This window comes from Sphingobium sp. Ant17 (assembly GCF_000588875.1).
Classification (GTDB): Bacteria; Pseudomonadota; Alphaproteobacteria; order Sphingomonadales; family Sphingomonadaceae; genus Sphingobium.
Genome location: NZ_JEMV01000004.1, coordinates 1 through 57,671, shown reverse-complemented (window position 1 = coordinate 57,671; position 57,671 = coordinate 1). Strand labels below are relative to the sequence as shown.

Annotated in this window: 48 protein-coding genes and 6 pseudogenes (1 of these 54 running past the window's edge); 34 read left to right on the top strand and 20 right to left on the bottom strand. The window is 64.2% G+C overall.

Annotation, left to right across the window (positions count from 1 at the left end; genetic code table 11):
• From purU to BF95_RS03305, 3 genes and pseudogenes are all read left to right on the top strand, one after another.
• Nucleotides 1-400 (top strand): annotated as a pseudogene (purU, locus tag BF95_RS03315) (formyltetrahydrofolate deformylase) (it extends 511 nt beyond the left edge of the window).
• Between the two features lie 6 nt (nt 401-406).
• Complete coding sequence (gene folD / locus BF95_RS03310) at nt 407-1,267, top strand: bifunctional methylenetetrahydrofolate dehydrogenase/methenyltetrahydrofolate cyclohydrolase FolD (RefSeq protein WP_043149336.1); 861 nt, start codon at nt 407-409, stop codon at nt 1,265-1,267.
• Nucleotides 1,264-1,620: a dihydroneopterin aldolase gene (locus BF95_RS03305; protein WP_043149334.1), complete on the top strand. Its 357-nt coding sequence runs from the start codon at nt 1,264-1,266 to the stop codon at nt 1,618-1,620. Before folD ends, BF95_RS03305 begins: the two co-directional genes overlap by 4 nt.
• A gap of 15 nt (nt 1,621-1,635) precedes the next feature.
• Here the strand turns inward: BF95_RS03305 and BF95_RS03300 are convergent, their stop codons facing one another.
• From BF95_RS03300 to BF95_RS03290, 3 genes and pseudogenes are all read right to left on the bottom strand, one after another.
• Nucleotides 1,636-2,958, bottom strand: a complete 1,323-nt coding sequence (locus tag BF95_RS03300) for an MFS transporter (protein ID WP_043149332.1) — start codon at nt 2,956-2,958, stop codon at nt 1,636-1,638.
• A gap of 86 nt (nt 2,959-3,044) precedes the next feature.
• A pseudogene (locus BF95_RS03295) lies at nt 3,045-5,137 on the bottom strand (acetate--CoA ligase family protein).
• Between the two features lie 100 nt (nt 5,138-5,237).
• Nucleotides 5,238-5,699, bottom strand: a complete 462-nt coding sequence (locus tag BF95_RS03290) for a MarR family winged helix-turn-helix transcriptional regulator (RefSeq protein WP_043149331.1) — start codon at nt 5,697-5,699, stop codon at nt 5,238-5,240.
• 125 nt (nt 5,700-5,824) lie between these two features.
• On the opposite strand from BF95_RS03290, the gene BF95_RS03285 reads away from it, so the two are divergent.
• The 16 genes and pseudogenes from BF95_RS03285 (at nt 5,825) to BF95_RS03210 (ending at nt 23,839) form a co-directional block, all read left to right on the top strand.
• Nucleotides 5,825-7,243, top strand: coding sequence for an aldehyde dehydrogenase family protein (locus BF95_RS03285; protein ID WP_043149330.1), 1,419 nt, complete (start codon nt 5,825-5,827; stop codon nt 7,241-7,243).
• A gap of 312 nt (nt 7,244-7,555) precedes the next feature.
• Nucleotides 7,556-8,769, top strand: a pseudogene (locus BF95_RS03280) (DUF1624 domain-containing protein).
• Nucleotides 8,770-9,100: 331 nt separating this feature from the next.
• Nucleotides 9,101-11,227: a TonB-dependent siderophore receptor gene (locus BF95_RS03275; protein WP_043149328.1), complete on the top strand. Its 2,127-nt coding sequence runs from the start codon at nt 9,101-9,103 to the stop codon at nt 11,225-11,227.
• Between the two features lie 100 nt (nt 11,228-11,327).
• Nucleotides 11,328-12,206: a 2-hydroxyacid dehydrogenase gene (locus BF95_RS03270; RefSeq protein WP_235209540.1), complete on the top strand. Its 879-nt coding sequence runs from the start codon at nt 11,328-11,330 to the stop codon at nt 12,204-12,206.
• Between the two features lie 288 nt (nt 12,207-12,494).
• Nucleotides 12,495-13,163, top strand: coding sequence for a haloacid dehalogenase type II (locus BF95_RS03265; protein WP_043149407.1), 669 nt, complete (start codon nt 12,495-12,497; stop codon nt 13,161-13,163).
• A gap of 7 nt (nt 13,164-13,170) precedes the next feature.
• Nucleotides 13,171-14,460, top strand: a complete 1,290-nt coding sequence (locus tag BF95_RS03260) for an NAD(P)/FAD-dependent oxidoreductase (protein ID WP_043149326.1) — start codon at nt 13,171-13,173, stop codon at nt 14,458-14,460.
• Between the two features lie 133 nt (nt 14,461-14,593).
• Nucleotides 14,594-16,000, top strand: coding sequence for an ABC transporter substrate-binding protein (locus BF95_RS03255; RefSeq protein ID WP_235209539.1), 1,407 nt, complete (start codon nt 14,594-14,596; stop codon nt 15,998-16,000).
• Complete coding sequence (locus tag BF95_RS03250; RefSeq protein WP_152542536.1) at nt 16,000-16,980, top strand: ABC transporter permease; 981 nt, start codon at nt 16,000-16,002, stop codon at nt 16,978-16,980. The genes BF95_RS03255 and BF95_RS03250 overlap by 1 nt, the downstream gene beginning before the upstream one ends.
• Nucleotides 16,977-17,804: an ABC transporter permease gene (locus BF95_RS03245; RefSeq protein WP_043149323.1), complete on the top strand. Its 828-nt coding sequence runs from the start codon at nt 16,977-16,979 to the stop codon at nt 17,802-17,804. Before BF95_RS03250 ends, BF95_RS03245 begins: the two co-directional genes overlap by 4 nt.
• Nucleotides 17,801-19,612 carry an ABC transporter ATP-binding protein gene (locus BF95_RS03240; RefSeq protein ID WP_043149321.1) on the top strand — a complete coding sequence of 604 codons (1,812 nt, stop codon included), beginning with the start codon at nt 17,801-17,803 and terminating at the stop codon, nt 19,610-19,612. Before BF95_RS03245 ends, BF95_RS03240 begins: the two co-directional genes overlap by 4 nt.
• Nucleotides 19,609-19,914 (top strand): (2Fe-2S)-binding protein, encoded by a 306-nt coding sequence (locus BF95_RS03235; RefSeq protein ID WP_043149319.1) that lies wholly within the window; start codon nt 19,609-19,611, stop codon nt 19,912-19,914. The genes BF95_RS03240 and BF95_RS03235 overlap by 4 nt, the downstream gene beginning before the upstream one ends.
• Complete coding sequence (locus BF95_RS03230) at nt 19,896-21,272, top strand: FAD/NAD(P)-dependent oxidoreductase (protein ID WP_043149317.1); 1,377 nt, start codon at nt 19,896-19,898, stop codon at nt 21,270-21,272. Before BF95_RS03235 ends, BF95_RS03230 begins: the two co-directional genes overlap by 19 nt.
• Nucleotides 21,269-22,402 carry an NAD(P)/FAD-dependent oxidoreductase gene (locus BF95_RS03225; protein WP_043149316.1) on the top strand — a complete coding sequence of 378 codons (1,134 nt, stop codon included), beginning with the start codon at nt 21,269-21,271 and terminating at the stop codon, nt 22,400-22,402. Before BF95_RS03230 ends, BF95_RS03225 begins: the two co-directional genes overlap by 4 nt.
• 19 nt (nt 22,403-22,421) lie before the next feature.
• Nucleotides 22,422-22,580 (top strand): DUF2256 domain-containing protein, encoded by a 159-nt coding sequence (locus tag BF95_RS26060; RefSeq protein WP_037476832.1) that lies wholly within the window; start codon nt 22,422-22,424, stop codon nt 22,578-22,580.
• Between the two features lie 52 nt (nt 22,581-22,632).
• On the top strand, nt 22,633-23,364 hold the full coding sequence (locus BF95_RS03215; RefSeq protein ID WP_200866868.1) for an SDR family NAD(P)-dependent oxidoreductase: 732 nt from the start codon (nt 22,633-22,635) through the stop codon (nt 23,362-23,364).
• A gap of 22 nt (nt 23,365-23,386) precedes the next feature.
• Nucleotides 23,387-23,839, top strand: a complete 453-nt coding sequence (locus BF95_RS03210) for a DUF3429 domain-containing protein (RefSeq protein WP_235209538.1) — start codon at nt 23,387-23,389, stop codon at nt 23,837-23,839.
• Here BF95_RS03210 and BF95_RS03205 read toward each other — a convergent pair.
• The gene (locus BF95_RS03205) at nt 23,836-24,810 is read right to left on the bottom strand and encodes an NAD(P)/FAD-dependent oxidoreductase (RefSeq protein WP_043149315.1); all 975 of its coding nucleotides are present in this window, start codon (nt 24,808-24,810) and stop codon (nt 23,836-23,838) included. The two genes, BF95_RS03210 and BF95_RS03205, sit on opposite strands and share 4 nt — an antisense overlap.
• Nucleotides 24,811-24,814: 4 nt before the next feature.
• Complete coding sequence (folE, locus tag BF95_RS03200; RefSeq protein WP_043149314.1) at nt 24,815-25,426, bottom strand: GTP cyclohydrolase I FolE; 612 nt, start codon at nt 25,424-25,426, stop codon at nt 24,815-24,817.
• Between the two features lie 135 nt (nt 25,427-25,561).
• Between folE and BF95_RS03195 the strand changes: the two genes are divergently transcribed.
• Nucleotides 25,562-26,149 carry a PAS domain-containing protein gene (locus BF95_RS03195; protein ID WP_200866867.1) on the top strand — a complete coding sequence of 196 codons (588 nt, stop codon included), beginning with the start codon at nt 25,562-25,564 and terminating at the stop codon, nt 26,147-26,149.
• 4 nt (nt 26,150-26,153) lie between these two features.
• Here BF95_RS03195 and BF95_RS03190 read toward each other — a convergent pair whose 3' ends face one another.
• The 4 genes from BF95_RS03190 to BF95_RS03175 all read right to left on the bottom strand — a co-directional run bounded on the left by BF95_RS03190 (nt 26,154) and on the right by BF95_RS03175 (nt 32,234).
• The gene (locus BF95_RS03190; RefSeq protein WP_051519828.1) at nt 26,154-28,910 is read right to left on the bottom strand and encodes a hybrid sensor histidine kinase/response regulator; all 2,757 of its coding nucleotides are present in this window, start codon (nt 28,908-28,910) and stop codon (nt 26,154-26,156) included.
• Between the two features lie 90 nt (nt 28,911-29,000).
• The gene (locus BF95_RS03185) at nt 29,001-30,317 is read right to left on the bottom strand and encodes an ABC1 kinase family protein (RefSeq protein WP_043149312.1); all 1,317 of its coding nucleotides are present in this window, start codon (nt 30,315-30,317) and stop codon (nt 29,001-29,003) included.
• A complete protein-coding gene (locus tag BF95_RS03180) occupies nt 30,314-30,700 on the bottom strand; it encodes a thiol-disulfide oxidoreductase DCC family protein (RefSeq protein ID WP_051519827.1) in 387 nt (128 codons plus the stop codon). Before BF95_RS03180 ends, BF95_RS03185 begins: the two co-directional genes overlap by 4 nt.
• 61 nt (nt 30,701-30,761) lie before the next feature.
• Nucleotides 30,762-32,234: an aldehyde dehydrogenase family protein gene (locus BF95_RS03175; protein WP_043149311.1), complete on the bottom strand. Its 1,473-nt coding sequence runs from the start codon at nt 32,232-32,234 to the stop codon at nt 30,762-30,764.
• A 219-nt stretch (nt 32,235-32,453) separates the two neighbouring features.
• Here BF95_RS03175 and BF95_RS03170 point away from each other — a divergent pair, with 219 nt between their 5' ends.
• From BF95_RS03170 to BF95_RS03145, 6 genes and pseudogenes are all read left to right on the top strand, one after another.
• Nucleotides 32,454-33,311, top strand: coding sequence for a GNAT family N-acetyltransferase (locus tag BF95_RS03170; RefSeq protein ID WP_043149400.1), 858 nt, complete (start codon nt 32,454-32,456; stop codon nt 33,309-33,311).
• Nucleotides 33,308-34,771 (top strand): NAD-dependent succinate-semialdehyde dehydrogenase, encoded by a 1,464-nt coding sequence (locus BF95_RS03165; protein WP_043149310.1) that lies wholly within the window; start codon nt 33,308-33,310, stop codon nt 34,769-34,771. The genes BF95_RS03170 and BF95_RS03165 overlap by 4 nt, the downstream gene beginning before the upstream one ends.
• 100 nt (nt 34,772-34,871) lie before the next feature.
• Nucleotides 34,872-35,950, top strand: a pseudogene (locus BF95_RS03160) (tartrate dehydrogenase).
• Nucleotides 35,951-36,292: 342 nt separating this feature from the next.
• Nucleotides 36,293-37,678, top strand: coding sequence for an aspartate aminotransferase family protein (locus tag BF95_RS03155; RefSeq protein ID WP_152542535.1), 1,386 nt, complete (start codon nt 36,293-36,295; stop codon nt 37,676-37,678).
• 19 nt (nt 37,679-37,697) lie between these two features.
• The gene (locus tag BF95_RS03150; RefSeq protein WP_043149307.1) at nt 37,698-38,192 is read left to right on the top strand and encodes an Lrp/AsnC family transcriptional regulator; all 495 of its coding nucleotides are present in this window, start codon (nt 37,698-37,700) and stop codon (nt 38,190-38,192) included.
• Nucleotides 38,193-38,442: 250 nt separating this feature from the next.
• Nucleotides 38,443-39,591 carry a M20 aminoacylase family protein gene (locus tag BF95_RS03145; protein WP_043149306.1) on the top strand — a complete coding sequence of 383 codons (1,149 nt, stop codon included), beginning with the start codon at nt 38,443-38,445 and terminating at the stop codon, nt 39,589-39,591.
• A 3-nt stretch (nt 39,592-39,594) separates the two neighbouring features.
• Here BF95_RS03145 and BF95_RS03140 read toward each other — a convergent pair whose 3' ends face one another.
• The 6 genes from BF95_RS03140 to BF95_RS03115 all read right to left on the bottom strand — a co-directional run bounded on the left by BF95_RS03140 (nt 39,595) and on the right by BF95_RS03115 (nt 44,531).
• Nucleotides 39,595-40,305, bottom strand: a complete 711-nt coding sequence (locus tag BF95_RS03140; RefSeq protein WP_043149305.1) for a copper resistance protein B — start codon at nt 40,303-40,305, stop codon at nt 39,595-39,597.
• A 132-nt stretch (nt 40,306-40,437) separates the two neighbouring features.
• Nucleotides 40,438-41,340 carry a copper resistance protein B gene (locus tag BF95_RS03135; RefSeq protein ID WP_043149304.1) on the bottom strand — a complete coding sequence of 301 codons (903 nt, stop codon included), beginning with the start codon at nt 41,338-41,340 and terminating at the stop codon, nt 40,438-40,440.
• A complete protein-coding gene (locus BF95_RS03130; RefSeq protein ID WP_043149303.1) occupies nt 41,337-43,076 on the bottom strand; it encodes a copper resistance system multicopper oxidase in 1,740 nt (579 codons plus the stop codon). Before BF95_RS03130 ends, BF95_RS03135 begins: the two co-directional genes overlap by 4 nt.
• Before the next feature lie 200 nt (nt 43,077-43,276).
• A complete protein-coding gene (locus BF95_RS03125; protein ID WP_043149302.1) occupies nt 43,277-43,840 on the bottom strand; it encodes an RNA polymerase sigma factor in 564 nt (187 codons plus the stop codon).
• On the bottom strand, nt 43,837-44,274 hold the full coding sequence (locus BF95_RS03120) for a periplasmic heavy metal sensor (protein WP_043149301.1): 438 nt from the start codon (nt 44,272-44,274) through the stop codon (nt 43,837-43,839). The genes BF95_RS03125 and BF95_RS03120 overlap by 4 nt, the downstream gene beginning before the upstream one ends.
• A complete protein-coding gene (locus BF95_RS03115; RefSeq protein WP_043149300.1) occupies nt 44,271-44,531 on the bottom strand; it encodes a hypothetical protein in 261 nt (86 codons plus the stop codon). The genes BF95_RS03120 and BF95_RS03115 overlap by 4 nt, the downstream gene beginning before the upstream one ends.
• Before the next feature lie 288 nt (nt 44,532-44,819).
• Between BF95_RS03115 and copC the strand changes: the two genes are divergently transcribed.
• Nucleotides 44,820-45,200 (top strand): copper homeostasis periplasmic binding protein CopC, encoded by a 381-nt coding sequence (copC, locus tag BF95_RS03110; protein ID WP_043149299.1) that lies wholly within the window; start codon nt 44,820-44,822, stop codon nt 45,198-45,200.
• Between the two features lie 18 nt (nt 45,201-45,218).
• A complete protein-coding gene (gene copD, locus BF95_RS03105; protein ID WP_051519830.1) occupies nt 45,219-46,055 on the top strand; it encodes a copper homeostasis membrane protein CopD in 837 nt (278 codons plus the stop codon).
• Between the two features lie 80 nt (nt 46,056-46,135).
• Here copD and BF95_RS03100 read toward each other — a convergent pair whose 3' ends face one another.
• From BF95_RS03100 to BF95_RS03085, 4 genes and pseudogenes are all read right to left on the bottom strand, one after another.
• The gene (locus BF95_RS03100; RefSeq protein WP_043149296.1) at nt 46,136-46,843 is read right to left on the bottom strand and encodes a cupin domain-containing protein; all 708 of its coding nucleotides are present in this window, start codon (nt 46,841-46,843) and stop codon (nt 46,136-46,138) included.
• 85 nt (nt 46,844-46,928) lie between these two features.
• Complete coding sequence (locus BF95_RS03095; protein WP_043149294.1) at nt 46,929-48,005, bottom strand: ISAs1 family transposase; 1,077 nt, start codon at nt 48,003-48,005, stop codon at nt 46,929-46,931.
• 304 nt (nt 48,006-48,309) lie between these two features.
• A pseudogene (locus BF95_RS03090) lies at nt 48,310-50,822 on the bottom strand (ABC transporter permease).
• Complete coding sequence (locus BF95_RS03085; protein ID WP_043149293.1) at nt 50,819-51,520, bottom strand: ABC transporter ATP-binding protein; 702 nt, start codon at nt 51,518-51,520, stop codon at nt 50,819-50,821. Before BF95_RS03085 ends, BF95_RS03090 begins: the two are co-directional and overlap by 4 nt.
• Between BF95_RS03085 and BF95_RS03080 the strand changes: the two are divergent.
• Together BF95_RS03080 and BF95_RS03075 are read left to right on the top strand one after the other, a co-directional pair.
• Nucleotides 51,519-52,231 (top strand): annotated as a pseudogene (locus BF95_RS03080) (arylesterase). The gene BF95_RS03085 and the pseudogene BF95_RS03080 overlap by 2 nt on opposite strands.
• Complete coding sequence (locus tag BF95_RS03075) at nt 52,224-53,276, top strand: oxidoreductase (RefSeq protein WP_043149292.1); 1,053 nt, start codon at nt 52,224-52,226, stop codon at nt 53,274-53,276. The pseudogene BF95_RS03080 and the gene BF95_RS03075 overlap by 8 nt, the downstream one beginning before the upstream one ends.
• A 30-nt stretch (nt 53,277-53,306) precedes the next feature.
• On the opposite strand, the gene BF95_RS03070 is transcribed toward BF95_RS03075, so the two are convergent.
• Nucleotides 53,307-54,479, bottom strand: coding sequence for an FAS1-like dehydratase domain-containing protein (locus BF95_RS03070; RefSeq protein WP_043149291.1), 1,173 nt, complete (start codon nt 54,477-54,479; stop codon nt 53,307-53,309).
• Between the two features lie 51 nt (nt 54,480-54,530).
• Here BF95_RS03070 and BF95_RS03065 point away from each other — a divergent pair, with 51 nt between their 5' ends.
• The 4 genes from BF95_RS03065 to BF95_RS03050 form a co-directional block, all read left to right on the top strand.
• Nucleotides 54,531-55,217: a nuclear transport factor 2 family protein gene (locus BF95_RS03065; protein ID WP_235209537.1), complete on the top strand. Its 687-nt coding sequence runs from the start codon at nt 54,531-54,533 to the stop codon at nt 55,215-55,217.
• 13 nt (nt 55,218-55,230) lie between these two features.
• Entirely contained in the window at nt 55,231-56,112 is an 882-nt protein-coding gene (locus BF95_RS03060) for an SDR family NAD(P)-dependent oxidoreductase (RefSeq protein WP_043149290.1), read from the top strand.
• Nucleotides 56,102-56,650: a nuclear transport factor 2 family protein gene (locus tag BF95_RS03055; RefSeq protein WP_043149289.1), complete on the top strand. Its 549-nt coding sequence runs from the start codon at nt 56,102-56,104 to the stop codon at nt 56,648-56,650. The genes BF95_RS03060 and BF95_RS03055 overlap by 11 nt, the downstream gene beginning before the upstream one ends.
• A 435-nt stretch (nt 56,651-57,085) precedes the next feature.
• Nucleotides 57,086-57,671, top strand: a 586-nt coding sequence (locus BF95_RS03050) for a nucleotide-binding protein (protein ID WP_235209536.1), incomplete at its 3' end; no start/stop codon positions are given.

Below are 57,671 nucleotides of genomic sequence, written 5' to 3'. Positions count from 1 at the left end.
CGCAGATCAAGGCGATCGTCGAGGAAACCGGCGCGGACCTCATCGTGCTGGCGCGCTACATGCAGATATTGAGCGACGATCTGGCGGGCTTCCTGTCGGGCCGCTGCATCAACATCCATCACAGCTTCCTGCCCGGTTTCAAGGGCGCCAAGCCTATCACCAGGCGCATGCGCGCGGCGTCAAGATGATCGGCGCGACCGCTCATTATGTCACCGCCGACCTCGACGAAGGGCCGATCATCCATCAGGATGTCGAAGCCATCAACCATGCCGACACGCCCGACGATCTGGTGCGCAAGGGTCGCGATATCGAGCGGCGCGTGCTGGCGACCGCCGTGCAGCATCATCTGCAGGGCCGGGTGTTCCGCAACGGCGCACGCACCGTCGTCTTCAAGGCCTAAAGGCCCATGGCGCAGATCATCGACGGGCGCGCCATGGCGCGCGCCCTGTCGGACGAAACGGCGGCGCGCGTCGCGGCGATCGTCGCGCAAACGGGCCAGCCGCCCGCGCTGGCAGTGGTGCTGGTCGGCGACGATCCGGCAAGCCAGGTCTATGTCCGCCGCAAGATCAGCGAATGCGCGCGGGTCGGCATCCGGTCGGTCGAACATCGGTTGCCGGTCGATCATCCGCAGGACGCCCTGCTCGCCTTGATCGACCAGTTGAACGGCGATCCGGCCATCCATGGCATTTTGATCCAACTGCCGCTGCCCGCTCCTATCGACGCAGCGCTGGTATTGGACCGCATCGATCCCGCCAAGGATGTTGACGGGTTCCACCCGGTCAATGTCGGGCGATTGTCCACCGGCACGGGCGGGCTGGTGCCCTGCACGCCGCTGGGCATCATGCGGCTGCTCGACAGCGTGATCGATGATTATCGCGGGCTCAATGCCGTGGTCATCGGCAAGTCCAATATCGTCGGCAAGCCAGTCGCCATGCTGCTGCTGGAGCGGGAGGCGACGGTCACCGTCACCCATATTGAAACGCTGCACCTGCCCGACATCGCGCGCAAGGCGGACATCATCGTCGCCGCGGCGGGCGCGCCGCATCTGGTGCGCGGCTATTGGGTGAAGCCCGGCGCGATCGTGATCGACGTCGGCATCAATCGCATCGCGCAGGCCGACGGATCATCGCAGATCGTCGGCGATTGCGCGACGCAGGAATTGGACCATGCCAAAGCGGTGACGCCGGTGCCAGGCGGCGTGGGTCCGATGACCATCGCCTGCCTGTTGCACAATACGGTATTGGCGGCAGAAAGGGCGAGGACATGACGGACAGCATCTGCACGACCAAGGTTCGGGTGCGCGACCTGCCCCTGCTGGCCGATATCGGCATCAACCCCGACGAGATCGGACGGCGGCAACCGCTCGTCATTTCGGTCGAACTGACGCTGGCCGTGGGTCAGGTCGAGGCGATCGGCGAGACGGTCGATTATCGCAAGGTGGCACAGGCCGCCGAAGATCTGGCGCTGGTGCATATCCCGTTGATCGAGATGTTCGCGCAAAGACTGGGCACCTGCTGCCTCGCCATGAACGGCGTCATCGAAGCGCGGGTGAGCGTCGACAAACCCTTTGCTCTGACCCGCGGCATGGCCGGGGCCGAAGTGACGGTCCGCCGGGGCTAATCGCGCCGTCTCGCCTTAGCCATTTTCATCGGCGTTGCGCATCTGCACTGCCAGCAGCACGGCGGCGGCCCCCAGCGATCCCAAGCCCAGCAGCAGCGAGGTCAGCCCCCGCCCTGCCCCGGCGGCCAGCAATTGCCCCGCGAGGAACGGGCCAAGCGCTGCGCCGAAGCGCCCGAAACCGATCACCGCACCCGTGCCCGTCGCGCGCAAGGTGGTGGGGAAGACATTGGCGATCAGCGCATAGAGGCCCACGACCGACCCATTGGCAAGGAAGCCCAGCACGAAGGCGGCAATCTGCAGCCAGAGGAAGTCGCCCGGCACCACGCCGAACACGGCGACCGCGATGCCCGCGCCCGCCATGGCCAGCAGCAACAACCGCCGCAGGCCGAGCCAGGGCGACAGGAACCCCAGCGTCAGCCCGCCAATCGCCCCGCCCATATTCATGAAGACCGACACGATGCTGGCGCGCGAAGGGTCGAACCCCAGATCGACCACCAGCGAGGGCGCCCAGCCCAGCGCATAGTAGAAGGTCATCATGTGTAGGCCGTAGACGATGATGAGCGCGATCGTGATGACTCGGTAGCGATCAAGGAACAGCGCGCGCATCGACGCCTTGGGCAGGTTCAGCGCGACCAGTTGCGCCGCTTGCGGTTGGCCAAGGCGACGCAGGATGACGTTGATCTTGGCCAGCGCATCGGGCGCGCCGCGCGTTGCCAGCCAGCCGATGGATTCGGGCAGGAAGATCAGGACGAGCGGTATCATCAGCGCCGTCGCGCCCGCGCCGAACAGGAAGATCGCTTCCCAGCCGTCCGTGCGCAGCAATTGCGCTGCGCCCCAGCCACCAATGATGCCACCGACCGGATAGCCCGCCGCCATGATGCTGACAGCCAGGTCGCGGCGGCGGCGATTGGCGAACTCGGCCGACATGGCATTGATTGCCGCCAGCATCGCGCCCAGCCCAAGGCCCGTCAGGATGCGCAAGATGCTCAGCATCACCACTCCGGTCGCGAAGGCGGAGGCGAGCATGCCGAACGTCATGATGACCAGGCACAACAAAATCTGCCGCCGCCGCCCGATGCGGTCGGCCAATTGTCCCAAGGTCAGTGACCCGATCACCATGCCGACCAGGCCGGTCGATACGATGATGCCGATCGCGCTGGGGCCAACGCCCCAATCCTTGGCGATGCCCGGCGCTGCGAATGTCACCGCCAGCACGTCGAACCCGTCGAGCGCATTGAGCAGGAAGCAGATGAAGATCGCCACCACCTGCGGCAGGCGCATCGGCCGGTCTGCCAGGATGCTGCGCGGATCATCCGCAGGCAGGGTTATGCTCGACATGGGGGACATTCTCTCCGGCACTTGTTCCGCCATTGTATGCTGGCGAAACAATTTGCCAAGTCAAATCGCCGCCAGCCCCTCCCGCGTCAGAGCGAGATGAGCGCGTCGAGCGCTAGCGCCCCCTTGCCTTGCGGATAGACGATCACCGGGTTGAGATCGACCTCGCGGATTTGCGGGGTCGCGGCGACCATCTGGCCGAGCCGTTGCACGACATCGGCGACCGCTTCGATGTCCATGACCGGCGCACCGCGGAAGCGTCGAGCAAGGGGGCCATGCGCAGTTTGCGAATGCGCGCAATGATCGCCGCGCGTGGCAGGTCGGGCGGGAGCAGGCAGACATCGTGGAGCAGTTCAGCCGCGACGCCGCCGAAGCCAACCAGAATGGTAGCGCCCCAATGCGGGTCGTTGCGCGCACCGACGATCAGTTCGACGCCCTTGTCCGCCATGCCCTCAACCAGCACGCCGTCGAGCGTCAGGTCGGGGCGCGACGCGGCCAGATTGGCGGCGAGCCGCGCCCAGCCCTCGGCCAGTTCCTCGCGATTCTTGAGGCCGACGATCACGCCGCCCGCATCGCTCTTGTGCGGCAGTTCGGGCGATTGCGCCTTCAGCACGACCGGATAGCCGAGCCGGTCAGCCGCCAGCACCGCCTCTTCCAGCGTCTGCGCCAATGCGAAGGCGGGGAAGGCAATGCCGCGCGCGCCCATAATCTCTTTGGAGCGATATTCGGGGATGCTACTCCCTAGCTGTGCCAGATCGGCGACCGGTTCGGCGTTGAGCGGTTCAGCCGCGAAATCGCGCGCAGCCGCTGCGCTGATCCGCGCCAGCGCGCGGACGGCGCGCTCGGCAGTGGGGAGATAGGTCGCGCCCGCTTCGCGCAATGCCGCAATGTCCGCGTCCAGCACGCCGCCGCCTTCATCGACCCCACCGATGATGATTGGCTTGGTCGGACGCAGCGTGGAGAGGGCATCCAGCACGGCGGCAAATTTGATGTGCGATGTCGCAGGCGCGGTCTGGATCAGCGTTACCAATATCGTGCCGATGCGGTCATCGTTCACCAAAGCGGACAAGGTGCGGCCATAAAGGCCCGGATCGACCAGCCCCTGCGCGGTGACGTCCAGCGGGTTGGTCACCGGCACGAAATCCGGCAGGGCCGCGCGCAAGGCCGGGCTGTCGGCATCGCTCAAGGCGGGCAGGTCCAATTCCACCGCTTCGGACAGATCGAGCATCATCGCCTTGAACGCGCCCGATTCCGCGATGACGCCCGTGCCGCCCGTGCCGATCGCTGCGTTGCGCGCCAATATCTCGACCACGTCGCCCAATTCTTCGAGCGAGTCGACCAGGATCACCCCGGCGCGTTCGACATGCACCGCCATGACGGCATGATCGCCCGCCATCGCACCGGTATGGGTGGCGGCGCTCGCCGCGCCCGCCGCGCTGCGGCCAGGGTGGAGCAGCACGACTTGCTTGTCCGCTGCCCGCGCTGCCCGCGCGGCGGCGAGGAAACGGGCAGGCTCGCGAATATGTTCGGCGATCATGCCGATGACAGCTGTGTCGGGCTGATCGACCAGATAGGCGAGATAATCCTCGATCCCGCTCGCCGCTTCATTGCCGGTGGAGATATAGCAGTTGAGCGGTACGTCGCGATGGATCATCGTCGTCGCCAGCACCGCGGCCATGGCGCCCGATTGCGACACGATGCCGACGCGCCGGTCGCCCTGCGCGCGTGCTGGCGGCATGTCGATGAAGGTCAGCGAGACATTGTCGCGGAAATTGACGAGGCCCAGGCAATTGGGGCCTTCCACCACCATTCCGGCTTCACGCGCGATCCGGGCAATTTCCTCCTGATCCGCGAGACCCTGCGGGCCATCTTCGGCGAAACCGGCCGAGAAGATCACCGCTGCCCCCGCCCCGCGCCGGGCAAGGCCACGCATCGCATCCAGCACGCCGACGCGCGGGATCGCCAGGATCGCGGCATCGACGCCTTCGGGCAGGTCATCGACCGACGCGACGCAGGGCCGCCCGCCAATCTCTGTACGCTTTGGGTTCACCAGATGAATGGCCCCGGCAAAGCCCTGCCGCTCCAGATTGGCCAGCACCGATGCGCCGAGCGCACCCGGCTTGTCCGATGCGCCGATAATCGCCACTGATCGCGGCCGCAGCAGCCGGTCCAGGTCCATCATGTCGGTCACGCGTGATCCTCCCCTACAGGCGGCAAGGCTTCGAATCAGCCGCCCAATGTTGGCAACATTGTGCGCCAGGGATACAGTTTACGCAACCCGTTTAGGCGATTCCATTGTCCGCTTCGCTGTCCGATATAGGATCTTCCCTGCTGATTTTGCGCAGCAGCATCAACAGTTGTTCAGTCTCTTCGCCGCTCAAACCCTGGGTCATCCGGGCATCGGACTGATGCACCGCTTCGATCATCGCGCCAATCTGCACTTCCCCTTCGGGCAGGAGGAACAGCGCATTGGTGCGAAGATCCCGCCCGGCCCGTCGTTCGACCAGCCCGCGCTCCTCCAATATGTTGACCAGCTTCATCGCACTGGAACGGTTGACGCTGAGCGCCCGGCCAAGCGCCGTCTGGTCGCAGCCCGGATTATCGCGGATCAGCAGCAGCGCAGTGAACTTGGCCGGCGACAGGTCGAACGGTGCCAGCGCGGCGCGGGCATCCGCCCCCATTACGAGATGGGCGCGCTGGATCTGATAGCCTATCAATCCGCGCAGATCGGTCCCTTGGTTCATCCGCTCCAATCATCCCTTGCCAATATTGTATCCTTAGCGCACAAATATATGCTACAACGCGCCAGCGCGGAAAGCGATAGCCAAGACGCAAGGCGCGTGACCGGATAATGCAGGAGAGAAGAGCGATGGACCATGATTTCCGCATGCTGATCGATGGCGAATTGACGCCCGGTGTCAGCCAGTTCGACGTCGTTAACCCCGCGACAGGCACTGCCTTCGCCCAATGTCCCAAGGCGGACGAGGCGATGCTGAACCGCGCCGTCGCCGCCGCCAAACGTGCCCAGCCCGGCTGGGCGGCTACCCCGATCGAAGAGCGTGCCGCGCTCGTCAACCAGCTCGCCGACGCGCTGGAAGCACGAATCGGCGAATTTGCCAGCCTGCTGACCAGCGAACAGGGCAAGCCGCTCGACCAGGCCGGCTATGAGATCATGGGCAGCGTCTTCACCCTGCGCGCCTTCGCCGCGATGCGGGTCGAGCCCAAGGTGCTGAAGGACGAAGGCGGCAACCGCGTCGTCGAACATCGCACGCCGCTGGGCGTCGTCGCGTCGATCACGCCCTGGAACTTCCCGGTCATCCTGCTGATGAACAAGCTGGGGCCAGCTTTGGTCACGGGCAATTGCATGGTCGCCAAGCCAGCGCCGACGACGCCACTGACCACCTTGTTGTTCGGCGAAATGGCGCAGGCGATCCTGCCGCCCGGCGTGCTCAACATCGTTTGTGACCAGAATGAACTGGGCGCGCTGATCACCGGCCATCCCGACATCGCCAAGGTCGCCTTCACCGGATCGACCGCCACCGGCAAGAAGGTGATGGCATCGTCGGCCGGGACGGTGAAGCGGGTGACGCTGGAACTGGGCGGCAATGACGCCGCGATCGTGCTGGATGATGTCGATGCGCGGCAAGTTGCGCAGAAAGTCTATCAGGGCGCGATGACCAATGCAGGGCAGATCTGCATCGCGATCAAGCGCGCCTATGTGCCCGCCCCCATGTATGACGAATTTTGCGATGAACTGGCCAAGCTCGCCAAGGCGGCGATCGTCGATGACGGATCGAAGCAGGGCACGACCATCGGGCCGATCCAGAACCAGATGCAGTTCGACAAGGTCAAGGCGCTGATCCACGACGCGCGGACGCGCGGCACCGTGCTGGCGGGCGGCGATGCGCTTGATCGGCCGGGCTATTTCATGCCGCCTACGATCGTCCGCGATCTGGACGACGACGCGCCGCTGGTGCGCGAGGAACAGTTCGGCCCGGTGCTGCCGGTGCTGAAATATGACGATATCGATGATGTGATCGCGCGCGCCAATGACAGTGACTATGGCCTGGGCGGCACGGTTTGGGGCAAGGATCTGGCGCGGGCGACCGATGTCGCGATGCGGATCGATTCCGGCACGGTCTGGGTCAACCAGCATATGGCGATCGACGCCAACATTCCCTTCCGCGGCGTCAAACAGTCGGGCCTGGGCGCGGAACTGGGCGAAGCCGGACTGCTGGAATATACCCAGGCGCACATCGTCAACGCCATTGCGCTCGAAGACGCCTGAACGGCTGACGGATACAGGCATTAGCGGGGGTGAAGGAGCGCAACGCTTCTTCACCCCCTTTTTTGACATATTCCACCTAGTCATTCGACATATTCGACACTTTCGTTCGTGCAGTCATCATAGCCTCAACCCTTGGGACCAATCCCTGGTTGTGGAGTTTCGGCGCGCATCCAGTGACTGTGTTCCCCACCTCTTCCTGTCGCAATGAAGCTTGCTACTCGGAGGAGGCGAAGCTAGATCATAGATGATACAGGGTATCATGATTGGTTCGGGCGGTGCCGCAACGAACCACGGGGAAAAGGGACAGACGCCATGAGCAGCTTAGCGGGCCACGCGCCCCCCACCGCCTTCAGCCCCGGCGCCACGTCGCCCATGGCCACAGCCCAGGCGCGTACCCGCCTGATCGCGATCGACGCGCTGCGCGGCCTGGTCATGCTGTTCATGCTGGTCGATCATGTGCGGGAGACATTCTTCCTCTACATGCAGGTCACTGACCCGGTGGACGCGAACACGACTGATCCGGGGCTGTTCTACACCCGCCTGCTGTCGACCTTTTGCGCGCCGACTTTTGTCGCGCTCACCGGCCTGTCCGCCTGGCTCTATGGCCAGTCGCACAGCAAGGGGCAGGTGTCGGAATTTCTGCTGAAGCGCGGGCTTTTCCTGATCGTCCTGGAATTTACCGTGGTCGGCTATGCCTGGCCAACCCAAGCCCCCGCCTTCCCACCGACGGCGATTTGGTTGCAGGTCATCTGGGCCATCGGGATTTCGATGATCGCGCTGGCCGCGCTGCTGCACCTGCCGCGCGTCGCCCAGTTTGCGGTGGGCTTGGCCATCGTGTGCCTGCACAATCTGCTCGACCCGATCCGGCTGACGGCCGATCAACCGGGCTATGTCGCCTGGGCAATCCTGCATCAGCGCTCGCTGATTGAATTTGGCGGCATCGCGGTCAAGACCACCTATCCCATCCTGCCATGGATCGGCGTCATCCTGCTGGGCTATGCCTGCGGGCCATGGTTCGCCAAGGGCAGCGATCCGCAACGGCGCATCCGTCGCCTGGCGATGACCGGCCTTGGGCTGGTGTTGGGCTTCGTGCTGATCCGCTATCTCAATGTCTATGGCGACAAGCCGTGGTTCGTTGCGGAAAATTCGACGCGCACGGTGATGAGCTTCCTCGCACTGACCAAATATCCGCCCTCCTTGCTGTTTTTGATGCCAACGGTCGGCACCGGCTGTCTGCTGCTCGCTTTGTTCGAGAAGTTCGAGAATAGCCGCGTGATGCCACATCTGGCGCTGCTGGGTGCGCGCCGATGTTCTATTATGTGCTGCATCTCTATGTCCTCAAGCTGATCTACAATGTCGCGCTGGCGCTCTATGGGCCGACCAAGGGCACGGTGTTCGGGGTCGACAATCTGTCCACCGTCTGGATCTGGGTCGCGCTACTGATCCTGCCGCTTTACTATCCCACCCGCTGGTTCGCGCAGCTCAAGCAGCGGCGCAAGGACATCTGGTGGCTCAAATATCTCTGAGGGCATGAACCCTCCGGGTCGCAGGCCGCCTTCCTTATCGGAGGCGGCCATTTTTCGGGGTTTTCACCAGGATCGATGGCGTAACGACGGGCAGCATTTTCATGCCGTAGGGCCACGTGATTCACAATTTTGCGCCGTCCCATGCGCCATGTTTGACGTAATATATCCGTAACTCGACCTAGCCTCAATTCAACAAGAGGTGACGGAAACACCCCGCGGCCCGGCTGCCGATGACAGGACGCAATGTCCGCATCGGACCATAAGAGAAGACCAGCCGGTCCCCGTTTCGCAGGACATTTGGGAACAGCGATTTTTCATAGGGGATCATATCATGCGCACATCATCGGCTCTTCGCCTGGCGCTTATCGCCAGCACCGCCGCCATCACCCTGCCCACCGCCGCCCTTGCCCAGGCTCCGGCCGATAATGCCGAAGGCAACATCATCGTCACTGGCCTCAAGCGCCAATATTTCGGTGACACACCGGTCAAGGAAATCCCGCAGGCAGTCCAGTTCCTGGAAGGCACGCTGCTCAACGACCTCAACATCACCCGGCTCGACACCGCGCTGGAGCTGGCGAGTGGCGTGTCGAAGCAGAATAATTTCGGCGGCCTGTGGGACAGTTTCGCCATTCGCGGCTTTGCCGGCGACGAGAATTTTCCAAGCGGCTTCCTGGTCAACGGCTTCAACGGCGGACGCGGCTATGCCGGCCCTCGCGACGCATCTAATGTCGAGCGGATCGAAGTGCTGAAAGGGCCGAACTCGGCGCTGTTCGGGCGCGGCGAGCCGGGTGGCACGATCAACATCGTCAGCAAGAAGCCGACCTTCAAGGAGGGCGGCAGCTTCACGGTCGCGGGTGGCAAGTGGAAAACCTATCGCGTCGAGGGTGACTATAACATGCCGCTCGGTGACAGCGTCGCCATCCGCCTGACCGGGGCCGTCGAGGATGCCGAAAGTTTCCGCGACACGGTGGAAACCCGCAAATATGTGCTGAACCCGTCCATCCTGGCGAAGCTGTCGGACAAGACGATCTTCACCTACGAGCTGGAATATGTGAACCAGGAAGTGCCGTTCGATCGCGGCGTGGTGGCGATCCCGACGGTGACGGCGACCGGCACCACCTATAATTTGGGTGCCATTCCGCAGAGCCGGTTCCTCAGCAACCCCAATGACGGCCCGATCAAGATCACGGCACTCGGCCATCAGGCGCAGTTGCAGCATGACCTGAGCGACGATTGGGTCGTGATGCTGGGCGCAGGCTATAAGGACACCACGTTCGAGGGCTTCTCCAGCGATCCCGAACTGGCGCTAGGTCGTCAGCAGATCGACAATGACGGCCGCACCTTGTCACGCCAGCGCCGCTATCGTGACTATAGCACCACCCATATGGTGTTCCGCGGGGAAATCAGCGGTAAGCTGGAAACCGGGTCGATCGTCCACAATATCCGCGTTGGCGGGGACTGGGACAAGTTCGAGATCGAACTGCTCCAGACCCGGTATCGCCCGACGGCGGCGGACCAGTCCTATTCGATCGATATCTTCAACCCCAATTACAATATTGCGGCACCGATACCGGCAGCGGTGATCCAGAATTCAACCGAAGTGCAGAAGGCCTGGGGCATTTATGCGCAGGACCAGATCGAGATCACCGAGCAGTTCAAGGTGCGCTTTGGCGGCCGCTACGATGATTTCAGCCAGAATATCGACAACCGGCTGGGGACCACCAACCCCGCATCCTATACCAAGTTCAGCCCGATGGCCGGCCTGGTGTTCGAACCGACCAAAAGCCTGTCCTTCTATGCCAGCTATGGCAAGGGGTTCCGGCCGAACAGCGGCGTCGATGTGAACAACAACCCCTTCGCCCCGGAAGTCAGCACAAGCTATGAAGTCGGTGCGAAGTTCGTGACGCCGGACGGCCGCATCACCAGCACTCTGTCGCTCTACAAGATGAAGAAGAGCAACGTCCTGACCGCCGATCTGCTGACCGGCCTGTCGGTGGCGGTCGGTGAAGCCAAGAGCCAAGGCGTGGAGTTTGACATCAACGCCAAGCTGCCCGCCGGGTTCGAACTGTTCGCGACCTATGCCTATACCGATGCAGGCTGGGCGGATGACTATGCGTCCGCTGGGGTGCTCAAGAATGATCCGCTGCTCAATATTCCCAAACATCAGGCCAATGCCCTGTTGTTCAAGAATTTCTCGTTCGGCGATCATGAAGCGATGCTCGGCGCGGGCGTGAACCATGTCGGCAAGCGGCTGGGCCAGACGGCGGCAGACTTCTATCTGCCGAGCTACACGATCGCGAAAATCCTGGGATCAGTGACGATCAACGACCAGTTCAAACTGTCGGCCAATGTCGATAATCTGTTCGACAAGAAATATTATGCCAGTTCCTATGCGGCTTTGTGGGTGCAGCCGGGCGTCCCCCGCTCCTTCACGATCCGCGGGACGTTTACCTTCTAACCAGGGGCGAGGCGGTCTTTCGCCCTGCTCGACCGTCGGCAACAGCGCCCTCCCGCTGTTGCGACGGTTTTTCTTTATGGCCCGGACAAGGATGGCCCGCATGACCCTGCTCTACACATCCGATCCCGAACGCGGCCGCATCTGGCGCGACATATTCGCGGCGGAAGCGGCGGACGTAGCGTTTGTTGATCCAAGCGACCCGCATGATCCGGCGACCATTCGTTACTTGGCTGCATGGAACCCCTCGGCGGACCTGATCGCCACGCTGCCCGCGCTGGACGTGTTGTTTTCGATCGGTGCGGGGATCGACCAGTTCGACATGGGGCGCCTGCCGCCGCATGTGCGGGTCGTGCGGATGATCGAGCCGGGCATTCGCCAAGGCATGATGGAATATGTGACGATGGCGGTGCTGGCGCTGCATCGGAACCTGATCGACCATGGCATCGCCCAGCGCGAGGGACGCTGGGCTCCGATCAAGCTTGTGCCTGCCGGGCAACGGCGGGTGGGCGTGATGGGCCTCGGCAATTTGGGGCAAGCTGTGCTGGAGGGACTTGCGCCGTTCGGCTTCGCCCTGTCGGGGTGGAGCCGGTCGGCCCATGATATTGACGGGGTGACTTGCCATGCGGGCGAGGCGGGCTTGCCCGCTTTTCTGTCCAGTTGCGATATCCTCATCTGCCTGTTGCCGCTAACGCCGGAGACACGCGGCATCTTGTGCCGGGATAGGCTGGCGCAACTGCCGTTCGGGGCCAGCCTGATCAATGTCGGTCGGGGCGGTCATTTGGTGGAGCAGGATCTGCTGTCGCTGCTCGACGAAGGCCATTTGTCGGGTGCGGTGCTGGACGTTTTTCGACCCGGAACCGCTGCCCGCCGGGCATGCTTTCTGGACGCATCCACGCATCATCATGACGCCCCATGTCGCCAGCATGACCCGCGCAGACAGCGCGGCGCGCGCGCTGATCGCCAATATCCGCCGCCATGAAGCAGGCCAGCCGATGGAGGGCGAAGTGGCGCGGGGCCGTGGCTATTGAGGGCGCGACATTCCGTGCCGCGCATCGGGCATTTTCGTCGACGGGCTACAGTTTTCCTCGCCCAATTGCGGCGCCATTGCAGGCACGGCAAACTATGCCGAATGGAGCGCGATAAAAGCCCACAATCTGCGTCGGGGCATGTCGAAATGGGGTTCATGTTCCGGTGCAGCCATGTCGTAATGCCTCTGTCACACGGCTGCCACAGCCCCCTGCAAAAGCATGCAAAGGACGATCCGCCGATGCCCAATTTCCGGCCCAAATTTATCAGCTTCGACTGTTATGGCACGCTGACCCGTTTCCGCATGACGGAGATGGCGACCGCTTTCATGGCCGACCGCATCGACGCGGAAAAGCTGCCCGCTTTCTGCAAGGATTGGGGTGCCTATCGCTTCGACCAGGTGATGGGGGCATGGGAACCCTATCAGGAGATCATTCGCAACTCGCTGCGCCGGACCTGCGAAAAATGGGGCGTCGCCTATAACGAAGCGGATGCCGACGCGGTGTACAACGCCGTGCCGACCTGGGGTCCGCATGACGATGTGGCCGGTGGCCTGTCGAAGATCGGCGACAAGATCCCGCTCGTCATCCTCTCCAACGCGATGAACGACCAGATCCATCATAATGTCGGTATGCTGGGTGCGCCCTTCCATGCGGTCTATACCGCGCAGATGGCGCAGGCCTATAAGCCGCGAATGCAGGCGTTCGAATATATGTTCGGTCAGCTGGGTGCTAACCCCGAAGACATGATGCATGTGTCGTCCAGCTTCCGCTACGACCAGAACACCGCCACCGACCTGCATTTTGGCTGCCGCGTGTTCGTGGGGCGCGGCCATGAGCCGTCCAACCCCTTCTATCGCGACGTCGAAATCCCGCATATCGGTTGCCTGCCCGCCGTCGTCGGTCTTTGATCGGCTGATGCGCGCTTCCCCCCTCTCCTACTGGCTCGCCAGCGCGCCGCCCTTTACAGGTGGCGCGGAGGGTGGGGTCGAAGGCAAGGCCGACGTCGCGATTATCGGCGGCGGCTTTACCGGCCTGTCGGCCGCGCTCGCGCTGGCCAAGCGCGGCGCGAACGTGGTGCTGCTGGAAGCGGGGCAAGTCGTGGGCGAAGCGTCCGGGCGCAACGGCGGCCAGTGCAATAATGGCACGGCGCATGACTATGGCGCTTTGTCGGCCAAGTTTGGCAAGCCCGTCGCCAAGGCCTGGTATCGGGCGCATTGCGATGCGGTGGATACGGTCCAGCGACTGGCGCGCGAAGAAGGCATTGATTGCGATTTCGATCGCTGCGGCCGGGTGAAACTGGCGGCCAAGCCCGCCCATTATGACAAGCTGGTGCGGGCGCATGACCTGTTGGCGGCCGAGGTGGACAGTAACGTCCGGCTGGTGCCGCCCGGGCAGATCCGGGATGAAATAGGGTCGGACGCCTTTCATGGCGCGCTGATCCAGACGACCAGCGCGCAATTGCATCCCGCCCGTTTCGGCGTGGGATTGGCGGAAGCGGCGGCGCGGGCCGGCGCGCGCATCTATGAACACGCCGAAGTGACGGGTCTCGATCGCCTGCCGCACGGGTGGCGGGTGACGTCCGCGCGCGGGCGCGGGGCGATCACTGCAAGCCAAGTGCTGGTCGCGACGGGCGGCGCACCTGCCGCTGCGCCCTTCGGTTTCTTCCGGCGGCGGATCATATCGGTCGGCAGTTTCGTGATCGCGACGGAGCCGCTCGACAATGCGACGATCGACCGGCTGCTGCCGGGGCGGCGCAACTATGTGACCAGCAAGAATATCGGCAATTATTTCCGCCTGACCCCCGACAATCGCCTGATCTTTGGCGGGCGGGCGCGCTTTGCGATCAGCGATCCCCGGTCGGACCTGAAAAGCGGGCGCATTCTGGAAGAGACGATGGGCGCACTATTCCCGGCGTTGAAGGGCGTGGGCGTCGATCATGTCTGGGGCGGGATGGTCGACCTGACCGCCGACCGTTTGCCGCGCGCGGGCGAACAGGACGGGCTCTATTATTCCATGGGCTATAGCGGCCATGGCGTGCAGATGGCGACCCATATGGGGCAGCAGATGGCGCGCGTGATGAGCGGCGAGCCGGACGCGAACCCCTGGGCTAATCTGGACTGGCCAAGTGTGCCCGGCCATTTCGGCAAACCCTGGTTCCTGCCGCTGGTGGGGCTATGGTATAAATGGCAGGATGTAATCCGTTGACCGATAGCGTGTCTCCCCTTTCCCGCCGTGGCCTGATGGGTGCGGGTCTTGGCATGGGTGCCGGGCTGCTGCTGCCCGATGGCGCGCTGGCGGCTGGTCGCCCGCGCGGGGTGGCCGCATCCGTGCGGCGGGCATGTCAAGCTCGACCGCCGACACGCTCGATCCGGCCAAAGGCGCGCTGTCGACCGATTATATCCGCCATTATATGTTCTATAGCGGGCTGACCCAGCTCGACGGCCAGCTCAACCCACGCCCTGACCTCGCCGAACGGATCGAGAGCGCGGACCAGATTACTTGGCATATCCGCCTGCGCAAGGGCGTCACCTTTCATGATGGTGCCAGCCTGACCGCGCAGGATGTCGTCTGGTCGTTGCTGCGGCACAAAAACCCGGCAACCGGGTCGAAGATGGCGCAAATCGCCGAGCAGTTTGCGCAGATCAGGGCGACCGGCAAACAGGATCTGGTGATCCGCCTGACCGGCCCCAATGCCGACTTGCCCGCCATCCTTGCCCAGTCGCATTTTGTAATCCTGCGCGCAGGGACAAGCGATTTCCGCACCGCCAACGGCACCGGCCCTTATCTGTGCGCGCAATTCCGCCCCGGCGTCCGCACGCTGGGTCGGCGTAATCCCAATTTCTGGAAACCGGGCAAACCCTATCTCGACGAGATCGAACTGATCGGCATTCCCGACGAGACGAGCCGGGTCAATGCGCTGCTGTCCGGCGATGTTCACCTGATCCTAGCGGTCAATCCGCGATCGACCAAGCGCATCATGGCATCGCCCGGCCATGCGTTGATGGAGACGCAATCGGGCCTGCACACCAACCTGATCATGCGGCAGGATCGCTTGCCGACCGGCAACCGGCATTTCGTCGCGACGATGAAATATCTGTTCGATCGGCCTCTGATCAAGCGCGCGCTGTATCGCGGCTATGCGACCATCGGCAATGACCATCCGATCCCGCCCTTCCACCCCTATTATCGCGCCGACCTGCCGCAGCGCGCGCTCGACCTGGACAAGGCGCGCTGGCATTTGCAGCGGTCGGGGCTGGATGGCGTGCGGCTGCCCATTTATGCCTCGCCCGCTGCGGACGGATCGGTCGATATGGCCTCGATCCTGCAGGAATATGGATCGCGCATTGGCCTCAAGCTCGCGGTCAATCGTGTGCCGGCCGATGGCTATTGGTCGACCCATTGGATGAAGCATCCGCTAGGCTTCGGCAACACCAACCCGCGCCCGACCGCCGACCTGCTGTTCAGCCTGTTCTACAAATCCGATGCCGCATGGAATGAAAGCGGATGGAAAAATCCGCATTTCGACCGGCTGCTGCTGGAGGCGCGCGGCGAGGCCGACCAGGCGAAGCGTAAACAGCTTTATGGCGAGATGCAGGGGCTGGTCCGCGACCATTGCGGCGTCGGCATCCCGGTATTCATCAACCTGATCGACGGCCATGACCGGCGGTTGAAGGGCATGTTCCCGATCGCGATGGGCGGCATGATGGGCTATCAATTCGCCGAACATGTGTGGTGGGAAGGCTGATGGCAGGCGCGTCCTCCCAAAGTGGTATGACAGCCGCGCTGATCCTGATCGGCAAGCGTTTTGCGTCGTCGCTGCTGACGCTGCTAATGGTGTCGGTCACGATCTTCATTATCGCGCAATTGCTGCCCGGCGATGCCGCGCAGGAGGCGCTGGGGCAGAGCGCCACGGCGGATCAGGTCGCGGCGCTGCGCCATGAAATGGGTCTCGATCGCCCCGCCCATGTCCGTTATGTGAGCTGGCTGACCGGCATGGTCAGCGGCGATCCCGGCCAATCGATGGTCGCCAATATGCCTGTGGCGGAGGTGATTTCCACCCGCCTGCCCAATAGTCTGCTGCTTGCGGCGCTGACCGCACTGGTCGCCATTCCGGTGGCGCTGTCGATCGGCATCGGGTCCGCCATGAACCGGGGCGGACGGATCGACCGGGCGCTCAATATCGTCACGCTGTCGATGGTCGCGGTGCCCGAATTTCTGGTGGCGACGATCGCCGTCCTCATCTTTTCGGTGAAGCTGCGCTGGTTGCCCTCAATCGCAATGGCATCGAGCGACATGGGCTGGGGCGACTATCTGCGCGGCGTTGCCATGCCGATCCTGACTTTGTGCGTGATCGTCGTGGCGCAAATGGCGCGCATGACCCGTGCGGCGGTGATCGACCAGATGGACCGGCCCTATGTCGAGATGGCGGTGTTGAAAGGCGTGACGCCGGTGCGGGTCGTGCTGAAACATATCATGCCCAATGCCATCGCCCCGATCGTCAACGCCATGGCGCTCAGCCTCTCTTATCTGCTCGGCGGAGCGGTGATCGTGGAAACCATCTTCAACTATCCGGGCCTCGCCAGCCTGATGGTCAACGCCGTCACCAGCCGCGACATGCCGTTGTTGCAGGCCTGCGCGATGATTTTCTGCACCGCCTATCTCATCCTGATGCTGATCGCGGACGTCACCGCGATCCTCGCCAACCCCAGGCTGCGCGCGCAATGATCGCTTCTGTTCTCAAACGGGCGAAAGCCCTGCCGCTGTCGGGCAAGATCGGTTTAGCGCTGGTCATCTTCTGGTTGGCTGTCGCACTGTTCGGGCCGATGCTGGCGCCTTATCCGATCGGGGCTTTCGTCGCCTATGATGTGTTCGACGGGCAATCGGCGGCGCATTGGCTGGGGAGTGACTATCTCGGCCGCGATGTGCTGAGCCGCCTGCTGTCGGGCGCGCGCTATACGGTGGGCCTCGCGGCGGCGGCGGCTTTGCTCGCGAGCAGCACCGGCACGGCACTGGCGCTGACGGCGGCGGTCGGTGGCGCGAAAGTCGACGAACCGTTGTCGCGTTTCATGGACATGCTGATCTCCATCCCGTCCAAAATCTTCTCACTGGTGCTGGTCGCGGCGTTCGGATCGTCGCTGGGGCTGTTGTTGCTGATCGCGGCCTTTACCTATGTGCCCGGCAATTACCGCATCGCCCGCGCGCTGGCGGTCAATCTGGCGCAGATGGATTATGTGCAGGTCGCCAAGGCGCGGGGCGAAGGGCGGTTCCATATCGCCATCGCGGAAATATTGCCCAATATGATCCATCCGCTGCTGGCCGACTTCGGTCTGCGCTTCGTCTTCATCGTCCTGCTGCTGTCGGGCCTGTCCTTCCTCGGCCTTGGCGTGCAGCCGCCCGATGCGGATCTGGGGTCGCTGGTGCGCGAGAATATTTCGGGATTGGGCGAAGGGGCGCTCGCCATCCTGGCTCCGGCGCTGGCTATTGCGACTCTGACCGTTGGCGTGAACCTGCTGATCGATGCGCTGCCGGGACAGGGGAAAGGCCGATGAGCGAACTGGCACCCCATGTCGAAGTGCGGGGCCTGACCGTCACCGCGCGCAATGCGGCGGGGGAGATTTTCCCGATAGTCAGCGATATCGACTTTGCGTTGAAGCGCGGTGAAGTGCTGGCGCTGATCGGGGAGTCGGGGTCGGGCAAGACAACCATCGCGCTGACGTTGTTGGGCCATGCCCGGCCCGGCGCGCGGATTGCGGGCGGGTCGATCCGCGTCGGCGATGTCGATCTCACCAAGCTGGATCGCAGCGCACTGGCGCAGCTGCGCGGCAATCGCATCGCCTATATCGCGCAGTCCGCGGCGGCGGCGTTCAACCCGTCGCGCACGATCATGGAGCAGGTGATCGAGCCTGCGCTGATCCACGGCCTGATGCCGCGCAGCGAGGCCGAGGCGAAGGCGGTCGACCTGTTCCGGGGCCTCGCCCTGCCCTTCCCCGACACGATCGGGTCGCGCTATCCGCATCAATTGTCGGGCGGGCAGTTGCAGCGGTTGATGGCGGCGATGGCGCTGATCACCGATCCTGAACTGGTGATATTGGACGAGCCCACGACGGCGCTGGACGTCACGACCCAGATCGAAGTGCTGCGCGCCTTCAAGGCGGTGGTGCTGGAGCGCGGCGCGACGGCCATCTATGTGTCGCACGATCTGGCCGTGGTGGCGCAGATGGCTGACCAGATCGTCGTGCTGAGCCAAGGCCGCATACAGGAGGCCGGCGCGGCGGCGCAGATACTCCATGCCCCGGCGGATGAGTATACCAAGACGCTGATGGCCGCCGCGCGTCCGGCCATCCGCCCGGCCCCGGTAAAGGCGGCACTGCCCGCCGCGCCGCTGCTGGAAATCAAAGGACTGACCGCGGGCTATGGCAAGATCGACAAGGAGGGTCGGCCGCGCATTCCGGTATTGCGCGACATCAACCTGACGATCGAACGCGGCGCGACTTTGGGCGTGATTGGCGAGAGCGGGTCGGGCAAATCGACCATTGCGCGGGTGATCGCCGGGCTGCTGCCGCCCGCCAGCGGGCAGGTGCTGCTGGATGGCGAGCCATTGCCGCCGGGCCTGAAAGGGCGCAGCCGCGAGCAATTTCGGCGGGTCCAGCTGGTGTTCCAGAATGCCGATACGGCGCTCAATCCGGCGCATAGCGTCGGGCGCATCTTGGCGCGACCGTTGGCTTTTTATCATGGACTGAAGGGCAATGCCGCGCATTTGCGGGTGCTGGAACTGCTCGACCTCATCCGCCTGCCCGCGACGTTGATCGACCGGCCGATCGGTGGCCTGTCAGGCGGGCAGAAGCAGCGCATCAATCTGGCGCGCGCGCTGGCGGCTGACCCGCAGCTGATCCTGTGCGACGAAGTGACGTCCGCGCTCGATACGGTGGTGGGTGCCGCGATTTTGGAGCTGATGGCGGAGTTGCGCCGGGAACTCGGCATCGCAACGATGTTCATCAGCCACGATATTTCGACGGTACGGGCCATCTGCGACGACATTCTGGTGCTTTATGCGGGCACGATGGTCGAGACGGGGCCGCGCGCGGCGTTCGGGACGGCGCCTTTCCATCCCTATACCGACCTGCTGATCGGTTCCGTGCCGGAAATGCGCGCGGGCTGGCTGGAGGAAAGCCATGCGGGTGCCGCGCCGCCGCCGATCGGCGCGTCAAGCGATCTTCCTGATCTGTGCCGTTTTCTGCCGCGCTGCGCCGCGCGGGTGGATGGCCTGTGCAACACGACCCCGCCGCCCCGCCATCCGCTGGCCAAGGGCAGCCGCATCCTATGCCATCATGGAGATGAAAGTTTGATCCCGTCATGAGCCGTTTCGTTCGCTTGGGCGAAACCGACCGCCCCGGCCTGACCGTGCATGTCGATGGTGCGCCGGTTACCGCGCTGGAGGGAGACACGCTGATGGTCGCGCTGCTGAGCCAGGGCGCGGCCTTGCGCCAGTCCGAATTCGGGCCAGAGAAGCGTGCCGGATTCTGCCTGATGGGCGCATGTCAGGATTGCTGGGTATGGACCGAGAGCGGCGACCGCTTGCGCGCCTGTTCGACGCTGGCGGCACCGGGCCAGCGCATCCTCACCAGCCAGCCGGAGGCGACATGGCCGAACCACGCATAATCATCGTCGGTGCCGGGCCAGCGGGCACCCGCGCGGCGGAGGCCTGTGTGCAGGCGGGCATCCGGCCGGTCGTGCTGGATGAGGGACGGCGCGATGGCGGGCAGATTTATCGCCGCCAGCCCGACAATTTCACCCGCCCCTATGCCAAACTCTACGGCACCGAAGCGCCGCGGGCGCAGGCGCTGCACGAGACGTTCGACGGGTTGAAGGACCGCATCGATTATCGTGCCGAGACCCTGGTGTGGAACATCGCCGATGGCCATGTGCGGACAGCGACCCGGACAATGGAATCGGCTTTGCCCTTCGATGCGCTGCTGCTTTGCACCGGAGCGACCGATCGGTTGATGCCGGTCAAGGGCTGGCAGTTTGCAGGAAGCTATAGCCTCGGCGGGGCGCAAGTGGCGCTCAAGAGCCAGGCGGTGTCGATCGGCCATAAGGTCGTGTTCATGGGGTCGGGCCCGCTGCTCTATCTGGTCGCGAGCCAATATGTGCAGGCGGGGGCCGATGTCGTCGCGGTGCTGGATACAGCAGCCTATAGCGCGCGGATCAAGGCCTTGCCCGACCTGCTGGCGGTGCCGTCGGTATTGTGGAACGGCGTGGCGCTGACGTTGGCGTTGAAGCGTGCGGGGGTGATGGTCCGCAATAGCGTCAAGCCTTTGGAAATATTGGGCAACGCGGAGGATGGCGTCAGCGGCATCCGCTTCCGGGTTGGCGATGGGGCCGAACAGACGATCGCTTGCGATGCCGTGGCGATGGGGCATCATCTGCGGCCCGAAACTCAGTTGGCGGATTTGGCGCTTTGCGCCTTCGCCTTTGATCCCGTCACTCGCCAATGGTTGCCAGAGCGCGACGGCGACGGGCGGTCGAGCGTGGCGGGCGTCTATCTGGCGGGCGATGGCGCGAAGATATTGGGCGCGCGATCAGCTGAAGCGAGCGGGCGGCTGACGGCGCTGGCCGCGTTGAGCGATCTGGGCATGCCGGTGGACAAGGGCGAGATGGCGTCGCTGCGCGGCGATGTCGGCACCTATGCCAAATTCGCGCGCGGGCTGGCCACCGCCTTCCCCTGGCCCGCAGAGCAAGCGGGCACGCTGCCCGACGAGGCGATATTGTGCCGGTGTGAGGGCGTGACCGCGGGCGATCTGCGCGCCGTGATGCAGGAGACAGGGGCGAAGGAAGCGAACCGGGCCAAGGCGTTCAGCCGGGTCGGCATGGGGCGCTGCCAAGGGCGTTATTGCGGGCTTGTCGCAGCCGAACTGATCGCGGCGCAGGCGGACATTCCGGTCGAACAGGTCGGTCGGCTGCGCGGGCAGGCACCGGTCAAGCCGCTCAATATCAGCATCGGAGACACGGACGCATGAGCGCCGCCAGCGACGTCATCATCGTAGGCGGCGGCCTGATGGGGTCGTCCGCCGCCCTGTTCCTGCGCGGCCATGGCCTGTCGGTCACGCTGTTGGAGACCGACCTGATCGGGCGGCAGGCGAGCGGCACCAATTTTGGCAATGTCCGGCGGCAGGGACGCCCGATCCACCAATTGCCGCTGGCCAACCGCGCCATCGATATATGGCGGCGGTCACGCGAATTGCTGGGCGCGGACGTGGAATATCTTCAGTCCGGGCATATCCGCGTCTGTTATCGCGAGCGGCCTGAATTGGTCGGGGCGATGGAGGATTATGCCGACAAGGCGCGCGCCGAGGGGCTGGACCTTGAACTGCTCAGCGGCAATGCGCTGCGCGACAAATTTCCCTTTTTCGGGGCCGATGTTCTGGCCGGTTCCTATTCGGCGACCGACGGCCATGCCAATCCGCGCCTCGCCGCGCCTGCCTTTGCACGGGCGGCCGAGCGGCTGGGCGCGGTGATCCATGAGCATACGAAAATCGTGGACGCGCAGAAGATCGGCGAGGATTTCGTGGTCAGTGCGGCGGACGGGCGGACATTCCGCGCGCCCATATTGTTGGTGACGGCGGGCGCCTGGGGCGATGCGCTGTCATCGCAATTTGGCGAGCCGGTGCCGATCGTGCCGCGCGGCCCCAATATGAGCGTTACCGAGCCGGTGCCCTATGCCATCCTGCCAGCGGTGGGCGTGATGACGCCGGTGGAAGAAGAGACGGTCTATTTCCGCCAGGTCGCGCGCGGCAATATCATCCTGGGCGGCAGTACGCGTGGGCCATCCTTTCCCGACCAATATCGCGCCTATGTCGAGCCGCAAAATACGGTCAGCCAGTTGAAGCATATCCGGCGGCTCGCCCCGGCGCTGGGCAAGCTCAACATCATCCGGGTCTGGTCGGGCATCGAGGGCTATCTGCCCGACAGCCAGCCGGTCATGGGGCCAAGCGCGACGACGAGCGGGCTTTATTATGCGTTCGGTTTTTCGGGGTCGGGCTTTCAGATCGGGCCGGGCGTGGGTGAGACGATGGCGGAGATCATCGCCAAGGGCGCGACCGACATTCCGATCGCACCCTACACCATTGGCCGCTTCGCGAGCGTCTGATTTGCGCTAAGGTCCGCTGATGACGGACAAGCGCTATACCAAATCGACCCTGCCGGAGAAAATCTGCGCGGCGTGCGGGCGGCCCTTTGCCTGGCGCAAGAAATGGGCGCGCGATTGGGACGAGGTGAAGACCTGTTCGGAGCGGTGCAAGGGTGACTTGCGGCGCAAGAGCCGATGATGCCCGATCGGTCATATGGCGTGTGCGCTCTGCGCCTCGCAAGGCCATTAGTATGATGAATACCTCCCCTCCCCCGGTTGCCGCCTGCATATTCGGCGCGAGCGGCGGCATCGGCGCAGCGTTGGCGGCGCAACTCGCGGCGAGCGACGCGATTTCGCTGGTCCATGCGGGTGGGCGCGGCCAGCTGGCGCAGGGTGCAAAGATACGGCCCTTTACGTTCGACCTGGAGGATGAAGCCTCGATCGCAGCGGCGGCGCGGGCGATGGACGATGCCCCGCCCCGGATCGTCATCGTCGCGACCGGTCTGTTGCATGGGGAAGATCTGCGGCCCGAAAAATCGCTGCGTGACCAGAGCGCAGAGGCTTATGCGCGGTTGTTCGCGATCAATGCCACCGGCCCGGCGTTGATCGCCAAACATATGCTGCTGCGGCCGCCGCGTCAGGGCCGGCTGGTCTTTGCCGCATTGTCGGCGCGGGTCGGGTCGATCAGCGACAATCGGCTGGGCGGATGGCACGCCTATCGCGCGTCGAAGGCCGCGCTCAACATGATCGTCCGCAACATCGCGATCGAACTGGTGCGGATCAACCCGGAGGCCATTGCCGTCACGCTGCATCCGGGCACGGTGGATAGCGGATTGTCACAACCTTTTCAGCGCAATGTCGCGCCGGAGAAGCTGTTTCCGCCGGAGCTATCGGCCCGGCACTTGCTGTCGGTGATCGACGGGCTGGGACCGGAGGCGTCGGGCCAATGCTATGGCTGGGATGGCGCGGTCATTCCGTTCTGACAGGTCGAGAGGAAGACGGCGAATGCGTGAGGCAAAGGACATGATGGATGGGTCCGCCCGGCTGCTCGGTTATAGCGGGCTTTTGCCGCAGATTGCCGCCATCGGCACCATGCTGACAGGCGGGCCGGAGCTATACTGGACAGCGATGGCGGTGGCCTATGGCTATGCGCCTCATCTTTTCGTTTCTGGGCGGCGTGTGGTGGGGGTTGGGCCTGGCGATCGCGCTGCCGCCGCGCTGGATGTTCATGCGGCGGTTATGCCCAGCCTGATCGCGCTCGCCACCTATCTGCCCTGGGTGCTGGGGTGGGACTGGCCGCGACCGTCGTTGTTTATTTTGGCGGTGGCGCTGATCGTCTCGCCTCTGGTTGATCGCCTGATCGTGCGCGGGCGGGAAGGCTTTGGCGGCTGGCTGCAACTGCGCTGGCATCTGTCGCTCGGACTGGGCGGGCTGACGCTGTTGGCGGGGCTGCTTTAGCCGCGCCGGGCGATCCCCATTGCGCCCTCATCCTGCGCCAGGCTCAGCATTTCCCCGGCCAGCGCCCTGCCCGACTGCCAGGCCTGTTCGACAAAGCCATGCGCCAGCCAGTCGCCGCACATGCCGATTTGCAACGCAGGGTTCCATAGCGCATTGGCGAAACAGCCCGAAGGCGTCGCATAGCGCCAGCGATGCGCCATGCGGACCACCGGCGTCGGCAGGGTGAGGCCGGTGGCATGGGCTAGGCCGTCGAGCAGCAGGGTGGCAATCCGGTCGGCATCTTCCTCCAGATGCGTCGCAGACCAGTCCGCTGACCCCTGCACCACCCAGGCTTCCGGCCCGGTCCGGCCCGGCTTTGCGCTGTTGCGGACCGCCCAGCCGATCGGCCCGATATGGCGGATCATGTCGGGGCCGATGTCGAGCGGTTCGGCAAAGGCGAACATCCCCGCCCAGCACGGTTGCGAGCCGACCGTCATGGCGAGCCGGGCCATCTGAAAATCATGGAGCGATATGAGCGGCAGCGCCTGTTCGACCGGCACGGCGATGACCACCGCGTCGAACGGGCCAAAGCTTCTGTCCTGAACCCGGCACCACCAATGACGGCCATCATGGGTGACGCCCGCAATCGGGCAGTTCCAAGTGACGGGATGCCGTTCGGCCATCGCCTTGATCGGCGCATTCATGCCCGGCGTGCCGACCCAGGCATCGCGCCCGGCGACGGGCCAGGGCGCGACGACGCCTTGCGCCTGCCATTCGCTCACCAATTGGCGGAACGCCACGCCGCGCGCGGTGAAGTGCGAGGCGCCATGGTCGAAGGCGATGGTGCCGAGCGGGCTGTCGCAGCGGCGGGTGGACATGCGCCCACCCGGCCCGCGCGCCTTGTCGAACAGGGCGGGCTCATGGCCTTCTTCCCGCAAGGCATCGGCGCAGGATAGCCCCGCCATGCCCGCACCGATTACTGCGACCCGCATCAGTTCAATATCCCATCAGCGCCAGCAATTCCTTGCGGCTGCCGGCATCGGTGAGGAAACAGCCGAGAAGGCGGCTCGTTACCATGGAGACGCCCGGCGTCCGCACGCCACGCCCGGTCATGCAGCCATGCTGGGCCTCTATCACCACCGCAACGCCATAGGGTTGCAGATGATCCCAGATGCACTGGGCGACATCGGCGGTCAGCCGTTCCTGCACCTGCAGGCGGCGAGCATAGCCATGCAGCACGCGGGCGAGTTTCGATATGCCCACGACCCGGTTGCGCGGCAGATAGGCGATGGACGCCTTACCGGTGATGGGGGCCAGATGATGTTCGCAGTGCGAATGGAAGGGAATGTCCTTGAGCAGCACGATTTCGTCATAGCCGCCGACATCCTCGAACGTCCGGTCGAGGTGCAGGGCGGGATTTTCCTGATAGCCGCTGCAATATTCCTGCCAGGCGCGGGCGACCCGCTTTGGGGTATCGACCAGGCCTTCGCGGTCCGGGTCGTCGCCCGACCAGCGCAACAGGGTACGGACCGCATCCAGCACCGCATCGGGGATGATTTGCGTGTCGGACTCGTCAAACGCGTCATGATCATGCAACATGAAGTTCATCGGGCACCCCTCGATCCGTCATTGCCACGACCTTCGTGCCGCTGCGTCTGGTTAACAATGCCGCTAAGGGGGGTTGTGCCACAACATGTCCAACCGGGCATGGTGCATCAGCCGTTTACGGGATTAAGATTACGCATGTCCTTAGTAGAAATGATCGCCAACAGTCCGGTCGCGACAGTCATCAGCAATCCGCGCCTGCCCGACAATCCCATCATCGAATGCAATGCGGCATTTATGGAACTTACAGGTTTCAGCCGCGATGAAATAGTTGGGCATAATTGCCGCTTTCTGTCAGGCGCGGACACGGAACCCTGGCTGACCGAAACATTGCGCACGGCGATCCGCCAGCAACGGCCCGCGCTGGTGGAAATATTGAATTACAAGAAGAACGGCACGCCGTTTCGCAATGCCGTGCTGGTCGCGCCGATCTTCGACGAAGAAGGGGTGCTGGAATATTTTCTGGGGTCGCAGGTCGAGGTGATGGACCCGCAGATCGGCATCGTCGCCCGCCGCGCCCAGGCCCATGCGCAGATTTCGCGCCTGTCCGTGCGGCAGCGCGAAGTGCTGATGCTGATGGCGACGGGCAAGCTCAACAAGCAGATCGCCTATGCGCTCACCCTGTCGGAGCGGACGGTCAAGATGCACAAGGCCGCGCTGCTCAAGGCGCTGGGCGTGTCGACCAGCGCCGACGCCATCCGCCTGGCGGTGGAAGCAGGCTACTGAGCGGTCAGTCCTTCTCCACCTCCCGCATCGGTTGGGGTGCTGGCGGGATCAGCGCTTCGGGATCGGGACGCACGCCCTGCGCGTGCATGGCGGCCTGAACAGCCTCGATCAGTTGGACGGCGTCATAGGGTTTGTTGAGAACCATATCGCCGGGCAGGGCGTCGCGCGCGGCGAGTTGCCCGTCGCCGGTGGCAAAGAGAATGGCGATCGTGCCGCGTTGAGCGCGGGCCGCTTCGGCGAGCGCCACACCCGACGCGCCGGGCAGATGCAGGTCGGTCACCAGCACGTCCACCGGCGCGGTCTGCAAGGCCATCATCGCGTCTTCGGTGCTGCCAGCCTCGATTACCAGGCATCCGGCATTTTTGAGGATTTCGGCGGCATGTTGGCGGATCAAAGCGTCGTCATCGACCAGTAGCACCGTCGCGCCGATCCGTGCCGCGGGGGTGTCGCTGGCCTGCTGCGCGATGGCGTTGCGCTGCCGCTGATTATCGAGGACGTGCCGCAGGCGCCGCGCCAGCGCTTCGCGGGTATAGGGTTTGGAGAGCAGTTCGACCCCGGCGTCCAGCTTGCCGCCATGGACGATGGAATTTTCGGTATAGCCCGATGTGAAGAGGACGGCGAGATTGGGCAGCCGTTCGCGCGCCTTGCGCGCGAGTTCCGGGCTTTTGAGCGGGCCGGGCATCACGACATCGGTGAACAATATGTCGATCGGCATACCGCTTTCGATGACGATCAGACCTGCCGCCGCGTCCGGTGCCTTGAGGACATTATAGCCAAGGTCGGTCAGCACTTCGACCACGGTCGCGCGGACTTCCTCGTCATCCTCGACCACCAGCACGGTTTCGGTGCCGCCGCTGATCGGCCCGCTGTCCATCTGGACCTCGGCATCTTCGCTTTCGATCGAGCGCGGCAGATAGAGGCGGACGGTCGTGCCTTCGCCCACTTCGGAATAGATTTTTACATGGCCGCCGGACTGTTTGACGAAGCCATAGACCATGGAGAGGCCAAGGCCCGACCCCTTGCCTTCGCCCTTGGTCGAGAAGAAAGGTTCGAACACCTTGGCGAGAATGTCGGCGTCCATGCCGGAGCCGGTGTCCGATACCGCGAGCATGACATATTGGCCGGGCGTCACTTCATCATGCACGCGGGCATAGTCGGCGTCGAGATGGGCATTGCCAAGTTCAATGGTCAGGCAACCCTGACCGTCCATCGCGTCGCGCGCGTTGATGGCGAGGTTCAGCAGCGCATTTTCGAACTGGGCCGGATCGATAAAGGTGTTCCACAAGCCGCCGCCCACGACGGTTTCGATTTCCACGCCCTCGCCGATCGCCCGGCGCAGCATATCGTCCATCCCGCGCACGAAACGGGTCGCATTGACGACGCGCGGTTCGAGCGCCTGCCGCCGCCCGAAGGCGAGCAATTGGCTGGCGAGTTTGGCGCCGCGCGAGACGCCGGCCATCGCATTGTTGACCCGCTTTTCGACGCGCGGATTGTCCGCCACATCCTTGGCCAGCAATTGCAGATTGCCGGATATGATCTGCAGCAGATTGTTGAAGTCATGGGCGACGCCACCGGTCAGCTTGCCGATCGTCTCCATCTTCTGCGCCTGGGCGAGCTTGGCTTCCGTCCGCCGCCGTTCATCGATTTCCGCGATCACGCGCGCTTCGAGCGTTTCGTTGAGCTGGCGCAGCTGATCTTCGGCACGTTCGCGATGGCGCACCTGCCGCGCCAGCATGTCGGCCTGTTCGCGCAAGGCGGCTTCGGCTGCGCGCTGGTGGGTAATGTCAGTGTGGACGCCGACCCATTCCATGATCTCGCCCGCGTCGCTGAGGATCGGCAGGGCGCGGATGGCGCAGACGCGCCACATGCCGTCATGGCGGCGCACGCGGTGTTCATGGACATACATGCGCTTGGCAGCGACCGCTTCGTTCCAGCTGCGAATGCTGTCGGCCTGATCGTCGGGATGGACCGCATTGGCCCAGCCAAAATCCTGATACTCGTCATAGGATTGGCCGGTGAGCGCCGCCCAGCCGGGCTGTTCGCCGACCATCCGCCCATCGGCGCTGTTGCTCCACAATACGCCATGCACCGCCTCCATCGCCATGCGGAAGCGGCTGTTGCTGAGCGACAGGTCGGCTTCGAACTTGGCGCGGACGCTATTGTCGATACAGGTACACATCACCCCGCCGACCGTGCCGTCCCCGTTGAAGACAGGCGTGTAGAACAAGTCTAAAATGACGGTTTGCGACACGCCGCCGCGGTTGAGGACCAAGGGCTGTTCCAGATAGGACAGGTTTTCGCCTTTAAGCCCTGCTTCCAGCACCCGCTGGTTAAAGTCCCAGATTTCCGGCCAGACGCCGCGCACCGTCCCGCCCAGCGCGGCCGGGTGGTTCGCGCCCGCGATCTGGGCATAGGCGTCATTATAGAGCATGACATGGTCCGGTCCCCACATCAGCACCTTGGCCACCGGAGAATTGACGATATTGCCGACTGTCGCGCGCAATTCGACCGACCATGTCGCAATCGCCCCCAGCGCGGTCGAAGACCAGTCGAAGCGGCGGACGATATCGCCACATTCGCCACCGCCAAAGGGCCAGCCGGGCAGAACCGGATGGGCCGCCTGTGCGCCATCGCGCAATGCCTGCAACCCGGCGATCAGCATCGCGTCGGCATCGGCATAGACGCCACTGTCGATCTGCTGGGCGATGAAGCCGTCCCATTCGGGCTTCAGGGCGATGCTGCGAGTCTGGCGAATGGTCATCGTCCGGCGCTGCCGCGATGATGGGAATGTGTCAACTCATGTCACGGAATTTGCGCCCAACCGTGGACCGCGCTGTGCCAAAACCGGGCGTTAGTCCTGCGCCACCATGCCCGCGACCATATCGACCAGCGGTAGGCGCGCCTGCATGCGGACGGCGAGCAGCGCGGTGCCGCTGACCTTGCGCTGGACGAACATGGTTTCCACCGGCGGCAGATGCCAGCTGGCGGTATCACCAACCACCGGCATCGCCTGCTCGCGCAAACGCTCGACGAAGCTGCGATCGGCGAAATCGAACAGGCCGGGGCGCAGCACATGGGCTATGATGGTGTCGATCATGGCGTCGAGCGCAGTGCCATGCCGGATGACAAGGGCGGGCGACACGAAGCCCACATCAATGAGCGCCGCGCGCAGGCCATCCCGGTCGCCCGCAAGGCCAGCGCGTAACAATGTACGATACGCGTTGCTCGTTTCCGGCGGCACCGGGCGCGCGGCCCCGAAGTCCAGCAGCACGATTTCCCCACTTTCAGGGCGCCAGCGATAATTGGCGAAATTGGGGTCGGTCTGCATATGGCCGAAGACGAACAGTTCGTGCAGCACCAGATCGAGCAGCGCGGCCATCGACCGGTCGCGCACCGCCTGCGATGCGTCGGCGAGCGTGTCGATCGAATCCGCCGCGATATAGTCCATCACCAGCACCTGGTCCGTGGTCCAATCGTCCAGCGGACGGGGCACCAGGAAGCGGGGGTCGTCGGCCAGCCGATCGGCATAAAGCTGCATCTGCCGCGCTTCGCGCAGATAGTCGGCCTCTTCATGCAACTGGATCTTCGCCTCGCCCAGCAGCGGCGCGATGTCGAGCGCCGAGGGCAGCAGACCGGACAGGCGCAGCAGGGTAGCGACATTGTCGACATCGGCGTCAATACTGTCGGCGACGCCGGGATATTGCACCTTGACCGCGACCACCCGGCCATCGGGCAGGCGGGCGCGATGGACCTGGCCGATCGAGGCGGCCGCGATCGGGCTGGCTTCGAAATGGGCAAAACGCCGCCGCCAGTCCTGGCCCCATTGCGTGGCCAGCACCTTTTGCAATTGGGCTGGCGGCATATGATGGGCATTGTCGCGCAATTTGGCGAGGATGGCCGTCAGTTCGGGCGGCAGCATGTCGCCCGCGTCGAGCGAGATCATCTGGCCCAGTTTCATCGCCGCGCCGCGCAGCCGCGACAATTGTTCGGTCACGCGCTGCGCATTGCCGGGCGTGAGCAACAGGTCGCGCATCTGCGGCCGCTCCCCGCGCGCCAGCCGCCGTGCGCCTTCCGCCACCATGCCCGATGCGACGCCGCCCGCCATCTGACCGAAGGCGGCAAAGCGCGACAGTCGGGCCGAGGGCACTTTGCGATAGCGATCGCTCATCGCAACCGCCTTTGCAGCGCTGGTCGCCAGCGCAGGAAGTAGGTGTAGAGCCGGTCGAGCAGCGCCAGGACGGGGCGGTAACGTGCGAGCAGGCCGAAGGGTCGGAGCAGGGGAATGGCGCGCCACATCGCGGCAAAGGCCGCTGCGCCCTCCAGCATCCGGCCATCTTCGCAGGCGTGGAAGCGCGCCAGCAAGGCGGCACGGTCGATCGGGCAAGTCGCGTCGGCACTGGCCACATCGATGAAATGCAACCGGCCGCGCCGGTCCAATCGGCGCATCAGGTCAATTTCGCGGCGGCATAAGGGACATGCGCCATCATACCACACCGTCACGCGAGCGTCACCAGCAGCGGCGCGATCACCGTGGGGGAGGGCTGTGTTCATCTGCCGCGCTTCCCATGCCCATGCCGTCGGCGCGACATGGTCTTTCGGGCACGCCCTGGCGTCAGAACTCGATCAGCGCGACTTTGGTCTTGAGATTGGCGAGATAGGCCTCCCGGCCCAGATCCTTGCCGATGCCCGATTGCTTATAGCCGCCAGTGGGCAGGATGAAATCATTGCTGCGGCCATAGCGGTTGACCCAGATGGTGCCGGCTTCCAGCGCACGGGTGGCGCGCAGGGCGCGGGCGACATCGGTCGTATGCACCCCCGCCGCCAAGCCATAGGCGCTGTCGTTGGCCAGCGCATAGGCTTGATCATCGTCGGTAAAGGTCTGGACGGTCAGCACGGGACCGAAAATCTCGCCCTGTACCGCCTCGCTTTGCTGCGCAGCATTTTGCAGCAAAGTGGGTTGGAAATAGCTGCCATCCTGCGGCGCGGCGGCGCGACCGCCACCAGTCAGCACTTGCGCGCCAGCGACCACGGCGCGCTGGACGATGCGATCGATCCGGTCGAGCTGGCCTTCCGAAATGATGGGGCCAAGCGTGCTGTCGCTGGCCCAGGTCGGCCCCATTTTGTGCGCAGCAAAAGACGTGACGATACGGTCGATCACCTGGTCGGCAACGCTCTCCTGCACCAGCAGGCGGGAACCGGCGACGCAGACCTGGCCCGCATTGAGCGTGATCGCCCGCGCGACGATCGCCGCCGCCTTGTCGAGCGCAGCATCGGCGAAGATGATCTGCGGGCTTTTGCCGCCCAGTTCGAGCGTCACCGGCTTTGGCCCGGTCTGGGCGCAGGCGGTCATGATCGCTGCGCCCGTCGCGGTCGATCCGGTGAAGGTGACTTTGGCGACTTCAGGGCGGCGCACCAGCGGATCGCCGACCGAACGGCCGTCACCCTGCACGATGTTGAAGATGCCCGCAGGCAGCCCCGCTTCGATCGCCAGTTCGGCGAGGCGCACGATGCTGAACGGCGTCATTTCCGATGGCTTGAGGACGATGCTGTTGCCCGCTGCGATGGCGGGCGCGATTTTCCAGGCGGCCATGACCAGTGGCAGGTTCCACGGCGCGATAGCCGCGACGACGCCATAGGGTTCGTGGATGGTAAGGCCGAGCTTGTCGGGCGTGGTCGCCGCTACCTCGCCGCCAATCTTGTCCGCCCATTCGGCAAAGAAGCGCACCGTTTCAGCGGTATAGGTGACGTCCCAGGCGCGGATTTCGTGGATCATCCGCGTCGACCCCAGCGCTTCGAGCGGGGCGAGCGTCTCCATGTCCACCTCGATCAAGTCGGCCCAGCGGCGCAGCACGCGCATCCGTCCGCGCGGGTCGGTCTGCGCCCAGCCACTGGTCTTGTAAGCGCGCTGGGCATCCTCGACCGCCTCGCCCAGTTGCGCCTCGTCCACGCTGTCGAGATCGGCATAGACCCGCCCGTCGGACGGCCGCCGCACCGGACTGGCCGCACCGCGCCCGATGACACGCCGCCCGTCGATGAAATTGCTGCCCTGCGGCAGTGCGATCAGGTCGGGGTTGAAAATGTCCATGGCGCGGCTTTCCTCTTGGCGGGCTGGCGGACAGAATATGGATCGTGCGCGGCATGTGTTGCAGTTGCGCAGGAAAATCTGCGCGATAATCTTCCAAAATCGGGGCGAAGGCGGCAGCCAATGCTTGAACGCGGCATTTATGGTCGCGCCAACAATGGGAATCCGATGATTCCGACCAAGACAGGCGGGCACCCCTTTCCCGCCAATGGAGCAAGACGCATGGCGACAGGCATAGAGGCGATGGTGAACCTGCGGCGCATGACCGTGGATGATCTGGCCGCTGGCCATGCCTTGTCCAGCGAACAGAAATGGCCGCACCGGATCGAAGATTGGGAGATGCTGCTGAGCCTTGGCCTAGGCTATGTTGCCGAGCGCGACGGCGAAGTCATCGGCACGGCCATGGCCTGGCTTTATGGCCTGGATGCGGCGACGCTGGGCATGGTCATCGTCTCGCCCGCTGCGCAGGGCATGGGGCTGGGCCGCCGGTTGATGGAAGCAGTGATGGCCGATCTGGGCGATCGCACCATATTACTGAATGCCACCGACGAAGGCGCGCCGCTTTATCGCAAGCTGGGTTTCGAGAGCATCGGCCCGGTGTTCCAGCATCAGGGCGCGGCTTTTTCCGTGCCCGTTGCCGAACTGATCCCCGACGAGCGGGTGCGGCCATTGGGCGCGAAGGATATGCCGTCGCTGCATGATCTGGCGCGCCGGGCCACGGGCATGAACCGCGACGCGCTGCTCGATGCGCTGGTGCCGGGCGCGCAGGGCGTGGTGCTGACACGCAGCAACGAACCGGTCGGCTTTGCGCTGTTTCGCCGGTTTGGACGCGGCTATGTGGTGGGTCCGACCATCGCGCCCGATGTCGGCGGGGCGAAGGCATTGATCTCGCACTGGCTGGGGTCGAACAGCGGCACCTTCTGTCGGCTCGACATACCGGAAGAAAGCGGGCTGGGCGGCTGGCTGGACGAGTTGGGCCTGCCCTGCGTCGGCCGGGTCATGCGCATGGTGCGCGGGCCGTTGCCGCAGACGGATGCAGCCGTCCAAGTCTTTTCCCTCACGACACAGGCGCTCGGATGACCCTCTCGCTCAACAACCCCGCTCTTTTCGTCGAACGCGCCTATATTGGCGGCGCATGGGTCGGGGCTGCCTCCGGCGCTACTGTGCCGGTGGACAATCCCGCGACCGGCGCGATCATCGGCACTGTGCCGGATTGCAACGAAGCCGATACGCAGGCGGCCATCGACGCAGCGGAGGCGGCTTTCCCGGCGTGGAAGGCGCGGACGGCGGGCGATCGCGCCGCCGTGCTGGAACGCTGGCATGCGCTGGTGCTGGAGAATGTCGCCGACTTGGGGCGGATCATGACCGCCGAGCAGGGCAAGCCGGTGGCGGAGGCCGAGGGCGAAATCCGCTATGCGGCGAGCTTCATCAAATGGTTTGCGGAGGAAGCGCGCCGGGTCGAGGGTGGCATGATCCCTGCGCCGGAAGCCAATCGCCGCATCTTGGTGATGAAGGAGCCGGTTGGCGTATCGGCGGCGATCACGCCCTGGAATTTCCCGTCCGCGATGATCACCCGCAAATGCGCGCCCGCGCTGGCGGCGGGGTGCCCGGTGGTGGTCAAGCCTTCCGAACTGACCCCCTATAGCGCGCTGGCCATGGCGAAACTGGCCGAGCAAGCCGGCTTTCCGGCGGGGGTGTTCAACATCGTTACTGGTATGCCCACCGCGATCGGCGGGGCGCTGACCGCGAGTCCCGTGGTGCGCAAATTGTCCTTTACCGGATCGACGCGCGTCGGCGCACTCTTGATGCGGCAATGCGCCGATACGATCAAGCGGGTGAGCTTCGAGTTGGGCGGCAATGCGCCGCTGATCGTGTTCGACGATGCCGACATCGACCTGGCCGTCGCCAGCACGATGGTCAGCAAGTTCCGCAACGCCGGGCAAACCTGCGTCTGCGCCAACCGGATATTGGTGCAGGATGCGGTATATGACCAGTTTGCCGAGAGGCTGGCCAAGGCCGTGTCCGCGCTGACCGTCGCGCCGGGCGACCAGCCGGGCAGCACGATCGGGCCGTTGATCAATGCCGCCGCCGCCGCCAAGGTGAAGGCGCATGTCGAAGATGCGCTGGCACAGGGCGCGACTTTGTTTGCGCAGGCGCCCGAAGGCGCGGCGGGCGAGCGTTTTGCCCGGCCGGTGGTGCTGACCGGCGCGACGCGGGACATGCGACTGGCGGAGGAAGAGACGTTCGGCCCGGTCGCGCCTTTGTTCCGCTTCACCCATGAAGAGGAAGGCATCGAACTGGCCAATGCGACCAGCTATGGTCTGGCGAGCTATTTCTACACCGAAAATCTGCACCGCGCCTTTCGCGTGGCGGAGCGGCTGGAAGCGGGCATGGTTGCGCTCAACAGCGGGTCGATCGCGATGGAGGTCGCGCCCTTTGGCGGGGTCAAGATGTCGGGCCTGGGCCGTGAAGGCGGGCGTGTGGGAATCGAGGAATATCTGGAGACCAAGGCGTTTCATATCGGTGGGTTGAAACTGTAAGAACTGCCCTTTTTCCGTTCGGGCTGAGCCTGTCGAAGCCCTCACCTTCTTCTCAAGACAGAAATGCCCTTCGACAGGCTCAGGGCGAACGGAGTGATTTATGTCTGCCACCAATCGCACCTATTCCATCTCCGTCATCCCCGGCGACGGCATCGGCAAGGAAGTGATGCCGGAGGGCATTCGCGTGCTGGAGCGGGCGGCGAGCCTTTATGGCTTTTCGATCGCGCAGACGTGGCAGGATTTCGCCTGCTGCGACTATTATGCCAAACATGGCCAGATGATGCCGGACGACTGGAAGGAGCGGATCGGCAAGCCCGATGCGATCTTCTTCGGCGCGGTCGGTTGGCCCGATACGGTGCCGGACCATGTCTCGCTTTGGGGATCGCTGCTCCAGTTCCGGCGGGAATATGACCAATATGTCAATTTGCGTCCGGTGCGGCTGATGCCCGGCGTCCCCTGCCCGCTCGTCGGCCGTGAGCCGGGCGACATTGATTTCTGGGTAGTGCGCGAAAATACGGAAGGAGAATATAGTTCGGTCGGCGGCAAGATGTTCCCCGGCACCGATCGCGAGATCGTGATCCAGGAAACGGTGATGACGCGCCATGGCACCGACCGGGTGCTGCGCTATGCGTTCGATCTGGCTGCAACGCCGGAGCGCAAGCATGTCACGTCCGCCACCAAGTCCAATGGCATTGCGATCACCATGCCTGGTGGGACGAACGGGTGGAGGAGATGGCCACAAACTATCCGACCGTCACCCATGACAAATATCATATCGATATTTTGACGGCGCAATTCGTGCTGAACCCCGATCGCTTCGATGTGGTCGTGGCGTCCAATCTGTTCGGCGATATCCTTTCCGACCTTGGCCCCGCCTGCACGGGCACGATCGGCGTCGCGCCATCGGGCAATATCAACCCGGATGGCACCCACCCGTCCCTGTTCGAGCCGGTGCATGGCTCCGCGCCCGATATTGCGGGAAAAGGCATCGCCAACCCGGTCGGGCAAATCTGGTCGGCAGCGATGATGCTGGAGCATCTGGGCGAGGTAGACGCCGCAGCCGCCATCATGCGCGCGGTCGAAACCGTGCTGGCGGAATCCGGCCTGCGCACTGGTGATCTGAAAGGCACGGCCAATACCGAGCAGTGCGGCAAGGCGATTGCTGACGCGCTGGCGTGATGGACGGGAAGCGCTTAACTTCGCATATTTCCCGCAAATTGCGACATTTTGTTACGCTCGCCTGATCCTATCGGAAAGGCCACTACGTCTTTGCAAAATCCTCCCCTGTAAGGGGAGGTGGCAGGGCGGGCAGCATCCGGGGTCGGTTTCTTTCGTCATCGGCCCCGGTTTTAAAGCCATTCAATCATAGCATGGCGAGCCTCCTGTAGGACAGCGGCATAATATGCTGCGTTGGTTCATGATTAAGGGCAGCGATGGTCGCTATTGGTTCGATATCGGGCTTTGCCCCCGTGGCGGGACGATAGGCTGCCCCCATAACCATCCATGGCGAGCAAACCGACGATGCACCAATCCAACCGATCCCTGCTGGACATCGACCGCGATCACCTGATCCATCCCGTCACCTCCTTCCGGGGGCATGAGGCGCGCGGCGCGACTTTGCTGCAGAGCGGCAAGGGCATGTGGCTGACCGACATGGACGGCAAGGAACTGCTCGATGCCTTTGCCGGGCTGTGGTGCGTCAATGTCGGCTATGGTCAGGACAGCATCGCCGAGGTTGCCGCCGAACAGATGCGCCGCCTGCCTTATGCGACGGGCTATTTCCATTTCGGCAGCGAACCGGCGGTGCAGCTGGCGCAGCGGCTGGTCGATCTTTCGCCTGAAGGCCTTGATCATGTCTATTTCACGCTGGGCGGGTCGGACGCGGTGGATAGCGCGATCCGCTACATCACCCATTATTTCAACGCGATCGGCAAGCCGACAAAGAAACAGTGCATCGCGCTGGAGCGCGGCTATCATGGCTCCAGCACCACCGGCGCCGGGCTGACGGCGCTCGCCAATTTCCATCGTGGGTTCGACCTGCCGCTGCGCTGGCAGCATCATATCGCATCGCCCTACCCCTATCGCAGCGATCTGGAGGGCGATGACGCGGCGATCATCGCGCGGTCGGTGCAGCAGTTGAAGGACAAGGTCGCGGAACTGGGTGCAGACAACGTCGCTGCCTTCTTCTGCGAGCCGATCCAGGGATCGGGCGGCGTCATCGTCCCGCCAGTCGGCTGGCTCAAGGCCATGCGGCAAGCGTGCGACGAACTCGACATTTTGCTGGTGGCCGACGAAGTCATCACTGCCTTTGGCCGCACCGGGCCGATGTTCGCCTGCGAAGCCGAAGGCGTCACGCCCGACCTGATGACCGTCGCCAAGGGGCTGACCGCCGGTTATGTACCGATGGGCGCGGTGCTGATGTCGGACATCATCTATCAGAGCATTGCCGATGGCGCGGCTGCCGATGTCGTGATTGGCCATGGCGCAACCTATTCGGGTCATCCGGTCAGCGCGGCGGTGGGTTTGGAAGTGCTGCGCCTCTATACCGAAGGCGGGATATTGGCGAACGGACAGAAGGTGGCGGCGCGCTTCGACGCGGGGTTGGCGGGGCTTGCCGATCATCCGCTGGTCGGCGACACGCGCGGGCGCGGGTTGCTGGGTGCAATCGAACTGGTGGCGAACAAGGGCAAGAAGGCGCGGTTCGACCCGTCGCTTAAGGTCGCCGATCGCCTCTTTGCCGATGGCTATGCCAATGGCGTCATCTTCCGTGCCTTTGCCGATAATATCATCGGTCTGGCCCCGGCGCTGTGCGCGTCGGACGCGGAGATGGACGAGATATTCGCGCGCATTCGGAAAACACTCGACGGACTGCTCGAACAGGCGGATATTCGCGCGGCGCTGGGATAAGATAAGGGGAGCAAGGCATATGTTGGGCGGACCCAGACTGGACAGGATCGACCTGAAGATCCTGACGCAGCTTCAGATGTCGGGCCGGATCACCAATGTCGAATTGGCCGATGCGGTTGGCCTGTCGCCAAGCCCTTGCCTCACCCGCGTCAAGCGGCTGGAGAAGGCGGGCTATATCACCGGCTATGGCGCGCATATCAACCTGCACAAGCTGGGCGAATATCTGACCGTTTTTACCGAAGTGACGCTGACCGAGCATCGCGCCGGGGACTTTTCGCGGTTCGAAACGCGCATTCGCAAGCTGGACGAGATCGTCGAATGTCACCTGGTCAGTGGCGGCTATGACTATCTGCTGAAATTCGTGACGCGCGGCGTGGCGCATTATCAGTCGATCGTCGAAGGCATGCTGGAAAGCGATTATGGCATCGAAAAATATTTCAGCTACGTCGTGATCAAATCGCCCTTCATCAAACATCATTATCCGATCCAGCATCTGTTCGGGGAACAGCGGTAGGATTGGGGGGAAACGCGTTCTCGCCTGCGCGGGGACATGATCGTCTCTGGAAGATATGGTTCGGGCGATTATGTAGTTTGACAAGCCGGACACCACAATCCTCCCCTGTAAGGGGAGGGGGACCGCTCGCGAAGCGAGTGGTGGAGGGGTGTCACCCTATCGAGGGGGCGACACCCCTCCGTCAGGGCTACGCCCTGCCACCTCCCCTACAAGGGGAGGATCGATTACTGCTATAGTTTAGGGTGCTGCCATGACCGACATATCCGACCTGATCGAACCGCTGATCGCCTTTCGGCGCGATATTCATGCGCATCCTGAATTGGGGTTTTGCGAACATCGCACCGCTGGCCGCATCGCCGAGCAATTGCGGACGCTAGGGCTGGAGGTGCATGAGGGGATCGGGCGGACGGGCGTGGTCGGCGTGTTGCGTAACGGGACGTCGGGGCGCAGCATCGGATTGCGCGCCGACATGGATGCGCTGCCGATCCAGGAGCAGACCAACCTGCCCTATGCCAGCACGACGCCGGGCACCTTTCACGGCTGCGGCCATGACGGCCATGTCGCGATGCTGCTCGGCGCGGCGCAGCAGTTGAGCCGGACCCGCCATTTCGACGGGACGGTGAATTTCTTCTTCCAGCCCGCCGAAGAGGGGCATGGCGGCGCGCGGGAGATGGTGAACGAAGGGCTGTTCGAGCGCTTCCCGTGCGACCGCGTGTTCGGCCTGCATAATTGGCCCGACCTGCCTGCGGGCACGATCGCGACGCGGCCCGGCCCGATCATGGGCGCAGCCGACAAGTTCGAGATCACACTGGAAGGGCGCGGCGGCCATGCCGCCATCCCGCAGGATACGCCCGACGCGATCCAGGCGGCCGCCGCGATGGTGCAGCAATTGAACGCCATCATATCGCGCCGGATCGCGGCGACGGCATCGGCGGTGCTGTCGATCACGCAGATCCATGGCGGACATACGCATAATGTGATTCCGGCCGAAGTGCGCGTCAGCGGTACGGTGCGGACCTTCGATCCGGCGGTACAGGACCGGATCGAAGCATCGATCCGCGAGATTGCTACGGGCATCGGCATTGCCAATGGAGTCAGCGCGACCGTCGATTATCAGCGCTATTATCCCGCGACGATCAACGATGCGGAGGCGGCGCAAGAAGCGCTGGATGCGGCCGCGACGGTGGGAAATGCGCTGATCGCGCCCGATCCCGCCTTCACCTCGGAGGATTTCGCCTTCATGCTGCAGGCGTGCAAGGGGGCTTATATCTGGCTGGGGCAGGCGAAGGGCGATGGCGGCACGCCGCTGCATAATCCTCATTATGATTTCAATGACGATGTGCTGGCGCTGGGTATCAAACTGCATGTCGCTCTGGCCGAGCGGCATCTGGCGCGTTGATCGCTACAGGCTGAAGCCGAAGCCGATCACGGCGGCGGTGGATTGCAGCGCCTCCCCCTGCGACCGGCCGAGCGCGCGGGTGCCGCCCAGCAGCCGTTCATGGACGATGGCCGTGTAGATATTGAGTTTCGGCTTCAGGCGATAGCGCAGGCGCAATGTCGTTTCCGCTTCCGTAAATCCCGCGCGCACCGCATCCCTGCCCGACGCCTGGGCGGACCAGCCGACCGCAACGCGCGGTTCGAGATAGAGATTTTGCGTGATCGGCAAGGCATAGATGAGCTGCGCTTCGCCGGTCAGTCGCCCGTCATCCGACAGGAAGCCATAGGTCTCCCAGCTTAGCCGCGTGCCGACCATGCCTTGCACGCCGATCGCGGCATGGATGTCGCGGGGGTGCGGCTTGATATCCTTGCGCATGCCCACCAGCCAGGTCGTATTGCCGACCGTCCGGCCATAGAAGAGGCGCATCTGGGTTTCGTCGATCTGGTTGCCGAGCGCCCCGCCGCCTTCGCTCACCAGCATCACCTGATCGCGGCTGTTTCCCCAGGAAAAGGCGGCATCCCAGAAGAATATATCGTCGCCCTGGCCCGCGCGCAATTCGATGAGGTCGAAGCCACCGCTCACCACCCATGGATCGGTTTCCTGCGCGGCGGCAGGCGTAACGCCAGCCAGCGCGCACGCAAAGAAAAGGAAGCCCCAAGGGGCGAAATGCCGCATCTACCCTGATCCGTTTTTCGGTATCGGGAAGAGAGTAGGGCTGCGTCACAGTGCTATCGCGCGAAGAGCGGCGCGCGATAGCGGGCAGCATGACAAATTATTGCCAGTCCACAGCAGCTTGTGCCGCGATCGTCAGAACCAGAAACGGATGCCCATGACGAGGCTGGCGGTCGACGCCCCTTCCCCTTCGGCGCGGGCGTAGCGGGCGGTGTCGCCCAGCTTGCGTTCCCAATGGACGCCGACATAGGGCGCGAATTCGCGGGCGAATTCATAGCGCAGGCGCAAGCCCAGTTCGATGTTGGAGATGCCCGACCCGATGCCGAGTTCGGGCACATCCTGCGCCGCGATATTCACTTCGGCGGCGGGTTGCAGGATCAGGCGCTGGGTGATGCGCTGGTCATAGCTGCCCTCCATGCGCAGATGGACGTCGCCCTTGGTCGAGACGAAGGCCTGGCCCTCGACTTCGAACCAATAAGGGGCGAGGCCTTCGATGCCGACCGTGGCGTAGCTGCGCTGAGGCTGCGGCCGGATGTCGTGGCGAACGCCTGCGACCATGTTCCACCATGGGTCGATCGCGCGGCTATAGAGTGCCTGGACCTCGGCGCTTTCGAGCGGGCCGCCGACTTCACCCTCCCCTTCGGTCTTGAAGGCGAAGCGGTTGATGTCGCCGCCGATCCAGCCTTCGCCTTCCCAGGCATAGCCGTTCGCGCCCTTGTTGGCGCGATATTCGAGGCGATCAACCATCAGTTGCGAGAAGGTCATGCCGCCGCTTTCCTGGATCATGGCGGCGCGGGCGCGGGCCATGACGGCGGGGTCGTAAAAGGCTTCGGCGGCGTGGTCGGTTGGGACTGGCGGGGCGACGCCTTTGGGGATCATATCGTCGGCGGCAGGCATGCTGTGCCCGGCGTGCGGGTCGGCGGATGCTTCCGGCGCGGGCGGCATCTGATGCGCGCTATGGTCCATCTGGCTATGATCCATCTGGGCCAGGGCGGGCGTGGCGCTGGCGAACAACGCGGCGACGATCAGGCGCTTCATGCCGCGTCCTCCGCGTGACGGACAGTGACGACGCGCATCATCCCGGCATGCATGTGCATCAGCATGTGGCAGTGGAACGCCCAATCGCCCAGCGCATCGGCGGTGAGATCGAAGCTGATCTTGCCGCCGGGCAGGACATTGACCGTATGTTTGCGCGGGTTGTGGGTCGCATCCTCGCCGGTGATGAGCTGGAAGAAATGGCCATGGATGTGGATGGGGTGGGGCATCATCGTGTCGTTGATGAGGGTGACGCGCACCCGCTCCATATGGCGGAAAGCGATGGGTTCCGCGCCGTCGGACAGCTTCACCCCGTCGAACGACCACATATAGCGTTCCATATTCGCGGTCAGGTGAATGTCGAGCGAGCGGGTCGGCGCGCGGACATCCTCATTCGGCTCCAGCGCGCGGAGGTCGGCATAGGTCAGCACGCGATGATCGACATCTTCCAGCCCCGTGGGCCGGTCGGCGGTGCGATCGGCGGGCATGGAGGACAGGGTCGCCACGCCCGGTCCCATCGGCACCTCCGGCGCGACCGAGGGGTCGAGCATCTTCATGCTGTGCCCGGCCATGCTTTCATTGGCCGGTTGGGACAGGTCGATGACGCCCCCCTGCCCCATGTCCATGCCGGACATGTCCATCCCCATATCCTTCATCGTGAGCAACGGGCGGGTGCGCAGCGGCGGGATGGCCGCGACCATGCCGATTTGCGGCGCGAGCGTCGCGCGCACCAGGCCGGAGCGGTCGATGGCTTCGGCGATCAGGGCGTGAGGTGCTGCGTCGGTGGGCTGGACGATCACGTCATAGGTTTCGGCGATGCCGATCTGAAACTCGTCGGTTTCGACCGGCTGGACATGCTGCCCATCGCACTGCACCACGGTCATCGCCAGCCCCGGCAGGCGGACGTTGAAATTGGTCATGGCCGAAGCGTTGACGATGCGCAGGCGAACGCGCTCGCCCGGCGTGAACAGGCCGGTCCAGTTTTCCGCCGTGCCATGGCCGTTGACGAGGAAGCTGTAGGTCGAGCCGGTGACGTCCGAAATATCGGTCGGGTCCATCCGCATCGCGCCCCATTCGACGCGCTCCTTCAGGGACTGGTTCTTGCCCTTGAGCAGCCCGGCCAGCGTCTGCTTCTGCATATTATAATAGCCGCCCATCTGCTTGAGCCGCTTGAGCTGCACATGCGGGTGGACCGGCGACCAGTCGGACAGGACGATCACATGCTCCCGCGTCGCCTGCACCGGATCGACGCCGGCGGGATCGATGACGATGGGGCCATAATGGCCCATCGCCTCCTGCATGCCCGAATGGCTGTGATACCAATAGGTGCCCGACTGCCGGATCGGAAATTCATAGTGGAAGGTTTCGCCGGGGCGGATGCCGGGGAAGCTGACGCCGGGGACGCCGTCCATCTGAAAGGGGAGGATCAGGCCGTGCCAGTGGATCGACGTGTCTTCCTTCAACTTGTTGGTGACGGAGAGGCGGACATTCTGCCCCTCGCGCAACCGGATCAGCGGCGCGGGCAGCGTGTCGTTGATGGTGATTGCATGGGCCGAGCGGCCGCCGGTCGAAAAATGGCTGTCGGCCACGGCGAGCGCGATTGTCTCGCCCGACAGCACGCCCGGCGCTGGTGCCAGGCCATGGGTGCCGCTTTGCGCCCAGGCGGGGAAGGCGTTGGCGAAGCTGAGGGCGGCAGCGCCCTTGAAGAGGGTGCGGCGGTCGAGGGTCAAATGCGTCATGCCCCTTCATACGCGGGGCGCGGCGTCATCCCTCAAAAATTTGGCGCTGTAATGCATTAAAATCCACCCCTGGGAGGGGCGGTGGATGGCGTAGCCAGACGCAGCGGGGTCGCGCTATCGATAGGGTGACACCCCTCCACCGGCTTCGCCGGTCCCCCTCCCCCGCCGGGGGAGAATTGTTTGGGGCGCTCCTTTCGCTCCTATTCCCCAAGCGCGGCCGACAATTTTGCGCGGGCGCGGTAGAGGCGGGTTTCTACGGCTTTTTCGCTCAAGCCCAAAAGCGCGGCGGTGTCCGCCTGGCTCATCGCTTCGATCGTGCGGAGCAGCAGGACGTCCTTGAGCGAGGCGGGCAGGGCGGCGATGGCGGCGTTGATACGGGCGAGTTCGCGCTGCGACTGTGCCGCCTGTTCCGGGTCCGGCGCGGCGTCGGCGATCTCGCCCGCTTCGTCGATGGGGCGGGCAAAGGCGAAGAAGCGCCGCACCGCGCGGCGACGGCCCCAGTCGCGGCATTTGTTGAGCGTGATCCGCGCGATCCAGGTGCGAAAGGGACGCGCGCCATCATAGCGGGCGAGCGCGGCGAAGGCGGCGACGAACACCTCCTGTGTGATGTCGAGCGCTTCGTTGGCATCGCCGACATGGCTGCGCGCGAGACGCCAAACAGCATCGCGATGCCGCCGCATCAACGCGGCATAGGCGTCCTGATGCCCGGCCAGCGCGCGCGCGGCCAGTGCCCGGTCATCAAGGTCGACGGGCGGCGATGTCACCGGGCGGGCTGGGTCAGCGCCTTGACGACGGCGGCGTCGAACTGCGCGGCCTGATCAGGACGCAAGACGGCGCGCATGGCGAAGATATGCTGGAGCGTTTCCTTTTGCAGCGCGCCCATGACATGATGGGTTTGATCCACGGCCGCGGCGACCTTTGGCCCATAGCCCTGTTCCGCGGCAATCGCGGCGGCGAGCCGTTCATTATCGGCGCGCATTTCCGCTTCCAGCGCTTCGCGACGCTTGGCGAAGGCGGCTTCGAGTTCGTGGATACGCTGTTCCTGTGCCGCATCGAGCGTCAGCCGCTGGTGCAGCAGGGCGTGAACTTCGCTTTCGACGCGCGGTTGCGGCGCGAGCCAGGTGCGCGCGACCAGCACGGCTGCTAGCGCCGCAGCAAAAGCCACCAGCGCAACCAGCAGATAGCGTTTGAGACTCATTGGCCGAGCAGGCGCGAGGGCGCATAATCCGACATGCCGATCGGTGCAGGCGCGGCCTGCGCCGGCGCGCCGGGCACGATGCTGCCCGCCCAGCCGATGCCGATGGCGAGCAAGCCTGCCAGCATCAGGCTGCGCCGTGCCGCGCCCTGCTCCCGGCGGCGGGCAACGCCCTGCATCACCGCATCGTCCAGGCCTTCAAGCCGGGCGTCGGTCGGCATGGCGCGCACTTGGCCCAGCCATTGATCGAGATCATTCATCGCACATACTCCATCCTCATCGCACCATACGCGCGGCGCGCGCCAATCCCTCACGATGCAGAGGCGAGAARAAATCATGCACCTTGGGCAAGGGGTGGGGCAAGTCCATGCGTAATGTTCCGTAGAGCTTGTCGCGATCGCGGTGGAAACCACACTCCGCCGTTCGCTTCGAGCGCAGTCGAGAAGCCGCCAGCGCTGCCCTTGCGTTTCTCGACTTCGCTCGAAACGAACGGACGTTGTTTCTATTCCGACCCGGCCCATTCGAACACCATCCAAGGAGTATAGTCCATGTCCCGTTTCCTGATCGCCGCCGCGGCCCTGTCGCTCGCCATCCTGCCGGGCGCGGCGCTGGCGCATAGCAAGCTGTTGTCGTCCAGCCCCGCCGCCAATGCGACCGTGGCGAAGCCGACCAAGCTGACGCTGACCTTTTCCGAAAAATTCCTGGCCCCGATGAGCGGCGTGGAGCTGGTGATGACCGGGATGCCGGGCATGGCCGATCATCCGCCGATGCCGATCAAGGGGTTCAAGACCGCGCTCGCGCCCGACGGCAAGACCATGGTCGTCACCCTGCCCCGCGCCCTGCCCGCCGGTGACTATGACCTTAAATGGCATATCGTGGGGGCCGACCAGCATAAGATGGAAGGCGGCTACAGCTTCAAGGTCAAGTAAGCCGTCATGGATGGGGGGATGTTGGTCTTTGCCCGGTTCGGCCTGATGGCCGACCTCACTTTGCTCATGGGCCTGCCATTGTTCTGGTGGGCGATGGGCATGGCGGGGAGCCGGGTTGTGCTGGTGGCGCTGGCGCTGGGCGGCATGGCGCTATCGGCGCTGTGGCTGCTGGCGAGCGGAGCGAGCATGACCGGCACCCCGATGCTGCCGCCCGATTGGGCGACGGCGGAAATCTTGCTGACGATGACGCCGATCGGGCCCGTGCTGGCGGTGCGGGCGGCGGCATTGCTGGCCGCGCTGGGGCTGGCCGTTGCGGGGCGCAACCGCCTGGTCCTGATCCCGGCGGCGGTTGCGGCGGCGACGATCGCCTGGACCGGCCATGCGGGCGCGACCGAGGCTATGGCGGGGACGATCCACCGCGCCGCCGATGTGGCGCATATCTGGGCGGCTTGCGGGTGGATCGGGGCGCTGGCGGCGTTGCTCCATGCGGTGACCGCGCGGCGGCCGAATGTCGATCGAGTCGCGGTGATGCTGGCTAAGTTTGCGCTGTTGGGGACTGTGTTCGTCGCGACTTTGGTCGTGACCGGGGTGGTCAACAGCCTGATGATCGTGGGGATTGCCGACCTGCCCGCCTTGGCGGGGCGCCGCTATGGCTGGCTGCTCGGCGCAAAGCTGCTGCTGTTTGCAGGAATGCTGGGGTTGGCCGCGCTCAATCGCTGGCGGCTGACGCCGACACTGGAGCGAGGAGACGGTGCGATCGGGGCATTGCGGCTGTCGCTGGCGGTCGAGACGAGTGCCGCGATTGCGATAATGGCGCTTGTGGCCCTGTTGGGGACGCTTGACCCGATGGGCTAAAACCGCCGTTCGTGTCGAGCGAAGACGAGACATGCGCGCGCGGGCTTCTCGACTTCGCTCGAAGCGAACGGGGTGTGGGGTTATGCCGGGCGGTAGATGGCGTAGATTTTCTTGACGTGGACCTGGCTGTCCCAGCTGCACGAGGCGCCCTGTTCGACCAGGAAGATGTCGCCTTTACCGAACGTGCCTTGTGCGCCCGCGCCGTCGATGAAGGTGACGCTGCCGTCGAGCAGATACATCAGCTCATAATGGCGGTAGGTCATCGGACGGCGATGATAGGGGGTCGAATCCCAGGTGCCGCAGACAAACTCGCCGTCGGCCGAACGATAGTCGGTGAAGTTGCGGCAGGAGGGCGTCGGCCCGACCAGCAATTCGGCCAGCGGCGCGCCGGACGGTTCGAGTGGGGCGCGGGTGTCGATCGGGACGATCTGGCCATCGGCCAAGGAACCTCCGGTGCGGCGCACGAACAGCAGGCGCGCACCCGAAGCCACGGTCCAGCCGAACGTCGCGCCTTCGCACAAGACGATGCTGTCGCCTTCGTTCAGCGTGCGCTGATCGATCTGCACCGTGCCGGATTCGACGATGATGAATTCATCGGCGGGCATGGCGTCTACCATGCCGCTGCCCTGCGTCAGGGCGATGAGGCCGATCGTCACCGGGCCTTCGGGCTGGGGGAGCAGCGCGCGGGCGGACAGGAAGGCATCGCCCTCCCCTGCCCCGACGCGCGCGTCCGTCGCCCAGGCGCGCAGATCGACGAAAGAGCGGGTCGCGGTTGCGGTTGTTGTCATGGTGGCTGTCCCTGAAAAAGCGCAAGCTGGCGTTGAAAACCGATCAGGACTGCATCCCACCTTCATCCTCCCCCTGAGGGCAGGGCTATCGCATATGACCAAGCATTGAGAGAAGGAATGCATCGTTCCAGCCCGCCCGTTTGATTTTGCCTTTGATTGATCCCTTGTCCGGGTGGGTTCTCAAGATGTTGAGCGCAAGTTTCCTGATTAGCGCGAGGTTTTGCGGGGCATAGTCCTTTCGGCTTCGCGCGGCGTCTTCCTCGAAGGCGACGTCGAGCACCCAGTGCAGTTGGTTTTCGATGGTCCAATGCGCGCGCGCGACTTCGATCAGCCGTTTGGCGGTCAAAGGTCGGGACAGAAGGAACCAGCGTTTGACCGGTGGCTCGTCCCGACCAGCGTTGCGGCGGCACGTTTCCACTTGCCCCACCGCCGCGATGCCGGGGAAGTCGAGGGCTTCGGCGGGCACCACGATCGCGTGTCGGATTTCCGTGCGATCATGGGCCGGGCCTGACCGGATCGTGACGATATCCGCCTGCTCGCCCCTTGCGATCAGCGCTTTGGCGCTGGCCAGCAGCTTTGGCCGGTTTTCCTTGATCGCCAGGGCATAGTCGGCACCGGTTGCGAGAATGGCCTGCGCCGTGTCGGGCCGGCAATGCAGGGCATCGGCGGTGACGATACAGCCGTCCAGACGCAACAGCGTCAACACCTCCAGCACGCCGGCGACTTCATTGCGACCGGGTGCCAGCCGCTGGCCAATGACCAGACGCTTCTCGGCTGCCCAGACATTGACGAGATGCAGCGGCGTCGCCTTGCGCCCACGTTCATACGCCCCGCGCAATGCCTTGCCATCAATCGCCACCACGCCTTCGAGGGCACCTGCGAATGCCGCCGTAAAGCGTGCAAACGCCGCCTCGAACGGTTCGGGATCGAGCAACCGGAAGACCCGGCTGAACGTGTCGTGGCTCGGTGGACCATGCTCCAGATCCACCACCTGACGCAGCAGGCCCAGCTTGGCACGGGCAAACTCCGCCATATCCGTACAATCTTCGGCACCGCACAGAACCGCCGCAAGCGCAACGAAGATCAGTTCGAGAAGATTGTGCCGCGCATTGCCCGCGCGCGGATCGTCAACCTCACCGAAATATGCCGAAAAATCATCCATCGGTCGCCTCCAACTATGGAGACCACCCAAGAATCCCATTCGATCAATCGTTCAAGCCCATATGCGATTCCCCTGCCCCTGAGGGGGAGGTGTCGGGCCGAAGGCCAGACGGAGGGGTGTCGCGCTATCGATAGGGCGACACCCCTCCGTCAGCACTTCGTGCTGCCACCTCCCCTTAAAGGGGTGGATGACTTGAGGGCGTGCAGTCTTAATCCACCCTATCTCTAGCCTGAGGTGGGCGGCAGGTTGCACCAAGCCCGCGTCACGGAACCGCGCTTGGTGCTGTTTGCGTGCAACCCGACGTTCAAAGCTGCCGCAGGGCGGTGGCCGGGCGCACCGACAGCAAGGGGATCGATCCCGCAAGGCCAATGCCAAGCGTCAGCAACGCGCCGCCGCCCAGCGTCGCGAGGACGACGAGCCAGTCGGGCGACCAGGTGAAATCGAAGATCTGGACGATGACGAACCAGGCCGCGCCCGACCCGAGCGCCAGTGCGACCAGCGCCAGCATCATGGCGAGCAGGCCATATTCGAGCGCCTGGCCGCCCAATATCTGCCAGCGGGTGGCTCCCAGCGTTTTCAATATCACGCTGTCATAGCTGCGCGCCTGGCGCGACGCCGCGATTGCGCCCACCAGCACCGCGATCCCGGCGAGGATCGCGACCGAGGCCGCCGCGACGATGGCGGATGACATTTGCGTCATGATCGCACCGACCTGCTCGATCACCTCGCCCACCGCGATCACCGACACGCCGGGGAAGGCGGCGAGCAGCGCGCGCGTGACCTGATTGTCCTGACGCGGGTCCATGGTGATGGTCGCGGCTAGGCTGTGCGGCGCGGCGGACACGGTGCCGGGCGAGAAGACCATGATATAGTTTAAGCCCATCGTCTCCCAATTGATCTTGCGCAGGGACGCGATGCGCGCGGTGATTTCCCGCCCCAACAGGCTGACGGTCAGCGTGTCGCCGACGCCGATGCCGAGCGTCTTGGCTGCCTCAACATCGAAGGAGACAAGCGGCGGCCCGGCATAATCGGGTGCCCACCATTGTCCCTCGGCCAGTTCGCTGCCTTCGGGCAGCGTCGTGCTGTAGGTGATGCCGCGCTCGCCGCGCAGGAACCAGGCGCCGTCGGGCAGTTCCTTCAAGTCCGTCACGCGCTGATTGCCATAGGCGACGATGGTGCCGCGCAGGGCGGGGACGATGTTGAACTGCGCGTCGGGGGCTTGGGCGCGCACGATCGTCTGGAAGCGGTCCCCCTCGCCTGATGGGATGTCGAGGACGAACTGGGCCGGTGCCGTCTTGGGCACGACGTTGCGGATTTCACTGTCGAGGCTGGTCTGAATACCCGCCAGCGTCACGAACAAGGTGAGCGCGAGGCCAAGCGCGACGATCAGCGCAGCGGTCTGTGCGCCGGGGCGGTGAAGATTGGCGAGCGCGAGGCGGAGCAAAGGCATGCGCGGGCGCGGCGCGCGCAGGGCGAGTTGGCGCACGCCCCAGCCGATGCCGAGTAGCAGGAGCAGGACCGCTGCGGTCGCGCCGAGAACAGCGGCGGAAAAGAGCGGATCGCGCGCGGTGCCGAGCGCCAGCGCCACCAACAGCGCGCCTGCCGCCGTCATCGCGATCAGGCTGCGCCGGTCGATGCCGTGCCGCGCATCGACCACGCCGCGAAAGAGAAGCGCGGCGGGCTGGGTCCGGGCGCGGGCGAGCGGCGGCAGGGTGAAGAGGAAGGCGATCAACAGGCCATAGGCGGCGCTGGTAACGAGCGGCAGGGGATGGAGTTGGAAACCGGGGCTGACCGGCAGCACATCGCCCGCCAGTGCGACAATGGCCGGCGGCAGAAGCGCGCCGACGATCAAGCCGCAGGCGATGCCGAGCAGCGCGACGCAGCCGATCTGGAGGAGATAGATGCGCGCAATGTCGGTCGAGGTCGCGCCCAGCACCTTGAAGGTCGCGATGCCGGGGCGCTTGAGCGCGAGATAGGAGGCGACGCCATTGCTGACGCCGATGCCCGCAATCACCAGCGCGGCGAGGCCGATCAGCGAGAGAAATTGGCCCATGCGGACGATGAAACGGCTGGCGCCGGGCGCGGCACGATCGCGGTCCTTATATTCCCATCCGGCCGAAGCGTAACGCTTTTCCAGATCCTCGCGCACCGCCTGCGCGTCGGTACCAGGGGCCAGGCGAAGGCGATATTTGCTGTCATAGAGGCTGCCGGGCTGGATCAGTCCGGTGCGGCGCAAGCTTCCAGCGAAACGATCGCCACTGGGCCGAGGGTGAAGCCTTCGCCCAGCCGGTCGGGTTCGTCGGCGATGATGTCCGCGATGGTGAAGGTGGCGGTGCCATAGACGAGGCGGTCGCCGGGCTTGACGCTCAATCGGTCGGCCAGCGCCGGGCCGATGAGGATGCGGTCGGGACCAAGCGGCGCGCGGTAGACGCCGCCTTGCAGGGCCAGCGTGCCATAGAGCGGATAGGCGCTGTCCACGCCCTTGAGTTCGGTCAGCACCGCCGCCGAGTCCGGCCGTTCGCCCCGCGCCATGGCGCGCAAACGGATGGTTTCACTCAAGCGACCGAGGCGACGGAAGGCGGCCTTGTCGCCCTCCCCCGCTTCGCGCTGGGTCATGGCGATTTCGACGTCACCGCCGAGCAGCCCCTGGCCGCGCTGGCTCAGTTCCTGCGTGATCGCCGACGTCAGGCTGCCGATCGCGGCCAGCGTCGCGACGCCCAGGAAGAGGCAGAGGAAGAGCAGGCGCAATCCCCGGAACCGGCCGAGCAGATCACGCCGGGCGATGCGCCAACTCGACGCCCAATCCAGCGCGCTCACGCGGCGCGATCCGAAACGATCCGGCCATCGCGCATTTCGATGATCCGGCCGCAGCGGTCGGCGAGCGCGGGATCATGGGTGATGATGACCAGCGTCGCGCCCGCCGCGCGTTGCCGCTCGAACAGCAGGTCCATGATGGTGACGCCGGTCGTTGCGTCGAGATTGCCGGTGGGTTCGTCGGCGAACAAGATGGTCGGGCGCGGCGCGACGGCGCGGGCGATGGCGACGCGCTGCTGCTCGCCGCCCGACAATTGCGAGGGATAATGATCGATCCGGTGGCCAAGCCCGACCGCGCGCAATTCGTCGGCAGCGCGCGCAAAGGCATCGGCCACGCCCGCCAGTTCGAGCGGCACGGCGACATTTTCCAGCGCGGTCATGGTCGGGAGCAGGTGGAAACTTTGCAGCACGATGCCGATGCGGCCACGCCGCGCGCGCGCCAGTTCATCCTCATCCAGCGCGCCGAAATCGACGCCGCCGATATGCACATCGCCGCCGCTCGCGCGTTCGAGGCCGCAAAGCACCGCCATCAGCGAGCTTTTGCCCGATCCCGATGCGCCCAGAATCGCGATGCTCTCGCCGCGCAGCAAGGTGAGGTCCACGCCCTTCAATATCTCGACCGGCGCGTCGCGCGTGCCAAGCGAGAGGGTGACATTCTGCGCGCGGATCGCGATAGTGGCGGGATCGATAGGCATATGCATGAAGAAGGAGCGCTCCTTGGCGGGCAGAATATCGCAATATGGGGCGTTGGCGCTGATTGTCCAACTGGCGAGCGGCTGTTCAGACAGCGCGCCGCCGCCGCCCCCGGTCGCCAACAGCGCGCAGGTGGCACCGGCCGCTGCGCCGGTAGCCGATGGCAAGCTGGTGGTGGCGTTCGGCGACAGCCTTTATGCGGGCTATAATCTGGACCAGGGCAAGGGGCTGGCCCCGATGCTGGAGCAGGCCTTGGCGGCTCGCGGCATGCAAGCGCAGGTGGTCAATGCGGGGGTGTCGGGCGATACCAGCGCGGCGGGGCTGGCGCGGCTGGCCTTCACGCTCGACGGGTTGGCGCGCAAGCCGGACCTGATGCTGGTGGGGCTTGGCGGCAACGACATGCTGCGTGGCCTCAGTCCGAAGACGACTCGGGACAATCTCGACGCGATCCTTGCCGAGTTGAAGAAGCGCGACATTCCGGTGCTGCTGACCGGGATGCTTGCCTCCCCCAATATGGGACCGGATTATGCCGCCGCCTTCAACCCGATCTTCCCGACGCTGGCGACGAAATATGACGCCACGCTCTATCCCTTCATGCTGGACGGGGTGATTGCGACCGGGCACTGCAATTGCCCGATGGCATTCATCCCAATGACAAGGGGGTGGAAGTGATCGTCGGCAAGCTGACGCCGATCGTCGAAGGGGCCTTGCGTGGCTGATGTGATCCGGGTCGGACTGGTCGGCTATGGTCTGGCGGGTCGCGTCTTTCATGCGCCGTTGTTGCGCGCTGTTCCGGCCATGCGGCTGACGACGATCAGCACGAGCCGGGTGGACGAGGTTGCGGCCTTGGACCCGGTCATTCGGTGCGTCGCAACCCCAGCCGAGATTTTCACCGACCCCGCCATCGACCTGGTGGTGATCGCGACGCCCAGCGCGACCCACGCCGATCTGGCGGCAGAGGCGTTGCGCGCTGGCAAGCATGTCGTGGTGGACAAGCCATTCGCGCTGTCGCTGCAACAGGCGCGCGAGCTGGCCTCCTTGGCAGGGGAATGCGGGAAATTGCTGGCGGTTTTCCACAATCGCCGGTTCGACAGCGATTTCCTGAGCATCCGCGCGGCCATTGCCGAAGGCGTGGTCGGGCGCATTACCCATTTCGAATCGCATTTCGACCGTTTCCGGCCGGACGTGCGCGATAGATGGCGGGAGGATGGATCGGCTGGGTCGGGCATATGGTTCGACCTGGGGCCACATCTGGTCGATCAGGCGCTGGCCCTGTTCGGACGACCCGATGGCGTGAGCGCCGACATTGCGGCCTTGCGGGACGGATCGCCATCGGACGACTGGGCGCATGTCGTGCTGCGCTATGCCGGGATGCGGGTCATATTGCATGCCAGCATGAGCGCGCCTGCAGGAGAGGCCGGCGGCAGCCCGCGCTTCCTCGTGCATGGGCAGGGTGGCACGTTGGTCAAGATGCGGCTCGACCAACAGGAAGCGCAGCTCGTAGCCGGTCTGCGCCCCGGCGATCCGGGCTGGGGTGCGGATGATGATCCGCTTGTCATCTTTGACAGGCAAGGTGGCAGGACCGCGCGGCCTGCGTTGGCGGGCTGTCAGCAGGATTATTATGCGCAGATGGCGGCGGCGATCCTGTCGGGCACGCCCCTTCCCGTAACGTTGGAAGATGCCGTTGCGGTACAGGAAGTGGTGGAGGCAGCACAGATTTCCGCACGAGACGGCAGGCAGGTGGCGCTACCGCTGACCAACTGACCCTCCCCTTGTCGGGGAGGGTCGATCCGATCAGCCAGGCTTTTTGGGCAATTCGACTTCGGCCTTGGCCGTCGCCAGCGTCACACCGGCCTGGTTCATCAGGCGACAATCGAGCTGCACCATATGGCGGCCTTCCTCATCGACGAACTTGTCGAGGATGGTGCCGGTCGTCACCGTAATGTCGCCGGTCAGCGCAGGCCCGCGATAATTGCAGGCGGAATGGCGCACCATGCCCCATTCGCCCGCCCAGCCCGCGAAATAGTCGGTGATCCACGCCCCCATCGACGCGCCATAGCCATAGCCGCGCGGCATGCCGATGAAGCGCGCCCAGCGCGGGAAGAGATGCCCGCGCGACGGGCCGAAATAGGCGCCGTCGGTAAATTCGGGATTGATCGCTTCCATCACCGGATCATTTTCATGCCCCGCCATTTCCTTGACGAAGCCCAAGGCTTCCATGTCGAGGTCGGTACGGCGATGGGTGCCACCCCATTGGGTGAAGGTATAGGCACGCCATTCGGTGGTGAAGGACACGATCGAGTGCGGGCCGATCACCCGTTCCGGCAAGGCGGTGCCGACTGCCACATCGTCCCACCAACGCCGGTCATGGCCCAGATCGTGCAGCATCTGAATCCATTCCATCTTGCGCGCTTCGAGCGATTCCAGATCCTCGTCGGTCCACACCGGATCATCGAAGCCATCGGTCGGCGCATTATCCTTGCCCGCTTCCTGATTGTAGCGGATCGTGGTCGACCGCTGCTTACAGATCAGGTCGCCAGCCTGGTTATAATAGAAATTGTCGCCGCGCTGGAAACAGGTGGGGCCAGCGAATTTGGTATCCTTGACCGTATAGTCGAACGGAATCCGCTCGTTCCAGATGCGGTCGCCGCCCTGCATGCGCGGACCATAGAACCACCATTCGTCACCACCGAACAGCAGATGGCTGTTGGGGATGCCGCCGACGCAGGCGGGTGCGGAGCCATGGCCGCAATCCATCGTCACGGCAAAGCTCTGCGGCGCGACCAGCCCGCCCCAACGGCTTTGCGCGGCATAGCCCGCATCATAATGGAGGCGGTTGGGATAGTGCATCGCCTGCACCCAGCGGCGGATATCGTTATTGGCGATCGGCTCCACCATGCGGGCGGGCTGGATCGGCTTGCCCAGATATTGGTCGATATCCGAACAATCTAGCGTCGGGCTGCTCACACTGTCTCTCCTGCTCATGATCCGCCCCTTCCTGAGCAGGGGCACGCCCCAATGATGCACGCGCAGGCAGCGATGGAAAACCGGCTTGGCCGACCGATGGCGGGGTTATCGCCGGGCCGATATCCGGGCGCGCTGCTGTCGAGCGGGTGCGAAGCCGTCCATATCGGGTCCATGGCAATTGCGGGAATGAGGGAGAATGGAGCCATGGCTGATGGCGAAGCCTGGCGGCCGCTGGCCGACCGGATGGCGATAAGTGACTGCCTGGCGCGGCTGGCCCGGGGCGAGGACCGGCGCGCTGCGGACCTGATCCGCACGAGCTTCTGGCCCGATGCGACGGTCGATTATGGCATTTTTGCGGGCGATTTCGACGCCTATCTCGCCTGGGTAGTGCCGGGGTCCGACGCGATCGCCGCGACCCAGCATATATTGGGACAAAGCCTGATTCAGATCGACGGCGATGTGGCGAAGATCGAAACCCATGTCAGCGCCTATCACCGGATCGATGCGGGCAAAGGCGCGCGCGATATGTGGCTTGGCGGACGCTATCTCGACGCGATGGCGCGACGGACGGGTGTCTGGCGGATCGCGAAACGGACCATGGTCTATGACTGGTTTCAGGATGCAGGCGCGGCCGCCGACTGGTCGCAAGGGTTGATGGGAATGCCATTCAGCGCGCCGCATTTTACTGGCCGGGTGGCAGGTGATTTCAGCGCCATATTTTTCGCGCAAGCCGATTGAGGACAGACAGGCGATGGGACAATTGACAGGCAAGGTGGCCGTGGTCACGGGCGCAAGCCGGGGGATCGGCAAAGGGATCGCGCTTGTGCTCGCCGAGCAAGGCGCGACCGTTTATGTGACCGGGCGCACGGTCGCACCCGGCGCGCATGACCTGCCCGGCACGGTCGGCGAGACGGCGGCGCAGTGCGATGCGCGTGGCGGGCGGGGCATAGCGGTCGCGGTCGATCATGGCGACGACGTGCAGGTGGCGGCGCTGTTCGAGAGGGTTGTGCAGGAACAGGGTCGGCTCGACATTCTCGTCAACAACGTCTTCGCCTTGCCCGAAGACCTGACCACCCCCCTGCCCTTCTGGGAAAAGCCGCTGTCCAATTGGCAGATGGTGGATGTGGGGGTCCGATCCAATTTCACCGCCGCGTGGCATGCGGCGAAGATCATGACGCCGCAGCGGTCGGGGTTGATCGTCGCGATTTCGGGCTATGTCGGCGTCACCTATACCTATGGCACGATATTCGGCACCGCCAAGTCGGCGGTCGACCGGATGGCGCGGGACATGGCGATCGAGCTGGAACCGCATGGCGTTGCCTCGCTCTCGCTCTGGCAAGGGCTGACCTTTACCGAGCGCGCCAACCGCAATCTTGCCGCCGACCCCGCCATGCAGGCGCGCACCGTGACCAACCCACTGGTCGGCTGCTCGCCCGAATTTCCGGGCCGCGTCGTCGCCGCGCTGGCGACCGATCCGGCGATCATGGCGCGGTCGGGCGGTACCTTCATTACCGCTGAGGTCGCGCAGGATTATGGCATTAGCGATATCGACGGGAAGACCATCCCCTCATTGCGCGCCGAGCGCGGCTCTCCGATCTGGCGGCCAATCGCGGAGGCTGGCCATGGACGTTGAGCGTATCGCGCGGCTCGATGCGTTGCTTGATCGTCAAGATATTGCCGACTGCATCGTCCGCTTCGCCCGCGGCATGGACCGGTTCGACCGGGCCTTGTTCCTGTCGGCCTTCCACCCCGATGCGATCATCGCCGCCGGGCCGTTCGTGGGTGGAGCCAAGGCGCTCTATGACTGGGCAACGGGGTTGCATGAAGCGGGGCAGGAGGCGACGCATCATAATCTGTTGAACCAGACGATCGATATCGACGGTGCCCAAGCCCATGTCGAAACCTATTATCTGTTCGTCGGGCGCAACCGCGATGCCAGCAATTGGGTTGCGGGCGGTCGCTATCTCGATCGGCTGGAAAAGCGGGCGGGCCACTGGAAGATCGCGCTGCGCACCAATATCATCGAATGGTCGGGACTGGTGCCGACCCTGCCCCTTCCTTTTGCCGACTGGCCCGGCATTGCGGCCAATGGCGTATCGGCCCGCGACGGCAGCGACCCTTCCTATCTGAGGCCGCTGGTCAATAACCGGCCTGTCCATGTCCCTGAATGACCGGTATCCAACGTGTTATCAACGCGGATGCATCGTGGTTTCGGAATCGCTTGGTCGTGCTATCGGATTGGATCAGACGTGGGATCGATTTCATCGGTCGTGCTGCGACTCGCGATGACGGTTGCGTTACAGGTGCGTGACGATGGCGCTAACTCTGCTAATCTCCGAATAAATCCCCTAAGCCGATTGACCGGCGAATGGGGGGCAGGTTTGCTATCCAGACCACACACAGCGCATGGATAGAGGTTGAAGGGCTATCAGGGGGCACTAGACCCTTTCGAAGCGTGCCATGGCCAAGGTTGTCGTTTGAGGCAATCGCAGTGCAGCAAGTGGCAATTCCCTGCGATCATCTGCTACGGTTTGACTTTGATGCAAAAATGGAGGCATTAAACGCCAACCATTTTCAACAGTCGTGATTCGGCGCTGAGGGGCATCATGTCGTTTACGGTCAACACATTGCGGAACGTCACCACCGCTTGCCAGCAAATGCGCGATCATATCAAGACGATCGTGTTTCGGCCGGACAATCACAAGACGCTCGATATCAGTTTTGGCCCGACCGTCGCCGCCGAACTGATCGGCCGGACACCCGAAGCGCTAGCCAAGGCAGAGGCCAAAGGGCGCCTGCCCCAGCCCAAGCAGCAGGCCAATGGCCGCCGCTACTATACGCTCGAAGACCTGACCCATATCCGCGAGGCATTGGGCATCCATGTCGGCAAGCAACCCGATGAGGATGCCGTCGTGCTGGCGGTGCAGAATTTCAAAGGCGGGGTCGGCAAAAGCACGATCACCAAGCATCTGGCCGATTATCTCGCCTTGCATGGCTATCGCGTGCTGGTGATCGATTGCGATCCGCAGGCGTCAACCACGACCATGTTCGACATTCAGCCCGAAACACTGATCGACGACGAACAGACTTTGGGCGCGTTCCTGTCGCCGCGCAGCACCTTTAGCGAGTTTTCGCAGACCATCCGCGACACCCCCGGCCGACGATCAAGATCGTACCATCGAGCCTGGCTTG

Coding starts and splice junctions, on each gene's coding strand:
- folD (WP_043149336.1), top strand. CDS start 407: ATGGCGCAGATCATCGACGGGCGCGCCATGGCGCGCGCCCTGTCGGAC.
- BF95_RS03305 (WP_043149334.1), top strand. CDS start 1,264: ATGACGGACAGCATCTGCACGACCAAGGTTCGGGTGCGCGACCTGCCC.
- BF95_RS03300 (WP_043149332.1), bottom strand. CDS start 2,958: ATGTCGAGCATAACCCTGCCTGCGGATGATCCGCGCAGCATCCTGGCA.
- BF95_RS03290 (WP_043149331.1), bottom strand. CDS start 5,699: ATGAACCAAGGGACCGATCTGCGCGGATTGATAGGCTATCAGATCCAG.
- BF95_RS03285 (WP_043149330.1), top strand. CDS start 5,825: ATGGACCATGATTTCCGCATGCTGATCGATGGCGAATTGACGCCCGGT.
- BF95_RS03275 (WP_043149328.1), top strand. CDS start 9,101: ATGCGCACATCATCGGCTCTTCGCCTGGCGCTTATCGCCAGCACCGCC.
- BF95_RS03270 (WP_235209540.1), top strand. CDS start 11,328: ATGACCCTGCTCTACACATCCGATCCCGAACGCGGCCGCATCTGGCGC.
- BF95_RS03265 (WP_043149407.1), top strand. CDS start 12,495: ATGCCCAATTTCCGGCCCAAATTTATCAGCTTCGACTGTTATGGCACG.
- BF95_RS03260 (WP_043149326.1), top strand. CDS start 13,171: ATGCGCGCTTCCCCCCTCTCCTACTGGCTCGCCAGCGCGCCGCCCTTT.
- BF95_RS03255 (WP_235209539.1), top strand. CDS start 14,594: ATGTCAAGCTCGACCGCCGACACGCTCGATCCGGCCAAAGGCGCGCTG.
- BF95_RS03250 (WP_152542536.1), top strand. CDS start 16,000: ATGGCAGGCGCGTCCTCCCAAAGTGGTATGACAGCCGCGCTGATCCTG.
- BF95_RS03245 (WP_043149323.1), top strand. CDS start 16,977: ATGATCGCTTCTGTTCTCAAACGGGCGAAAGCCCTGCCGCTGTCGGGC.
- BF95_RS03240 (WP_043149321.1), top strand. CDS start 17,801: ATGAGCGAACTGGCACCCCATGTCGAAGTGCGGGGCCTGACCGTCACC.
- BF95_RS03235 (WP_043149319.1), top strand. CDS start 19,609: ATGAGCCGTTTCGTTCGCTTGGGCGAAACCGACCGCCCCGGCCTGACC.
- BF95_RS03230 (WP_043149317.1), top strand. CDS start 19,896: ATGGCCGAACCACGCATAATCATCGTCGGTGCCGGGCCAGCGGGCACC.
- BF95_RS03225 (WP_043149316.1), top strand. CDS start 21,269: ATGAGCGCCGCCAGCGACGTCATCATCGTAGGCGGCGGCCTGATGGGG.
- BF95_RS26060 (WP_037476832.1), top strand. CDS start 22,422: ATGACGGACAAGCGCTATACCAAATCGACCCTGCCGGAGAAAATCTGC.
- BF95_RS03215 (WP_200866868.1), top strand. CDS start 22,633: ATGATGAATACCTCCCCTCCCCCGGTTGCCGCCTGCATATTCGGCGCG.
- BF95_RS03210 (WP_235209538.1), top strand. CDS start 23,387: ATGCGTGAGGCAAAGGACATGATGGATGGGTCCGCCCGGCTGCTCGGT.
- BF95_RS03205 (WP_043149315.1), bottom strand. CDS start 24,810: ATGCGGGTCGCAGTAATCGGTGCGGGCATGGCGGGGCTATCCTGCGCC.
- folE (WP_043149314.1), bottom strand. CDS start 25,426: ATGAACTTCATGTTGCATGATCATGACGCGTTTGACGAGTCCGACACG.
- BF95_RS03195 (WP_200866867.1), top strand. CDS start 25,562: ATGTCCTTAGTAGAAATGATCGCCAACAGTCCGGTCGCGACAGTCATC.
- BF95_RS03190 (WP_051519828.1), bottom strand. CDS start 28,910: ATGACCATTCGCCAGACTCGCAGCATCGCCCTGAAGCCCGAATGGGAC.
- BF95_RS03185 (WP_043149312.1), bottom strand. CDS start 30,317: ATGAGCGATCGCTATCGCAAAGTGCCCTCGGCCCGACTGTCGCGCTTT.
- BF95_RS03180 (WP_051519827.1), bottom strand. CDS start 30,700: ATGAACACAGCCCTCCCCCACGGTGATCGCGCCGCTGCTGGTGACGCT.
- BF95_RS03175 (WP_043149311.1), bottom strand. CDS start 32,234: ATGGACATTTTCAACCCCGACCTGATCGCACTGCCGCAGGGCAGCAAT.
- BF95_RS03170 (WP_043149400.1), top strand. CDS start 32,454: ATGGCGACAGGCATAGAGGCGATGGTGAACCTGCGGCGCATGACCGTG.
- BF95_RS03165 (WP_043149310.1), top strand. CDS start 33,308: ATGACCCTCTCGCTCAACAACCCCGCTCTTTTCGTCGAACGCGCCTAT.
- BF95_RS03155 (WP_152542535.1), top strand. CDS start 36,293: ATGCACCAATCCAACCGATCCCTGCTGGACATCGACCGCGATCACCTG.
- BF95_RS03150 (WP_043149307.1), top strand. CDS start 37,698: ATGTTGGGCGGACCCAGACTGGACAGGATCGACCTGAAGATCCTGACG.
- BF95_RS03145 (WP_043149306.1), top strand. CDS start 38,443: ATGACCGACATATCCGACCTGATCGAACCGCTGATCGCCTTTCGGCGC.
- BF95_RS03140 (WP_043149305.1), bottom strand. CDS start 40,305: ATGCGGCATTTCGCCCCTTGGGGCTTCCTTTTCTTTGCGTGCGCGCTG.
- BF95_RS03135 (WP_043149304.1), bottom strand. CDS start 41,340: ATGAAGCGCCTGATCGTCGCCGCGTTGTTCGCCAGCGCCACGCCCGCC.
- BF95_RS03130 (WP_043149303.1), bottom strand. CDS start 43,076: ATGACGCATTTGACCCTCGACCGCCGCACCCTCTTCAAGGGCGCTGCC.
- BF95_RS03120 (WP_043149301.1), bottom strand. CDS start 44,274: ATGAGTCTCAAACGCTATCTGCTGGTTGCGCTGGTGGCTTTTGCTGCG.
- BF95_RS03115 (WP_043149300.1), bottom strand. CDS start 44,531: ATGAATGATCTCGATCAATGGCTGGGCCAAGTGCGCGCCATGCCGACC.
- copC (WP_043149299.1), top strand. CDS start 44,820: ATGTCCCGTTTCCTGATCGCCGCCGCGGCCCTGTCGCTCGCCATCCTG.
- copD (WP_051519830.1), top strand. CDS start 45,219: ATGTTGGTCTTTGCCCGGTTCGGCCTGATGGCCGACCTCACTTTGCTC.
- BF95_RS03100 (WP_043149296.1), bottom strand. CDS start 46,843: ATGACAACAACCGCAACCGCGACCCGCTCTTTCGTCGATCTGCGCGCC.
- BF95_RS03095 (WP_043149294.1), bottom strand. CDS start 48,005: ATGGATGATTTTTCGGCATATTTCGGTGAGGTTGACGATCCGCGCGCG.
- BF95_RS03085 (WP_043149293.1), bottom strand. CDS start 51,520: ATGCATATGCCTATCGATCCCGCCACTATCGCGATCCGCGCGCAGAAT.
- BF95_RS03065 (WP_235209537.1), top strand. CDS start 54,531: ATGATGCACGCGCAGGCAGCGATGGAAAACCGGCTTGGCCGACCGATG.
- BF95_RS03060 (WP_043149290.1), top strand. CDS start 55,231: ATGGGACAATTGACAGGCAAGGTGGCCGTGGTCACGGGCGCAAGCCGG.
- BF95_RS03055 (WP_043149289.1), top strand. CDS start 56,102: ATGGACGTTGAGCGTATCGCGCGGCTCGATGCGTTGCTTGATCGTCAA.